Here is a 57512-nt window from a genome sequence, read left to right on the forward strand (position 1 = left end):
TTCCTGCACTACAACCTGCCGCTGCTGGCGTTCGGCTGGGTGGCCGCGATGGTTCTCTGAACCCCTGAAACCTGTGGGAGCTGGCTTGCCAGCGATGGCGTCGGCACATTCAATATTTATGTGTCAGACACACCGCCATCGCGGGCAAGCCCGCTCCCACAGGTAGATGCAATGTCTGCAGACTCAACTTTTGTGATGGCGTGCCGTTAAAGCCTTTAACCACGCCAATAAAACCAAAAGAGTGAGCTCCCACAATGCGCCTGAGCCTCAAGGCTAAAGTCCTGTCCCTCGCCGTTCTCCCGGTGTTGCTCTTTGCCCTGGTCATCAGCCTGACCACGCTGTTCATCCTCCAGGAACAGGCGCACAAAGAGGTCGAACAGACCCGCGAACGCCTGCTCGGCGATGCCAAAGCCACCCTGCAAAGTTACGTCGCCGTGGCCATGACCACGATCAAGCCGCTGTACGACGCGGCCGCGCCGGGTGATAACGAGGCACGCGCCCAGGCGATCAAACTGCTCTCCGGCATTCGCTACGGCAAGGACGGCTACTTCTTCGGCTACGACTCCGAGACCGTGCGCCTGTTCAAGGCCAACGACCCCGAAGGCGTGGGCAAAAGCTTTAAAGACAACCGCGACCCGAACGGCGTTTACGTCAACCTTGGCTTGGTGAAAGTGGCGAAGGACGGTACGCACTATCTGCAATACAGCTCGCCGTTGCCGGGTAATGCCAAGGTGTTGGTACCGAAACTCGGTTACACCGAATACCTGGCCAAGTGGGATATGGCGGTCGGTACCTCGGTCAACCTCGACGGCATCGAAGCGCAAGTCGCACAGGTCGAAGCGCAAGTGCAGGAGCGTATGCAAGGCGTGGTGCTGAGCATCGTCGGCGTGGCGGTGGTGGTGCTGCTGGTGATCGCGGCGGCGGGGATGTTGCTGGCCAATACCATTTTGCGTCCGTTGACCCTGATGAAAGCCAACCTCGATGACATTGCAGCGGGCGAGGGCGATCTGACCCGTCGCCTGAACATCACCAGCCAGGATGAACTCGGCGAACTGGCCGGCTCGTTCAACCGCTTCGTCGACAAGATCCATGGTCTGGTGCGGCAGATCACCGAGATGACCACGCAACTGACCGGGCTGGTGACGCAAGTGTCCGATCAGGCCCAGCGTTCGGATCAGGCGATGGAGCGTCAGCGTCACGAAACCGATCAGGTCGCCACGGCGATCAATGAAATGTCCGCCGCCGCGCAGGAAGTAGCGAAGAGCGCGCAGAACGCTGCCGTCGCCGCCCAGCAGACCGACGAAGAAGGCCAGAGCGCCAAGCGTGTGGTGGCCGGCAGCATCAAGCAGATTCATGCGCTGGTCGATGACATTCGCAGCAGCGGCGTGTCGCTCGACAGCCTGCAGCAGGACGTGACGTCGATTGTTGGCGTGCTCGGGGTGATCCGTTCGATCGCCGAACAGACCAACCTGCTGGCACTCAACGCGGCGATTGAAGCGGCGCGGGCCGGTGAGGCCGGGCGCGGCTTTGCCGTGGTGGCGGATGAAGTGCGGGCACTGGCCAGTCGCACGCAGATCAGCACCCAGGAAATTCAGGGCATGATCGATCGCTTGCAGGCGGGTACGCAGTCGGCGGTCGAGGCGATGCGCCGTTCCAGCGAGGCGGGTGACGGCACTTCACAGCAGGCTAATCAGGCCGGGGCGTCGCTGGATGCCATGGCCGAGCTGATCGCGACGATCAACTCGATGAACGCGCAGATTGCCAGTGCGGCGGAAGAGCAGACGGCGGTGGCCGAAGAGATCAACCGCAGCGTGCATCAGATTGCGGTGGCGGTGGACAGCGTGGCCGATGAAACGCAGTTGGGTGCACAGACGTCGCGCAGTCTGGCGGAGTTGGGGCAGCGCCTTGGCAAACTCGTGGGTCAGTTCCGGATCTGACAGCTTGAAAAGCCCCTCACCCTAGCCCTCTCCCGGAGGGAGAGGGGACTGACCGAAGTGTCTTGCGTCATACATCGACCTGAAAGATTCAGTCGTTTATGGATTCGGTAAAGCTGTTTCAGGTCGGCGTAGTTCCACAGCATCCCCCAATCAGTCCCCTCTCCCTCCGGGAGAGGGCTAGGGTGAGGGGCTCTTGATCTTCAGCCCCTCAAGGTCTATCCCAGTAGGGCACTTCGCCAAAGCATTCGACAAAGAAATCAATCACCGTCCGCACCTTCACCGACAACCGCCGGCTCCCCGGCCACAACACCGCAATCTGCTGCGGCTCCAGGCTGTTCGACACCTGATATTCCCCCAGCACCGGCACCAGCGTGCCATCGCGCACGGCTTCGCCAATCAGCCAAGACGGAAACATCACCAGCCCCAAACCCTGTTCAGCGGCTTGGGTGAGGGTGTCGGCGTGGTTGCCGGTGATCGGGCCTTTCACCGAATACGGCGTCCAGTCCTCGCCCTCGCGGCGGAAAAACCAGCGTTGCTGGCCGGTCGCGCCTTTGTAAGCCAGGCATTGGTGTTGCGCCAGATCTTCGGGTTTCTGCGGTGTACCGTGGCGCTTGAGATACGCCGGGCTGGCCGCGACCTGAAAGCGATGCGGCGCAAGAATCCGTGCCTGCATGCTCGAGTCGTGCAACGGGCCGATGCGGAACAGCAGGTCGGCGCCTTCCTGCAATGGATCGACGTAGTGGTCGGTCTGCTGGATATCCAGTTGCAGCTTCGGATAGCGCGCGCACAACTGGCCCAGCCACGGCGTCAGATGCCGCTGGCTGAACACCACCGGGGCGTTGATGCGCACCAGCCCGGTGGGCTCGCTTTGCTGTTCCTGCAAGGCCTGTTCGGCTTCTTCCAGTTGCACCAGCACCAGCCGCGCATGGTGACCGAGCATACGCCCGGCTTCGGTCGGCGTGACGGCGCGGGTATGGCGGTAGAGCAATTGCTGGTTCAGCGCCTGCTCCATCAATTGAATCTGCCGGGAGATTGAAGAGGGCGCCACGCCTTCGCGGCGGGCGACTTCGGAAAAACTGCCGTGATCGAGAACGGCCACAAACAGCCTGAGTGCCTTGAATCCGAGTTCGTTGAGCCCGTGCATGGATAATCCTGTTGTGCGTACTGCGCAAAAGTGTTGTCCGGATGCTCCCATTTATCGCACAGCTGCGCCAGTCGATAATCCGCGCCATCGTTTACTTGAGTGGAAGGTTGTTTATGCAGACGTTGGATGAGGTGAGCGTTAGCGCGCCGGCGACGAAGTCGGGGTTGCGCTTGTTGTTGCTGCCGCTGGTGATTCTCGCGGGCATGGGCTTGTCGGTGGAGGCGGGGTTGCTCGGGCCGTTGGGTGTGCAGGTCGGGCATCTGTGGGCGACCTTGAGCATCTTTGGTGTGGGCTCGGCGATTCTGTTTTTACTGTTGTTGTTCGCTGGCCCGCAAAAAGGCCCGGCACTGACTGATCTGCCGCGCTGGCAGTTGATTGGCGGGTTTCTGGGGCCGATGTATGTGGTGGTGCTGACCCTGGCGACGCCGCATATCGGCATTGCGATGACCATGATTGCGATTCTGTCCGGGCAGGTTGGCAAGAGTGTGTTGATTGACCATTTCGGTTGGTTCGGCGCGACGCGCAAGAAGGTCAATGCCGAGCGGTGGCTGGCGTTGGGGTTGATTGTGGTGGCTTTGGTTTTGATTGCGCGGGGGTGAGTGATGAGTCTGGTTATTTTGTTGGCGGTGGTGGTGTTGGCCGGTGCGGTGTTGAGTGTGCAGGCGGCGATCAATGGGCGTCTGGGCGAGAGCGTTGGGGTGTTGCGCAGTAGTTTGCTGACGTTTGTTGTGGGTGCGGTGTCGACCGGGTTGTTGATTTTGTTTTTTGAGCCGGCCCATGCGGTGAGTCTTTTGGATGTGCCGAAGTGGCAGTTGACCGGGGCGCTGTTTGGCGTGGTGTACATGATGGTGATGGTCGGGGCGGTGCCGGTGGTGGGGACGGCTGTGGCGACGGTGGCGGTGATTGTCGGGCAGTTGGGGATGGGGATGTTGATTGATAATTTTGGCTGGTTGGGGAATCCGGCGATTGAGCTTTCTGGTTCGCGGATTTTGGCGATGGTGTGTTTGGGGGTGGCTTTGGTGTTTATGTATAGGAGTTCGCGTCAGGCTGGGTGAGTTGGGTTTAGTTGAGTACATATCCGTTGCTGCGGTCACGGCGGCTTAGGGTTCCGCCCTTACGGCGGGTCACTTTTGACAAACGCCTCAAAAGTAACCAAAAACGCTTGCTCCTACGTACGGCCCGCTCGCTAGGGCTCGGGGTTCCTTCGCTGCGGGATCGATCCGGGCGCAGCGCCTACGGTTTGCTTCGCTGCACCTCCTCTCGCTGTGTTTGGCTGCGCCAAACGGTCGCTGCGCTCCCACGCCCGGATCAATCCCTCCACTCAGCCTTCCGACGTCGCCCGTGGGTCAAGATCAAGAGCAGGCGAGCTGACACTCGGCCTATTGAGTGGTGAAGAGCGGGGCGTGGTCGGCTTTGGATTTGTGGTGGATTTGCCCCTCACCCCAGCCCTCTCCCGAGGGAGAGGGAGCCGGTGGTGGGCCTTTCAGAATCTGAGTTCAACGCGGTATCGCACGTCGGCGTACCTCTCCCAAACACCACAGTCAGTCCCCTCTCCCTCCGGGAGAGGGCTAGGGTGAGGGGCTCTTGATCTGGCTCTTGATCTGGCTCTTGATCTGGCTCTTGATCTGGCTCTTGATCTGGCTCTTGATCTGGCTCTTGATCTGGCTCTTGATCTGGCTCTTGATCTTGCTTCGGCTTTTGATCTTTTGCCCCATCGGCAGGCCGAGCGGAGGTGTTCATCCGGGGTTAGGCGCGCAGCGCCGTGCGGCGTAGCCGCATACATCGAGAGGAGGTGCAGCGAAGCAAACCGTAGGCGATGCCCCCGGATGGACACCGTAGCGAGGGAACACTGAGCCTAAGCGAAGTGCCGTACGCCAGGGGCAAAGCCTTTTGCTTACTTTTCGGCGTCTGGAAAAGTGAGTCGCTGTAAGAGCGAAACCGCCAGCGGCAGCACCCGCAGCAACGGATATGCCCCCAATCCACTCCCCAAATCCACTCCCCAATCGCAAACAAAATCAAAAAGATCGCAGCCTGCAGCAGGTCCTACACTGGATATTACGGCTTGCCCTTCAAGCCCCAGACAACCATTACCCAAGGAGTCTGTCCCATGCCTGATAAAACCTGTGACTGCCCTAAATGCAATTGCAAGCTCGGCGAGCACCCGGTCGTGCGCCATGGCAAGCATTTTTGCTGCGAGGCTTGCGCCCATCATCATGAGAACGGTGCGCAATGTTCAACCAAGGGCTGTAAATGCGCCCACGGATGACGAACGACGCATAAAAAAAGTGGAGCCTAATCAGGCTCCACTTCCAGTTTCATACTTTCATCATCCAGCCGCTCTGTATGCCTCACTGTGCCTTGCAGCCGTCGCCCTTCAACCCTGACCACGATGGTTTTCGCCTGGTCCAGATCTTCAGGCAGCGGCGCCGGCACTCGCAAGGCAAAGCGAAACGGATCACCTTCGACCGCCTCCAGCCCAACGCGACAGTCCACGCTTTTGGTGATCCGCCCAAACAGCGTATCGAGGCCGTAGTCCAGGTGCGCCGGGCTGATGATGTTGCTCATGGTGCATTCCCCCCGAATGATGCCGATCGATGCGCAGAGCTTAGCTGGTCGGTCGCCACACAACGTTTTCCACGCCGAATTTTTCCGCCATCGGTTTGCTGGTCTTCTGCACTTTTTCACGGCCAAAGCGCGGGATGCGACCAACGCCTGCGTCGCAGCTCGCCCAGTGCCACGCCTCGGTGTTGTCCATTTTGTCCGAGCGGATAATGAACGACTTGGGCGTGCCGTGAAGGGTGTATTCGATGACATAGAGTTTTGCGTTGTTCATAAAGCCCGTATTCCTCCCTGTGGTAATAGAGGGATCGCGGCGCTGCGGGAAAATTCACTCGGATTGTCCGACGGTATCTATCGTTGGCGACGCCGTGGCGCACTGGTTACCATGGGTTTTTCGCCAACCCCAATGAATGCTCGCCATGGCCCTTGCCGCACCCCCAGATCTGAGCGATACCGATGTGCCCGTGCAACGTGTGGCGCGGACGTATCCGCGCGGCTTGTTTATCGAGCCGCATGAGCATGTCTGGGGACAGTTGCTGTATGCGATGAGCGGGGTGATGTGGGTCGAGACGCCGCACGAAGCGCTGGTGGTGCCGCCGCAGCGGGCGGTGTGGTTGCCGCCGGGCGTGCCGCACGGGATTCGCGTGGTGTCGGATTTGCAGATGCGCAATATCTACCTGCGCCCGGCGCTGGCGGCGACGCTGGACACGACGGTGCAGGTGATCGAGGTCGGTGGGTTGCTGCGCGAGTTGATTGTCGGGCTGGTGGAGCAGGGCGACAGCGGTGATCCTGCGTATTACGAGGCGTTGGTCGGGCTGGCCTTGCTGGAGCTGAAACGCGCACGGCGTTCACAGCTGAAGATCCCGATGCCGGATGACTCCGACCGGCGCTTGATGAATCTGTGTCAGGCAGTGATGGCGGCGCCGTCGCTGGAGATTCCTTTCGAACAGCATGCGGAAAATGCCGGAGCCAGCGTGCGCACCCTGGCGCGGTTGTTCAAGGACAGCCTCGGCATGGGCTTCGCCGAGTGGCGGCGGCAGGTACAACTGGCGACGGCGGTGGCGGCGTTGATTCAGGGCGTGGCGGTGAGTGTGATTGCCCGGGAGCTCGGCTATTCACCCAGTAGCTTCAGCGACATGTTTCGTCGCGAACTGGGCGTCGCCCCTTCGCAATTCACTCTGTAACGACGCTATATCCTGAACCTACACAGAACCTTGTGGGAGCTGGCTTGCCAGCGATAGCGGTGTGTCAGCCGATGAGGATGTCGGATGTACAGGCCTCATCGCTGGCAAGCCAGCTCCCACAGGGTTTTGTGGTGACTGTGGTTGGTTTGTCCGAAATTCAGAAGTCCTTGGCCGATGCCAACCTCGCCGACTCCCTAAACTTTGCCCATTCCTTTCCACGGGCGGAGTTCCTCCCCATGAATTACCTGATTTCGCTGGCTATCGGTCTGGGCGTCGGTCTGTTGTACGGCGCGCTGGATTTCCGTTCTCCGGCGCCACCGGCTATCGCGCTGGTCGGTTTACTCGGCATGTTGGCCGGTGAGCAGTTGTGGCCGATGGGCCGGCAACTGGTCGCGGGCTGGCTGTCCTGAATTCCCTCTTTTCCTTCGGTGGATGTCCCCATGAAAGCACTGCAATTCGATAAAACCGGCGACCTGTCTTCCCTGCGTTACGTCGAGGTGCCGACTCCGGTACCCGGCGCTGACGAAGTGCTGGTGCAGATCAAGGCTGCTGGCCTCAACCCCAGCGATGTGAAAAACGTCCTCGGCCGCTTCCCCTACACCACGCTGCCGCGAATTCCCGGTCGCGATTTCGCCGGTGTCGTCGTCGAAGGCCCGCAGGCGTTGATCGGTCAGGAAGTCTGGGGCACTGGCCGTGAGCTGGGCTTTTTCGCCGACGGCACGCACGCGCAATTCGTCAAACTGCCGGCCAATGGCATAGCGCAAAAACCGTCGCACCTGAGTTTCACCCAGGCCGCCAGCCTCGGCGTGCCGTACACCACAGCGTGGGATGCGCTGGAACGCAGTCTGGTGACGGCCGAAACGCGTTTGCTGGTGATCGGCGGCGGAGCGGTGGCGACCGCTGCTTTGGCGCTGGCGAAGGTGCGTGGCGCGCAGTTGCTGGCGGCGGCGCGGCGCCCGGAGCAGGTGGCGGAACTGCAAGCGCAGGGTTATCAGACGATTCAACTGGATAAGCCGGAAGACCTCGGCGCGCAGGTCAACGCGGTGTATCGCGGCGGCGCCGATGTGATTTTCGACACCACCGGTTTCTGGCTGCCGGCGTCGGTGGCGGCATTGGCCACGTTCGGACGGATCGCGATCATCGCCGCACCGGTGGACGGGCATGTGCAACTGCCGGCGCTGGCCTTGTATCGCAAGGGCGGTTCGGTGGTCGGGATCAATTCGTTGTTGTATGGCGTTGAAGCGTGTGCGGCGATGCTCGAGCAGTTCGGGCGGTTCTTCGATGAAGGGTTGTTGCCGTTGCCGCAAGGGTTGGTCGAAGTGCCGCTGACCGAAGGCCTGGCGCGCTACGCCGACGTCAATCAAGGCAGTGGCGACAAGGTCATCCTCATTCCCTGATACACCGCAAAACCCCTGTAGGAGTGAGCCTGCTCGCGATAGCGGTGTATCAGTTACTCATGATTAAACTGACACACCGCTATCGCGAGCAGGCTCACTCCTACAGTAGATCGTTGTTGGGTTCAGGATTGCGGGACGCCGTTTTCCCACGCCGACCAGTTTTTCAGTATGTCCTGCACCAGAGGATTCCCCGCGCGATAGAGGTTTTCCAGCGCCGGCACGAAGCCGCCCTGATCGGCGTATTTGAGCAGGTTATCCACTTCACTGCCGCCCGGCTCCGGGCGGTCAAAGTCGGAGCCTGCACGCACCACGGCGAGGCGTTGGACATCGACCAGACCTTCACGACCGGCACGCAGCAAGGCCTCATAGGTCGAGTTGTCTTCCTGCTGCGTCGTGCAGTATTCGCCCTTGTTGTCGGTGAGCAACTTGGTCCAGACCTCGGCCCGCTCGCTCAGGCGCGTTCCGGAAAACCAGGTGTTGCCGGCCAGTGTGTCGCAGCGCGTCACGACCGGCGGCTGATTGGCCGGGGCCGACGGATATTTCAGACGCCACGCGGCGGACTCTTTGCTTTCGCTCAGCTCGACCTTGTGGCTCAGGGCGAAGGCCTTGGCCTGCAGCTTCGGGTTGAGTTCAAAGACTTCGGTCTTGTAATCCAGCGGCGGTTTTTCGTTCGGCCCTTTGGTGTTGATGCCCAGATAGCCGGTCGGCCAGGTCGACGGCGCATCACGCGAATCGATCTCCCATTGCGTGCCGAACTCCACCAGGTAGTGTGCCCATGCAGCGGTGCCGATGGTCCCGTGTTTCGGGCTGATGCCGGCAATGCCGGCGATCAGGAAGTAGCTTTTGCGCAGGTCGAATTTCGGCGACAGCGCCAACGCCAATGTCGAGGCGGCCGCATTGGTCTGGCCCATGCCGGTGGTCAATAGGCACACCTGCTGCGTGTTGCAGCGAATGCTCGGGTACTCGGCGGACAGGCCTGGCACGCGGATTTCCTGCTTCAACGCCAGACGATCAATCCAGTGCTGCGCCTCAGGGGCGAACATGGTGATCAACACGACTTTCGGTTGCATCGGGGCCTCGGCCGCCCACGCGGTGGAGGAGAGCAGGGCCGCACCGGCCAGGGTCAAACGCATCATTGCTTGCATGGAAAACTCCTTGATTCAGAACTGATAACCGACGCCGGCGTAGTAACCCCAGCCGTTGGAACGCGCGCGGAAATTGCCATCGCCAAAATTCAGCTCGCTGCCGTCTTCCCAGTTGCCGCCGTTGTGGAAATAACGGCCGACCAGGGTGAAGCGCAAGTGCGTGAACGAGTAGAGCAGGACGTTGGTCGCCACCGTCGCATTGGCGGTGCGCGCCGGGTTGTCCTTGTGGATGTCCGAGCCGAAATCGAAGTTGGTGAAGCCGATGTAGGTCAATGAGGCGCCGTTGCTGAATTTATCGATCGGCACGATGTACTTGAGCTGTGCACGGTAGCCGTCCCAGGAATATTCGTTGCTGGCACCGTAATTTTCCCACTGATAGCGACCGTACAGATTGGCCGACAGGTTGACCCGCGAGTGCGTGTCGATGTCGGTGCCGAAACCGCTGTACAGCGTGTTGGCGCGGTTCTCTTTGCGGCTGCCGTGGTCGTAGATCCAGTCGAACGCCACATACCATTCCTTGAACGGACCGATGGCCAGGCTGCGGCCAGCGAGGTAGTCGATGGAGATGCGCGGTTCGTGCTCCATGAACACCGGCGAGCCGTGATCCCACACGCCTTTGTCGTGGCTGTTGCCGATGTTGAAGATCTTCGGAATGTCGATGTAGCCGTACAGTTCGAACGGACCTTTGCGGCCGAAGTACTCGTATTCCAGATAGATATCGTCGGCCGGTTGCGGGCCGAAGCTGATGTCCTTGCTGCCGATCAGCATCAGGTCCTGGTTGTACCAGTCCGAGAGGTAGGCGCCTTTTTTCGGCGGGCTGGCTTCGGGGCTGAGGGCTTCGCCCTGGGCGGATTCTTCTTTGGCGGCCGGTTGCGCCAGAGCGCTGTGGCTGAGAAGTCCGGTAACGCCGGTCAGTAGCAAGGAAACAGCAAGCGTGCACGAGAAAGGTGCGCGAAAAGGGCATGCAATGGCCATTCAAAGTCCTTTTTTGCGGATCGAGGCCCGTGTTCCGTGGGCTTGTACGGTTTTGTTACGAAAACGTTGGGATTGACGTTACGCAAACGTTTGCACAAGGCGTACCAGTTTTCTCAATGCCATGAAATATCGAAGAATTCGCAAATTTAACTGACGGACTGATCAGGTATAACTGATCACCGCAAACCCCTGTAGGCCTTCGCCTGCTCGCGATGGCGGTGTGTCAGAAAAGTATCCGTTAACTGACACACCGCCATCGCGAGCAGGCGAAGGCCTACAGGTTCTGCGACAGGTTGAAGGCCCACGAATACGGGCTGAAACGCTTATTCCAGACCCCTCTAGTATTAAAGTATTAACACCATTTAATCCGTGCCCCATTGCCGGGCGTCTACTAGCTTTGTCCCCAATCAACGGTTTTGTGATGACCGTCGCAGTCTTGATTCGCGTGTGGAATAAGCACGGCTCTTCGCGCGCTCAAGGAAGAATTTGGCCACGACAAGGAGTAGCCCGTGGAAGCAAGGTTTGGTGTCGCCCTCGTTTCGCGCTTTTCCCCTCTTTCCCTTGCTGTGCATCTGAGTGTCGCCGGGCTGTTGTTCGGCGGCGTCAGCGCTCCTGCGTTGGCCACGTGCTCCACGGCGGGTTCAACGGTGACCTGCACCGGCGTGCCGAGTCTGCCGCTGTTTCTGAATAATTTTTCCAGCGCCACCAGTGGCCTGACGGTCAACGTCAACAGTGGGGCGCAGATGAACGCGACCCTCGGCGGCCATGTGATGGACCTGACCGGGGTGAACATTTCCCTGAACAACTCCGGCACGCTCGACCCGGCACTGCTCGGCCTGGTCTCGGTGCTGAGCGGCGGCGCGTTCATTGGCACTGGCGCTACGAGTACGGTCAGCGTGCTCAACAACGCCAGCGGGATCATTCGCGGCACGGGCATGTTGCTCGGGCTCAACCTGACCAGCATCGACGGCCTCGGCATTGCGGTGAACAACGCTGCTGCCGGCACCACCAGCATCACCAACAACGGCACCATCACCTCGACCGGTTTGTCGATCGGCGGCATCACCCTCGCCGACACCCCGGTGGTCGGCGTCTACGGCGGCTCGCAGGTCAACATGACCAACAGCAGCACCGGTGTGATCAACGGCCGGATCGCGTTCGAAACATCGGCGGCAGGCAATACCTTCACCAACGCCGGTGCGATTACCGGCGGCGTGTCGATGGGCGCGGCCAGCACCAACACCTTCACCGCGGTGACCGGTTCCAGCGTCAACGTCGGTGACGGTGTACAGATCAGCGTCGGCCTCGGCGGTTTGATCGGCATCAATCTGACCTTCGCTCCGACCGGCACGGTCGATGGTGGCGCGGGCGGCACCAACAGCCTGATCCTGCAAAACCCGATCGGCGTCGGCGGCGGCACCACGGGTGTCGGCACCGCATCGAGCGCGACCTACGTCAACTTCAACAACCTGACCCTCAATAGCGGCACCTGGACCTTGCAGGGGCCATTGGTCAGCGGCGCGACCACGCTTAACGGTGGTGTCGCCCAGTTCAACAACAACGCCACGTTCGGCAGCGGCGTGATCACCTCCAACGGCGGGATACTCCAGGCCAGCAATGCCGGGTTGAACGTCAGTAACCTGATTTCCCTCGGCGCGGGCGGCGTGACAGTGCAAGGTACCAACGCCACCACCCTGAGCGGCGTCATTTCCGGCAGCGGCGGCCTGACCAAAGTCGGTTCCGGGCAACTGAGCCTCAGCGCCGCCAACACCTACCTGGGCAACACCACGCTCAACGGCGGCACCGTGCAGTTGGGCAACAACCTGGCGCTGAGCACCGGCACCCTCAACGTCACTGGCGCGACAACGTTGAGCGCCCCGGGCACGATCAGCCTGAACAACGCCATCAGCCTCGGCGGCACCTTGACCGCCGGCGGCACTGGCGCGCTGACCCTCGGCGGTTTGATCAGCGGCAGCAGCGGCCTGACCAAAACCGGCAGCGGCAGCCTGACTGTCAGTGGCGCCAACAGCGGGTTCACCGGCACCACCACCCTGAGCGCCGGCACCCTGCTGGTGACCAACAACAACTCGCTGGGTAGTGGCGCGCTGAATACCGCCGCCGGCACCAGTCTGGACAGCACCACCAACGTCACCCTGGCCAACAACATCGGCATGACCGGTGCGCTCAACGTGCTCGGCAGCAATGCCCTGACACTCGGCGGCGTGTTGTCCGGCACTGGTGGGATTACCAAATCCGGCAGCGCCAGCCTGACCTTGAGCGGCAACAACACCAACAGCGGCAACACGCTGCTCAATGCCGGCAGCCTGTTCGTTGGCAGCAACACCGCGCTGGGTACGGGCGCGTTGAACGCGGCGGCCGGTACCACACTGGATGCGACCACGGCGGTGACTCTCGCCAACGCCGTCGCGCTGGCGGCCGATCTGACCATCGGCGGCACGCAGGCGCTGGGTTTGAGCGGCGTCATCAGCGGTGCCGGTAATCTGATCAAGAACGGCACCGCCAACCTCAGCCTCAGCGGCAACAACACCTTTTCCGGCGGTACCGCGCTGAATGCCGGCACGCTGATTGTCGGCTCCAACACCGCGCTGGGCACGGGTGCCTTGACCACGGCGGCGGGCACCACCCTCGATGCCAGCACTGCCGTTGCGCTAACCAACGCAGTCTCACTCGGCGGCAACCTGACTGTCGGCGGCAGTGCCAACCTGACCCTGGGCGGGATTGTCAGCGGCAGCGGCGGGCTGACCAAAAACGGCGCGGCCAACCTGATTCTCAACGGCGCCAACACCTTCCTCGGTGCCGTCGCGTTGAACGCGGGTACGATCACGGCGGGCGCCAACGCGGCGCTGGGCAGTGGCAACATCACCGTCGGCGGCGTGGCCGCCCTCGACAGCAATGCGACGGTGACCCTGAACAATGCCATCATTCTCAACAACAGCCTGGGCATTGGCGGCAGCAACGCGCTGACCCTCGGCGGCGTGATCAGCGGCACCAGCCAACTGGTGAAAAACGGCGCCGCCAATCTCACGCTCAATGGCACCAATACCTACAGCGGCGGCACCACGCTGAATGCCGGCAGCTTGACGGTCGGCAACGGCGCGGCACTGGGCACTGGCGTCTTGTCGGTGGAAGGCGCGGGCACCCTCAACAGCAGTTCGGCCGTGACCCTCAACAACAACGTCATTCTCAACGCCAACCTCACCGCCGGCGGCGCCAATGCGCTGACCCTTGGCGGGGTGATCAGTGGCGGTAACGGTCTGATCAAAACCGGCGCTTCGAGTCTGACCCTCAACGGCAACAACACCTACACTGGCACCACGGCGCTGAACGCCGGTTCACTGATTGTCGGTTCCAGCACCGCCCTGGGCACCGGCACACTCAACGCCTCGAACGGCACCACCCTCGATACCAGTACCGCCGCGACCTTGGCCAACAACGTCAACCTCGCCGGCACTCTGACCCTGGGTGGCTCCAATGCGCTGACCCTCGGCGGCGTGGTCGCCGGTATCGGTGGACTGACCAAGAACGGTGCTGCCGACCTGACCCTCAACGGCGCCAACACTTATTTTGGCAATACCCTGTTGAACACCGGCAAACTGACCGTCGGCAGCAACACCGCGCTGGGTTCCGGCACGTTGAACGCGGCGGCCAACACCACGCTGGATGCCAACACCGCCGTCAGCCTGAACAATGCCGTGGCACTCGCCGGTGCCTTGAACATCGGCGGCACAGCGGATATGACCCTGACCGGTCTGGTCAGCGGGGCTGGCAGTCTGGTGAAAGACGGCGCGGCCAATCTGATTCTCAATGCCGCCAACAACTACCTCGGCGGCACCACGCTGAACGCCGGCACTCTGACCGTCGGCAACAGTTCGGCGCTCGGTTCCGGTGCATTGACCGTCGCTGGCGCCGCGACACTGGACAGCAACTCGCCGCTGGTCAGCCTCAACAACAATGTCGCCCTGAATGCGGCGCTGACCGTGGGCGGTACGCAGAACCTGACCCTCGGCGGCGTGACCAGTGGCACCGGCCAGTTGATCAAGGACGGCGCAGCCAACCTGACCGTCAATGGCAACAACACCTTCAGCGGCGGCACCACACTCAACGCCGGCACGTTGACCCTTGGCAATGCCAACGGTCTGGGCAGTGGCGCATTGGTCGTCGGTGGCGCGGCAACGCTGGATAACAGCGCATCGTTCGGCATCGGCAACGCCATTACCCTGAATGCCGGACTGACCGTCGCCGGCAACAACGATTTGAGCTTGAACGGCATCATTGACGGCGCCGGCAGCCTGACCAAAAACGGCCTTTCAGACCTGACCCTGGCCGGCAATAACACCTTCACTGGCGCGCTGAACATCATTTCGGGCAGCGTCACCACGCTCAATACCAACGCATTGGGCAACACCTCCGGCGTCAACATCAGCGCCGGCGCCGGCCTGAATCTGGGCAGTGACGCCAGCCTCGGCGCGCTGAGCGGCAGCGGCAGTGTGCAACTGACCGGCAGCAACACCCTGACGGTCGGCACCGGCAACGTCACCAGCATCTTTGATGGCGATCTCAGCGGCAGCGGCGGCCTGGTCAAAGTCGGTAACGGCACCTTGAACCTCACTGGCATCAACGGCATTACCGGCAATACCGCGATCGATGGCGGTATCGTGAACCTGAGCGGTTCGCTGGGCAGTGCTCAACTCAACGTCAATACCGGCGGCACCCTGACCGGTACCGGCTCGGCGCTCGGCGCGGTCAACATCAACAACGGTGGGCATCTGGCGTTGGCGTCGGGCAACACCTTGTCGGCGAGTGCTCTGACTCTCGGCGCCGGCAGCAACGTTGATGTGGCACTGGGCACTCCGTCGACCGCGTCGCTGATGAACGTCGGCGGCAACCTCACCCTTGACGGCAATCTCAACGTCAGCGATGCCGGTGGTTTCGGCGTTGGTGTGTATCGCCTGTTCAACTACACCGGTGCCCTGACTAATCTCGGTCTGGACGTGGCCAGCGTGCCGGTCGGTTACGGCCTCGGCGACCTGGTGGTGCAGACCGGCGTGGCCAATCAGATCAACATTCAAGTGTCGGCGCCGAACGTCAACATTCGTTACTGGGACGGCAGCCAGACCATCGCCAACGGCGTGGTCGATGGCGGCAGCGGCACGTGGAACGCGGTCGGCACCAACTGGACCGACGCCAACGGTTTGGTCAACCAACCGTGGGCCGGCGACTTCGCGGTGTTCCAGGGCACTGCCGGCACGGTGACGGTGAACGGCACGCAAGCGTTTACCGGCATGCAATTCCTCACCGATGGCTACAACGTGGTCAACGGTGCGGCGGGGCAACTCACGGCGGTCAACGGCACCGGCGGCACCACTTCGTTGCGCGTCGATCCGGGCGTCACGGCGACCATCAATGCCAATATCGATGGCAGCGGCATCCTTAATAAACTTGACGCCGGCACCCTGGTGCTCGGCGGTGCCAACACTTATACCGGCGGCACACAACTGGACGGTGGCAAGATTATCGTCGGCAGCAATACGGCGCTCGGTACCGGTACGCTGACGGCGAATGCCGGTACGCAGCTGGACAGCAACGCGGCGGTGACACTGGCCAACGCGGCGACGCTGAACGGCAACCTGACCATCGTCGGCAGCAATGCCCTGACCCTCAACGGCGTGATTGGCGGCACCGGTGGCCTGATCAAAACCGGCGCGGCCAACCTGACCCTCGGCGGCAACAATGCCTTCCTCGGGCCGGTCGCGCTGAATGCCGGCGGACTGGTTCTGGCGTCGAACTCGGCGCTCGGCTCGGGCACGCTGAATGCAGCGGGCGGCACCACGCTGGATGCCAGCACCGGGGTTTCGCTGAACAACGCGGTCAACCTCGCGGGCAACCTCGGCATTGGCGGCACGGCGGATCTGACCCTGGCCGGCACGGTCAACGGCGCCGGCAGCCTGAGCAAAAACGGCGCGGCCAACCTGAGCCTGAGTGGCAACAATAATTTTCTTGGTGGCGTGACCCTCAACGCGGGCACCCTGACCGCCGGCAGCAACTCGGCGCTGGGCCTGGGCAATCTCACCGTAGCCGGCGCCTCCGCGCTGGACAGCAACAGTGCGCTGAGCCTGGGCAACAACGTTGTGCTCAATGCCAATCTGAGCAACACCGGCAGCAACAACCTGACCCTCGCGGGTGTGGTCAGCGGCGCGGGTGGCTTGATCAAGGACGGCGCGTCGAACCTGACACTCAACGGCGTCAACACTTACACCGGCGGCACCACGTTGAACGCCGGTACGCTGACCCTCGGCACCGGTTCGGCATTGGGCAGCGGCGCACTGACCGTGGCCGGCACCTCGAGCCTCGACACCAGTGCGCCGCTGGTGCTGGCGAACAACGTCAACGTCAATGCCAACCTGAGTCTGGCCGGCAACAACAACCTGACCCTCGGCGGCGTGATTGCCGGTGCGGGCACTCTGACCAAGAACGGTCTGGCCGACGTGACACTGTCCGGCAACAACACCTTCAGCGGCACTTTCGATGTACTGTCCGGCAGCCTGACCACCCTGAACGGCACGGCATTGGGCAATAACGCCACGGTCAATCTCGCGGGCGGCGCGGCGCTGAATCTCGGTGCTTCGGGCAGCCTTGCCAGCCTCACCGGCAGCGGTACGGCGCTGATCGGCACTGGCAACACGCTGAGCCTCGGCGGCAACAATGTCAGCAGCACCTTCGCCGGCATCCTCAGCGGTGACGGCGGTCTGAGCAAACTCGGCAGCGGCACCCTGACCCTCAGCGGCATCAGCGATCTGACCGGTGACACCAACGTCAACGCCGGTACCTTGCAGGTCAACGGTTCGCTGGCCAGCGGCAATGTGCTGGTCAACAACGGCGGCACCCTCGGCGGCAGCGGCACCTTGACCGGTGCCGTGACGGTGGCCGATGGCGGTCATCTGACGGGCGTCACCGGCAGTACGCTGAACGTCAGTTCGCTGGTGTTCAACGGCAATTCAAACTTCGACGTCGGCCTCGGCACACCGGTGTCCGGTGGCGGCAATGCGCTGGTCAATGTCGGCGGCAACCTGACCCTCGACGGCACCCTGAACGTCAGCGACATCGGTGGTTTTGGCAGCGGTGTCTATCGCCTGATCGACTACACCGGCGGCCTGACCGACAACGGCATGCTCTTCGGCACACTGCCGGGCAGCGTGACGCCGGGCGATCTGACCCTGCAAACCGCGCTGGCCAATCAGATCAACCTGCTGGTCACCGCACCGGGCGTCACCGTGCAGTTCTGGGACGGCAATCAACTGATGGCCAACGGTTCGGTGGAGGGTGGCAGCGGCGCCTGGGGCACCGGCACCACCAACTGGACCGACGTCAACGGCACCACCAACCAGGCCTGGACCAACAATTTTGCGGTGTTCCAGGGCGCGGCCGGCACAGTGACTGTCAACGGCTCGCAAACCATCACCGGCATGCAGTTCGTCACCGACGGCTACAGCCTGGTGAACGGCGCGGCGGGCTCGTTGAATCTGGTCAACGGTTCGCTGGGCAATGCCACGGTGCGGGTTGACCCGAACGCCACGGCAACCATTGGTGTCGCGCTGAACGGCAGCGGCACGCTGGGCAAATACGACACGGGTACGCTGGTGCTCAACGCGGCCAACGGCTACACCGGTGGCACGGCGCTCAATGGCGGCAAGATTGTGGTCGGCAACAACACGGCGCTCGGCAGCGGTGTGTTGACCGCCGCCGCCGATGGCACGGCGCTGGACAGCAATGCGGCCGTCAGCCTCGGTAACGACGTGGTCGTCAACGGTGGTTTGACCGTTGCCGGTTCCAACGCCCTGACCCTCGACGGCGTGGTCAGTGGCAGCGGCAGCATCATCAAGGCCGGCGCTTCGAGCCTGACCCTCAACGGCAGCAACACTTACAGCGGCGGCACTCAACTCGCCGGCGGTACGCTGATCCTCGGCAACAACAGTGCAATCAGCAGCGGTGCACTCAACGTGACCGGCACCGGCACCCTCGACAGCACCTCGGCATTGCAACTGGCCAACACCGTCAACCTTGGCGCGCAACTGATCCTCGCCGGCAACCAGAACACCACGTTGATCGGTGCTGTGACTGGCACCGGCAGTCTGGTGAAAAACGGTAGCGGTGATCTCGTGCTCAGTGGTGCCAATACCTACAGCGGCGGCACCACCCTGAACGGCGGCACGACGCGCGGCGATACCAGTAGCCTGCAAGGTGCAATCGTCAACAACGCGACGCTGACCTTCGAGCAAAACGCCGATGGCAGCTACACCGGCAATCTCACCGGCGCCGGTACGCTGAACAAAACCGGTACGGGTGAGTTGCTGCTGACTGGCAACAACAGCTTTACCGGCAACACGTCGGTGCAGGCCGGCAACCTGATCGTAAATGGTGTGCTCAACAGCGCCAACGTCAGTGTCGCCAGCGGCGCGAGCATCGGCGGTGGCGGCCAACTCGGCGGCGCCGTGCAACTGGCCAGCGGTGCGACGCTGGCCGGTGGCGGTACAGCAACGCCTTTGTCAGTCGGTTCGCTGGCACTGTCGTCGGGAACCAATCTGGACTTCAGCCTCGGCGCGGCGACCAGTTCGACCACCGTGGTCAATGTTGCCGGCAACCTGACCCTCGACGGTACGTTGAACATCAGCAACGCCGGCGGTTTCGGCACCGGCGTTTATCAACTGTTCAGCTACGGCGGCAGCCTGACCGACAACGGTCTGGTGTATGGCAGCCTGCCGGTGTCGGCGGCCAATCTGACCCTGCAAACGGCTATCGCCAATCAGATCAACCTGCTGGTGCAAGGCACCCCGGGTGAGGTGCAGTTCTGGAACGGTGGCACCACCAACCCGGACGGCAGCATCGGTGGCGGCAGCGGCGTGTGGGGGCCGGGTACTAACTGGACCGATCCGAGCGGTACTCAGGCCCTGGCTTCAAATGGTCAGTTCGCGGTGTTCGGCGGTCAGGCAGGTACGGTCACCGTGCAGGGCAATCAGAACTTTACCGGCCTGCAATTCCTCGCCAATGGCTACAGCCTGATGCCGGGTGCCGGTGGCTCACTGACCCCGGTCAACGGGACGGACGGCAGCCTTGCACCGGTGCGCGTCAACGCCGGCGCGAGTGCGGAAATCTCCGCGCCGCTGGTGGGCACTGGCGGGATCGAAAAACTCGATTCCGGCACGCTGGTGCTCAGTGGCGCCAACACCTACAGCGGTGGCACCACGGTCAGCGGCGGTACGCTGGTCGGTAACACCACCAGCCTGCAGGGCAACATCCTCAACAACGCATCGCTGCTCTTCTTGCAGAACTTCAATGGTCAGTTCAACGGATCGCTGCGTGGACTTGGCGCGATGCTCAAACGCGGTACCGGCACCTTGCTGTTGACCGGTGATAATCCGTTCAGCGGCACGGTCGCGGTCGATCAAGGTGTGTTGCAAGTCGGCAGCCTTGCGGCGCGCGCTTCGTTGGGTGGGCAAGTCACCGTGGCCAACGGCGCCGGTCTGAGCGGCAACGGCAGTGTCGGCTCGGTGGTCAACCATGGCGTTGTCGCCTCGGGTTCTGAAGCGGGCACCTTGAGCGTGGCCGGTAACCTGACCAACGCTAGCGACGGTGTGCTGGCCTTGACCGTCAGTTCGCCAACCGCGACGCCACTGGCAATCGGCGGCACGGCAAATCTGGGCGGCGCTTTGCAAGTCAACTCGCTGGCACCGTTCACCGGCAACACCACGTATTCGCTGATTACGGCGGGCGGTGGCGTAAACGGCACCTTCAGCGTTGCGGACCTGCCGCAATATGCGTTCCTCAACAGCGCACTGGTGTATGACGCTAATGCGGTGAACCTGGTGGTCAGCCGCAACGGCAATTCCTTCGCCGATGTCGCCGCCACTGGCAACCAGTTCAGAACCGCCACCGCGCTGTCGAACAACGGCCCGGCCGGTGCGGCGTTGCAGAACGAGATCGTCAACCTCAGTGTCGCCGGTGCGCGTAATGCCTTCGACAGTCTGTCCGGTGAGATCCACGCCAGCACCGCCAGCGCCATCCTCGAGGATTCGCGCTACGTGCGTGACGCGGTCAACGATCGCATGCGCCAACCGTCATGCAGCGCGGCGGATGATCCACGCCGTGCCCTGGCGCCAAGTGACAACCAATTGAGCAGCAACGGTTGCCACGGCGAAATGGTCGGCTGGGCGCGGGCACTCGGTGCCTGGGGCGAGTCGGATGGCGACAGCAACGCGGCGAAACTCGACCGTAACCTCAGCGGCTTCATGCTCGGTACCGACAAGCAACTCGATGACCAGTGGCGCGTGGGCATGGCCGCCGGTTACACCCGCAGCGACCTCGATGCCCATGACCGTCGCTCGGATGCCACCGTCGAAAGCTACCACCTGGCGGCGTATCTCAATTCGCAGTTTGACGCCTTGGCGGTGCGCCTCGGCGCGGCTTACAGCTGGCACGACATCGAGACCAAACGCAACGTCAGCGTCGGCAGCTACAACGATCGCCTGAAGGCCAATTACGATGCGCGCAGTGCGCAGGTATTCGGTGAAGTCGGCTACGCCATCGACGCTGGCGGCATTGCCCTCGAACCGTTTGCCGGTCTGGCCTACGTCAACTACGACACTGACAAAGCCAAGGAGAAGGGTGGAGTAGGGCGCCTGGAGGCCGATGCCGATCAGGACATCACCTTCTCGACCCTCGGCGTGCGTGCCGGCAAAGTCATCACCCTGGCCAACGGCGGGCAATTCACCCCGCGCGCGGCCATCGGCTGGCGCCATGCCTTTGGTGATACCAAGCCTGACGCCGACCTGACCTTCATCGACGGCGGCGCCTCGTTCAGCACCCAAGGCGTGCCGATCGCCAAGGACAGCGCCATCGTTGAAGCGGGGGTCGACTTCCAGATCAGCCCGACCGGCAAACTCGGCGTCGGCTACTCGGGGCAACTGTCGAACGACAGCAACGACCATGCGATGACCATCAGCTTCAGCCTGGGCTTCTGATTTAGGGTCGAAGCACTTTTAGCCGCCCGTAAGGGCGGTTTTTTTTGCCTTGCCTCAAGCTGCTCGTTCCCACGCTCTGCGTGGGAATGCCTCTAGGGACGCTCCGCGTTCCGGCTCCGGAAGGGACGCGGAGCGTCCCGGTCTGCATTCCCACGCGGAGCGTGGGAACGATCAAAAAACTGCAGCGTCGCGCTCTGCTAGAATCGCCCCCATCAACAACCTGAGACTCCCCCATGAGCGAGCCGATTCGTCTGACCCAATACAGCCACGGCGCCGGCTGCGGCTGCAAGATTTCCCCGCAGGTGCTGGAAGTGATTCTGGCCGGCAGCGGTGCGCAGAACCTTGACCCGAAACTGTGGGTCGGCAACGCCTCGCGCGATGATGCGGCGGTCTATGAGATCGATGCCGAGCGCGGAGTGGTCTCGACTACGGACTTTTTCATGCCGATCGTCGATGACCCGTTCGACTTCGGCCGCATTGCCGCGACCAATGCGATCAGTGACATCTATGCGATGGGCGGCGATCCGTTGATGGCCATCGCCATTCTCGGCTGGCCGGTCAATGTGCTGGCGCCGGAAGTGGCGCGTGAAGTGATTCGCGGCGGCCGCGCGGTGTGCGACGCGGCGGGCATTCCACTGGCGGGCGGGCATTCGATTGATGCGCCGGAACCGATCTTCGGTCTCGCCGTCACCGGTCTGGTGGAAAAGCGTCACATGAAGCGCAACGACACCGCCACCGCCGGCTGCCTGCTGTACCTGACCAAACCGCTGGGCATCGGCATCCTCACCACCGCCGAGAAAAAAGGCAAATTGCGCGCCGCCGACGTTGGCGTGGCCCGTGACTGGATGTGCACCCTGAACAAACCCGGCAGCCGTTTCGGCAAACTCGCCGGCGTTACCGCCATGACCGATGTCACCGGTTTTGGTCTGCTCGGGCATCTGGTGGAAATGGCCGATGGCAGCCAGCTCACCGCGCGCATCGCTTATGACCGTGTGCCGCGTCTGGACAGCGTCGAGTACTACCTCGATCAGGGCTGCGTTCCCGGCGGTACGCTGCGCAACTTCGACAGCTACGCGAGCAAGGTTGGCCGCGTGCAGGAACTGCACAAACGCGTGCTCTGCGACCCGCAAACCAGCGGTGGTCTGTTGATCGCGGTGACGCCTGAAGGCAATGAAGAGTTTCTCGCCGTAGCCGCCGAACTGGGCCTGAACCTGGCGCCAATCGGCGAACTGGTTGAGCGACAGACGAACGCAGTCGAGGTGATTTGATGCTCCGCGACTGCACTGATTACCGTGATATTTTCCTCAATGACCGGCCAATGATGGACGCCCGTGCGCCGGTCGAATTCTCCCACGGTGCTTTTCCCGGGGTGGTCAACCTGCCGCTGATGAACGATCGTGAGCGCGAACAGGTGGGCACCTGTTACAAACAACACGGACAGCAAGCCGCGATTGCCTTGGGCGAGCGGCTGGTGTCCGCCGAGGTCAGAGAGCGGCGCATTCAAGGCTGGGTCGAGTTTGCCCGTAACCACCCCGATGGCTATCTGTATTGTTTCCGCGGCGGCCTGCGTTCACAGATCGTCCAGCAATGGATCAAGGACGAGGGCGGCATCGATTATCCGCGTGTCGGCGGCGGCTACAAGGCCATGCGCACATTCCTCCTGGAGACAGTCGATCAGGCTGTGGCCGAATGCGATCTGGTCCTGCTCGGCGGCATGACCGGTACTGGCAAGACTGAAGTGCTGGTGCAGTTGAGCAATGGTCTGGATCTGGAAGGTCACGCCAATCATCGCGGCTCGAGTTTTGGCAAGCGTGCCACCGGGCAGCCGACCAATATCGATTTCGAAAACCGCCTGGCTGTCGATGTGCTGAAAAAACGCGCAGGCGGGATCAACCAGTTTGTTCTGGAAGACGAGAGTCGGGTGGTCGGCAGCTGTGCCTTGCCATTACCGCTCTACCGGGGCATGCAGGCGGCACCACTGGTCTGGCTGGAAGATAGCCTCGAGAGTCGGGTCGAGCGAATTCTGCAGGATTATGTCATCGACCTGTACGCCGAGTTCGTCGCGGTTCACGGCGAGCAGGGTTTTGCTTTGTATGCCGAGCGATTGATTTCCAGCCTGAACAATATTCAACGTCGGTTGGGTGGCGAGCGCTATCAACGCATGTATTTGCAGATGGAAGCGGCGCTGTCCGAACAGGCGCGCAGCGGGTCGGTCGAGCTGTTCCGTGAGTGGATCGGCGTACTGCTACGCGATTATTACGACCCGATGTATGTGTTTCAGCGCGAGAAGAAGGGCGGGCGGATCGAGTTTGCCGGGGAGCGTGGAGCGGTGCTTGAGTATTTGCGTGAGCGGGGGAATCAGAAGGTTTGATAGTGCTTTTGCTGGCCTCATCGCTGGCAAGCCAGCTCCCACAGGTATTGCGGATGTATATGGAATTTGTGTACACCCTGGAACCCTGTGGGAGCTGGCTTGCCAGCGATGGGGCCGGTTCAGACAGAAGATGACTCAGGTCGGACAGGTTTCCTTGCCATGATCCAGTCCCTGCTTGTAGCTGTGGCTTTGCAAACTGGCCTTGCCGTTGTGCCAGGTCAGCGTCAGTACATACAGCGAGTCAAAGTCGTTGCCCGCCCAGTCCTCGGTGATGTTCTGTTTCTCGCCGACCGCTTTGCCCGCCACCTTGTTGATCAGCTCCGGCAGATAGCCGTGGGACCAGGCGGTGTAGATCGTCGAGTTGTGATACTTGTCTTCCAGCAGTTCGCGGGCCAGATCGCTGGTGTCGTTGGCCGAGAACTCGATGTTCACCGGCAGGCCGAGCTTGATCGCGGCGGGGCTGATGGTCATCAATGGACGGATGTAGCTGTAGGAGTTGTCCAGCTCACCTTCCTCGACATTGCGCGTCGGGTTGGCGGCGAACACGTAATCGGCCTTGCCGAATTTTTCCGGCAGCAGCGTCGACAGGTCGATGGCGCGGTTCAGGCCCTGACAGTTGAGCTGGCCGAGCCCGCCCTCGGGTTTTTCTGCGTGGCGCAGGAACACCAGTGTCTGGGTGCCGTCCACCGGTTGCGCGCGGCTTTCGCTGGACTCAAGCGACAGGAACAGTGCACTGACGGCCAGCAGGGAAGGCAGGGCCACATACGCGCGGTGTTTGAAACGTTTGGCGAATCGCATAAGGATCGTCATGAAATAAAGGGTTCTTCAGCAAATTCGGTTAAGGCTGACAAACCTTTACACCGCGGGCTCCCAGCACCGGGTGTTTTCCCTGTCGTGAACGGCTTCCTCTGCAACAAACGCATAGCTCAGAGTCCCCTGAGGGCCGTTTGGTTCGATCGTCAGAGTGCGCAGCACTCTAACGGCAACCTTCAACGGTCTGGCCGCAGGTTAGCGACAGGATGTTACGGGTTCATGTAGGCGCTCCGAAGGCTGCGATCGTTTTGCAGACTGCAAAGCCTCAAGATCGAAAGATCGCAGCCTGCGCAGCGGCTACATTATGATCAGGCTTTAATTTGTGACTGGATGCTTCTCATGACCGATCTGTCCGCGTTCCCGATCACCCAGAAATGGCCGGCGCAGTACCCTGACTGGATTCAGCTCTATTCCTTGCCGACGCCCAACGGCGTCAAAGTCTCGATCATGCTTGAGGAAATCGGCCTGCCGTACGAACCGCACAAGGTCGCTTTCGACAGCAATGATCAACTGTCCGCCGAGTTCCTGTCGCTGAATCCGAACAACAAGATTCCGGCGATCCTCGATCCGCACGGCCCTGATGATCAGCCGCTGCCGCTGTTCGAATCCGGTGCGATCCTGATTTATCTGGCCGACAAAAGCGGTCAGTTGCTGGCGCAGGAAGGCGCGCTGCGTTACGAGACCATCCAGTGGTTGATGTTCCAGATGGGTGGTATCGGTCCGATGTTCGGCCAGTTGGGTTTCTTCAACAAATTCGCCGGCAAGGATTACGAAGACAAGCGTCCGCGTGATCGTTATGTCGACGAAAGCAAACGCCTGCTCAAGGTGCTCGACGGCCGGCTCGAGGGCCGTGACTGGATCATGGGCGAGCGCTATACCATTGCCGATATCGCCACATTTCCGTGGGTGCGTAATTTGATCGGATTTTATGAGGCCGGTGATCTGGTTGGCATCAGCAACTTCCCGAATGTCACCCGTGTGCTTGAGCGTTTCCTCGCGCGTCCGGCAGTCATTCGCGGCCTGACCATTCCCTCGTAATTTTCGGACTACACACATAACCCTGTGGGAGCTGGCAAGCCAGCTCCCACAGGGATTTACAGTGTTCTGAAAGATTGTTACACCCCCAGTAATGCACTCTTGATTGATCCAGGTTTGTACCCCAACCCCCGCAAGGCATAAGCTTCGCCCCCTACGACTTTCGTCTCATCTGCCGTTTTCAGGAAAGGCCCTCATGTCCAGTCAGTTCCCCGAAGCACGTCCCCGCCGTCTGCGCCGCAATGCGAGCCTGCGCAGCCTGTTCCAGGAAACCGAATTCAGCCTGAACGATCTGGTCCTGCCGATTTTCGTTGAAGAAGAAATCGACGATTTCGTGCCGATCAAAAGCATGCCCGGGGTGATGCGCATTCCCGAGCGCAAACTGGCCAGTGAAATCGAGCGCTATGCCCGCGCCGGCATCAAGTCGGTGATGACCTTCGGCGTGTCCCACCATCTGGATAGCAACGGCAGCGACACCTGGCGCGAAGAAGGTCTGGTCTCGCGCATGTCGCGCATTGCCAAAGATGCCGTGCCGGAAATGATCGTGATGTCCGACACCTGCTTCTGCGAATACACCGATCACGGCCACTGCGGCGTGATGCACAACCATGAAGTCGACAACGACCAGACCCTGATCAACCTCGGCAAACAAGCCGTGGCAGCGGCCCGCGCCGGTGCGGACGTGATCGCGCCGTCGGCAGCGATGGACGGTCAGGTGCGGGCGATTCGCCAGGCCCTGGATGCGGCCGGATTTACTCAAATTCCGATCATGGCCTATTCGACCAAATTTGCCTCGGCGCTTTATGGTCCGTTCCGCGAGGCCGGCGGCAGTGCGCTGAAGGGCGACCGCAAAAGCTACCAGATGAACCCGATGAACCGCCGAGAAGCCCTGCGCGAATCGCTGCTCGACGAGCAGGAAGGCGCCGATGCGCTGATGGTCAAACCGGCCGGCGCTTACCTCGACATCATCCGCGACATTCGTGAGGCCTCGAACCTGCCGCTGGCGGCGTATCAGGTCAGTGGCGAATACGCGATGATCAAGTTCGGCGCGCAGGCCGGGGCGATCGATGAGGATCGCGTGGTGCGTGAAAGCCTGGGCGCGATCAAGCGTGCAGGCGCTGATTTGATCTTCACTTACTTTGCGATGGATCTGGCATTGGCCGGGATTTGAGTAAAAATGCCCGATCGGCGCATGACAATGATCGGGCAACATTTACCCTTCAAACGATTTTTTTCGTATAGAAAACCCGATCCACGTACGAGTCAGCCTTCTTGTAGTAAGCGGGCAGTCGTCCCGCCAACTCGAAACCACAGGCGCGGATAATCTCTATCCCTTGCTGCTGCGTTGCCAAATGGAAGTAATACAACATTTCGATACCGATCGATTTCGCGCGAAGTTCAAGCAAGTCGACCAATGATTTTCCGGCGTTGTATTGATCTGGAAAAAGGCCAAACCGGATCTCGGCAACATGGCGTTCGATCCACCGCGGCCGCCGCTCTACTTCACCCAAACCGATGAGAGTGGCCGTGTCGTCGAGTACGCAGAGAGCAATCGCGTCTTGTTTTTGCTCCTTATCAAGCAGTGACTCAATCCACCGGACCTCCATTTCATGGGTAATGGCTTTGACATCGGCCGGACGTTCAACTCGTTCCTGATCCTTCAGAACCAGATCGTTGAAAAACTCGAGCAAACGATGTGCGTCTGCTACAGCAGGTTGTTTAAAGTGCATGAGCGGTATCTTGAATGTTATAGGGGGAGCAGCTTTTGCAATGCGGGTTTTTGTGAATGGTATCGACTTCAAATGTACCGCTTAACAACAGTGAGGAGAAAGTCAGTCTACGGTTTACATACATATTGCCTTCATGGCCTAGAAACCATTTGAAGACTTCGGCTGCCCCGAGTGTGCCGGCTATTGATGTTGAAAGTGCGTTGACCGGAACAGGGCCGGTATGCTGTTTTCGTGAATGGTCGGTTGGGAATAAACAGGCAAAGCATGCGCTGTTTATTGCCGGTATCATTGAAAATACATACCCGTAGGAAAACTGTGCGGATGCATGGATCATTGGCTTTTTTGTTCGAAGGCAGTATTCGTTTACCGTGTTTCGACCGTCAGGCGATTCACCACCTTCAACAATAACTTCATAGTCGTGGAGTAAGTGGTCAATGTTGTCGCGTGTTATTTTTTCTTCAATAAGTTCAATGCTTATTTCCGGGTTCAACTCGGTCAGTGTTTTTTTCGCAGCTGCGCCTTTGGAGGAGCCAATGTCCTGAGTACGGTAGAGTAACTGTCGGTTGAGGTTGGACAGTTCAACGGTATCGAACTCGATAATCGCGACTCTTCCGATGCCCCCGGCAACCAGAGCCATGAGCAGTGTGGACTTGACGCCACCTGCGCCGATGACGGCAACTGAAGCGCGAGCGAGGCTGTTCTGGCCGTCTTTGCCCCATTCCGGCATGTTTTCCTGGCGATTGTATCGAGCGTCCTTGAAGTCGAATTGCATGCTGCCCTGCCTCGAAAGGAAATAGAAAGAACAAAAATGAAAAGTGAACCCCACAGATTTGATTAAAAATCTGTGGGGTTGGCTGACATGCCAGAGCTTGATGTTATGGGTTACCTGTCAACCGTCACATGCCCGAAAACTTCTGGCAGTACAAGCGCCGCCGCTGACCTCTTCAAGTTCCTCTTGGAAAAGTTCAAGCATTGGGTAGTCCTGGAAAGCACTTTCCAGTGACTCTGTTTCTATTTCTGATTTTCCGATCAGACCTTCCGGTAAACCGCGCAAGTAAATTTTCATTGATGTCCTATCAAATGATTGAATTAAGTTTGTGAGGTATTTTAGTCTGCCGTTATCGGCCCTGAAGATGTCGGGGTGCTTGAGGCGGTGTTGACTATAAAAACTGTGTTCTTGGAGTGTCAATGGTTTTGGTTATACCTTGTTTGATGAGAGGTTGGTGAGTTGGTTATATGGAGTGTGGTTGATGAGTATTGAAAAATTAGGTAGGCAAAGACCTTCTCTTTTTCGTAAGGAGGCGATAGCTTTTGCGGCCGGTAAGACATTTGGCAACTTGCTCGATATACATATAACCAAGCGTTTCGGTTTTACCGCGTTGTGGTTGTGCGTGTTGATTGTCGCGGTCTTGGGGTGGGGGATCGGCTATAGGCAAGGAGGTGCGAATGAGCGCATGGCGCAAGCTGTTTCTCAAGGCGATCAGAAGGTTTCCGGCACTTGCCAGTCGACGCCGCAGGGCAGTGCCTGTGCTGCTCCAGACAGAAGCCAGTGAGTGTGGTCTGGTTTGTCTTGCCATGGTGGCTGGATATTGGGGGGATGCGACGGATTTGATCACGCTGCGTCAGCGTTTCAGTGTTTCTCGCAAAGGTACGTCTCTCAAGAATCTGATCGATATTGCACAACGCCTCAATCTTTTGTCGCGGCCGTTGCGCGTTGAGTTGCAGCAGTTGTCGCAGCTGAAATTACCCTGCATTTTGCATTGGGACATGAACCACTTTGTTGTGCTTGAGAAGGTCACGGACAAGGGGCTGACGGTTCATGATCCGGCGGCGGGCAAACAGACTGTTTCATGGGCGCGGTCCTCCGAGCATTTTACGGGTATCGTGCTGGAGTTGACGCCGGGAGTAATGTTTAAAGCCGTTCAGGCGCAACAGCGCGTCACCTTGCGATCACTCATGGGCAAAGTGGACGGTCTATACATCGGGTTAGCCAGAATTTTGCTGACGGGCATTGTTTTACAGGCGGTCGCTCTGGCTGCGCCGTTTTACCTGCAATGGGTTGTCGACGACGTGCTGGCGGCAGGTGATCGTCCGTTGTTGACGGTGCTGGGCTGCGGATTTCTACTGCTGGTCGTATTGCAGGCGGCAGTGGGACTATTGCGCTCAAGAATGACCGCGGCATTGTCGGCTGACTTGAGCTTTCAATGGATGGGTAATGCATTTTCCCATTTACTGCGGTTGCCGATTCCCTGGTTCGAGAAGCGCCATTTAGGTGACATCACGTCGCGATTTCATGCGATTCAAATCATCCAGAAAAGCCTGACCACTCAACTGATTGAGGGCGTTATAGATGGTCTGTTGGTATTTTCCACGTTGCTGGTGATGTTCTTCTACAGCGCTACTTTGACGTTAATCAGTCTGTGCGCCGTGGCACTTTATGCAACGTTGCGCTGCCTGGTTTTTCAGGCTCAGCGCCAGGCTACAGCGATGCATATTGCTCATTCGGCGAAACAGAGCACGTTGTTGATGGAATCGGCCCGCGGTATTCAAAGCATCCGGTTGTTCGGTCGCGAACAAGTGCGCCGTTATGCATGGAGCAATGCGCTGGTTGATCAGCTCAACGCGGAACTGCGGATCGCTCGTCTGACGATTTCATTTCAGTCGGCCAACTCGCTGCTCTTCAATAGCGAGCGCATTGTAGTGGTGTGGCTCGCGGCGCTGGCCGTCATGGACAACCGTTTTTCCACGGGGATGCTGTTTGCGTTCTTGAGTTACAAGGACCAGTTCAGTCAGCGTATCGCCGGTTTACTCGATAAAATCTTTGAATTACGAATGTTGCATCTACACGGTGAGCGTGTGGCAGACATCTTGTTGGCGGCACCTGAAGAAGAGGGCCAAGCGTGTGAAGTGGATTTATCTCACCGGGATGCCAGCATTCAGTTATGCAACGTCTCGTTCCGTTACGGTGAAAGTGAACCTTACGTACTGCGCAATCTGAGTCTGCACATCCAGGCCGGGCAGTGTGTCGCTATTACCGGGGTTTCGGGTTGTGGCAAGACGACATTGCTCAAGCTGATGTTGGGGCTTTTGACACCGTGTGAAGGCGAGATCCTGATAGGAGGTGTCGATTTGCAACGTCTGGGTTTGAGCAACTACCGGCGCATGACGGGGACGGTGATGCAGGATGATCATTTGTTCACGGGAACGCTCTCGGACAATATCTGTTTTTTCGATACACAGCCTGATCAAGAGAAAGTGACCAGTAGTGCCAGACAAGCGGCGGTTCATGAAGAAATCATGGCAATGCCAATGAATTACAACACGCTTGTAGGGGATATCGGTTCCGGTCTGTCCGCCGGCCAGCGGCAGCGAATACTGTTGGCTCGCGCGCTTTACCGAGCGCCGTCATTGTTGATTCTGGATGAAGCAACCAGTCATCTGGATACCTGGAACGAAAAACTGGTGAATGCGGCGATCGCTCATGAAGACATGACTCGTCTGTTGGTGGCGCATCGTCCGGAAACGATTGCTATGGCGCAGCGCGTGATTACGCTTGAGCAGGGGCAGATCGTGAGTGATGTCGTGCAGCGTGAAGCCGTCTCCACCGCTTTGCATGTTGCCGTCACTGTGCCTGAGGCATCAGGTAACTCCTGATCCCGTGATCGCGGAAGTAGCGTTCAATCACCTTCGGATCCGCGCTGTTCTCGGCAATCGCCACATAGGTATCCGGGCGCAAAAAATAAAAGCCGTTACGCCCCAATCCTGCCGTTTCAAACGCCGGGCGCCAGTCGAACACATGCAGCGGCACATGGTGTTCGTGGCACCAGGCAATCATTTCGTCGCTGGTGTCGCCGTACACATGCACCTGCCAGCACGGCTGTCTCAGCGGTTCGTAATTATCGCCCTCACCATCATGCGCCCACGGCAAGCGGTCACCACCGTGCACATGGCCGGCCGCGCCCTGGCTCAGCGGCATGCCGCGATAGTTGAGGGTGACTTGCGACACCGTGCGAAAAAGGAACTCGCGACTGGCCTCGAACGAGGCCATTTTCGGGATCAGAAACGGTGCCACGCGCATGCGCAGCAGATCGGCCATGCGCCCCTCGGCGGTGACGAAACTGAAGACTTTGTCGGTGGTCGACACCAGCCGACGGGCGAAGGCCTTGCGTTCGGTTTCGTAGCTGTCGAGCAGGCTCGGTTCGGCGGCACCGCTGAGCACAGCGGCGAGTTTCCACGCCAGGTTGATCGCGTCACCGATGCCGGTGTTCATGCCCTGACCGCCCGCCGGGCTGTGCACATGCGCGGCATCGCCGAGCAGAAACGCGCGGCCACTGTGAAAGTGCTCAGCCACGCGGTGATGCACGCGGTAGGTCGAGAACCAATGGACATCTTCGATATGCACTTTCAGGTGTTCGATGGCACGGCTGCTGACATCAGAAAATTCCAGGGTTTCGGCGCGATCCGCACGTTCGTCACGCACGGTGCCGATCAGCCTTGCGCGGCCTTCGCCGGCCAGTGGAAACACGGCGAGAAAGTCCGCTTCATCCAGATCCAGGTGCAACTCGCCGTTCATCGCCGGGCCGCTCGCCTTGACGTCGGCCACGTAGAAAATCTGCTGATAGGTGCCGCCGGGAAAACCGGTGTCGAGGGTTTTGCGCACCACTGAGCGGGCGCCGTCACAGCCGGCCAGATAACAGGCCTGGCAGATTTCCTGCTCGCCATCGGGCAGGCGCAGATGCGCGGTGAGGCCGTCGCCGGTTTCCTCGAAACTGTCCAGCGTGGTGTTGCGTTCGACCGTGACGCCGTAGTCTTCGAGACGCTCGATCAGCAGCCGTTCGTGCTGATCCTGGGGGAAGATTTCGACGAACGCGTAGGGCGTCAGGCCTTCGCCGATGCGGTTCAGTGGCAATTGCGCGACCGGTTTGCCGCTGACCCAGAAATTCGCTGCCGCCACCCGATGGCCGTTGCGCACAATAGTGTCGGCGAGGTCCAGTTGCCGGTACAACTCAAGGGTGCGCGCCTGCACCGCCAACGCTCGCGAAGTGGTGCCGGGCGCGGAGGTTTTATCGATGATGCGCACGCGTACGCCGAGTTTGCTCAGCCACAGGGCCAGCACCAGCCCGGTCGGGCCGGCGCCGATGATCAGGACGTCGCTGCGGTTCATGGGCCTGTCCTCCGTTTGCTGTGCAGCAAGTATGGATCAGCAGGAGCGGGTGGCCAGTTGATCGGCCAGACGGAGAAAGGCCCCGCAGCGGTGGGGCTGTGGGGCCTTTTTTCGGGTGTTCGGCAGGAGATTTTGGTGACAGTGAAACTTGTCCCCTCACCCCAGCCCTCTCCCCCAAGGGGGCGAGGGGGAAAGGGAGCCGATTTGGGTGCCTTTCAAAACCTGAGTTCGACTTGGTGGCACACGTCGGCGTAACTCGAAAGAACACCCCGGTCAGTCCCCTCTCCTCTAAAAGGCGAGGGGAAAGGGAGCCGATTGGGTGCCTTTCAAAACCTGAGTTCGACTTGGTGGCACACGTCGGCGTAACTCGAAAGAACACCTCGGTCAGTCCCCTCTCCTCTAAAAGGCGAGGGGAAAGGGAGCCGATTTGGGTGCCTTTCAAAACCTGAGTTCGACTTGGTGGCACACGTCGGCGTAACTCGAAAGAACACCTCGGTCAGTCCCCTCTCCCTCCGGGAGAGGGCTAGGCGGGCGGCGTTCCGATGAGGGGCTTTTCAAGCTTAGAAATCAATGGTGCCGGACAGCTTCGCCACCCGCGGCTCACCCTGAGTCAGATACCCACCCTGAGCCGATTCCCAGTACTTCTTGTTCGCCAGGTTCTCCACACCCAGACGCACGGTCACGTCTTTCTCCGACACCTTGAACGCATAACGCGCACCCGCATCGAAACGGTTCCAGGTCGGCAGGCTCAGATTGTTCGCCGCATCGGCGTACTGGCCGCCAGTACGCAGCATCCGCGCATTCAGCGCTACGCCCTGCAGACCGGGTACATCCCAGTCAGCGCCGGCGTTGAACTGGAAGGTCGGCACGCCGATCGCACGGTTGCCGTCGTTGGCACCGTTGAGGGTGTTCTTCAGCTCTGTGTCCATCAGGGTCAGGCCGCTGATCAGGCGCAGGCCCTGGATCGGCTCGCCGAACACGTTCATTTCCACACCTTTGTTGATCTGCTCGCCTTCACGCACGTAGGTGCAGGTAGTGGCGCTGTCGATTTCGCAGTAACCATCGCTCGGCTGTTCGATGCGATAAACACCCAGGCTCGCGCCGTAAGTGCCCATGTCGACTTTCACCCCGACTTCGGTCTGCTTGGAACGCGCGGGTGCATAGACTTCGTTGCCGTTGGTCACACGGAATCCGCCAGAACTGGTCGGCGAGGTCGGGCCCTGGGCCAGGCCTTCGATGTGGTTGGCGTAGAACGACACGTGTTCCCACGGTTTGAACACCACGCCGTACACCGGCGTGGTGATCGATTCGTCGTAGCTCGACTTACGATCGCCGCTGCCCCAACTGGCGTAGTTGTAACCTTGCACCACCAGTTGCTGGCGACGCAGGCCGGCGGTGACCAGCAGGCGATCGTCGAAGAAACCGAGGGTGTCGGAAATCGCAATGCTGCGGTTGAAGGTCTTGCCGACGATGCCCGGATCATTCAAGTCGCCGCCGGCAAAATTGCCCACTGGCGACGGGGTTTGCACCGGGTGATAGATGTTGTTGGCGTATTGGGTCAGGTCGAAATCATAGGCGCTGCGCTGTTCGGCCCAGATGCCGGTCAGGCCGAAATTGAGTTTGTGGCTGACCGGGCCGGTGTTGAATTTACCGTTGAGACCAGCCATCACACTGGTGTTGTCTTCGTCATGGGGAATGAACGAGCCGGTGGTGAACGAAGCGCCGCTGTTGCCGACCAGCGTGGTCGAGTTGTAGCGCCCGACTTCGCGGGTGTGCTTGGCGCCGCCGGCCGCGTAGGCGGTCCAGTTGTCGTTCAGGTCGTACTCGGCGCGGAGCATGCCGAAGGTGTCTTCGATGTCGGTGTAGCCCCACTTCGGCGCATAGTTGGTATCGGCCGACGGCGCGTCCGGAATGTGTGTGGCGGTGCCGAGGTTGACCGAGTTGCGGCCACTGTTGACGCGTTCTTTCTGGTAGGCGAAGTCGCCGGAAATGCGCAGGGCATCGCCGCGATAGTCGAGGCCGATGGCGAACAGTTTCGAGCGCTGGTTCTCGTGATCGATACCGGTGTCGCCTTCGCGCTGGGACAGGTTGATCCGGGCGCCGAAGCGGTTGTCTTCACCGAAACGCTGGCCGATGTCGAAGTGATGACCGATACGGCCTTCGCTGTTGATGTCGGTGGTGTAGCGACGCAACGGCACGTCGCCGGCGCGCTTCGGTTGCAGGTTGACGCCACCGCCGATGCCGGAACCGGTCGGGGTCACGCCGTTGATAAAGGCGTTCGGGCCTTTGAACACTTCCACGCGCTCCAGCGCGTCGGTGGAAATGATCTGCCGTGGCAGCACGCCGTACAGGCCGTTATAGGAAATGTCGTCGCCGTTCAGCGGCAGGCCGCGAATCATGAAGACCTGCGCCTGGTTGGAGAAACCCGAGGCCTGACGTACCGACGAATCGTTGAGCAGCACGTCGGCGACGTTTTCGGCCTGCTGATCCTGAATCAATTGTTCGGTGTAGGACGCGGCGCTGAACGGCACGTCCATCATGTCCTGATTGCCCAGCACGCCGAGCTGCCCACCGCGGGCAACTTGTCCGCCGGAGTAGACCGGAGGCAGGGCACCAGGTGTCGGGGCCTGGGCATTGACGTTGACGTCGTCCAGCACCAGCGCCTTGTTATCGCCTTCGGCGGCGTAAGCGGTGACAGTCAGGGAGCACAGCAGGGCGAGAAGCGTCGGGCGAAACGGGACGGCGAGTCGAGCTGAAGCGGGCATGTAGATACCTGGAGGCGCACGGCCGGTGAGAAAAATAAGGGCGGCGCGGGAACTCCTTGCGCAAATGCGACTCCAGGTGCAAATGATAGATTTTCTCAGTAACGTTTTGCAATCAGTTTGTCATCAGCCGTTGGAAGCTCTATTTCGGGGCACTTGGCGGCGCAGGGAAATGAACATCAAGGGAACAGGGCCAGATCAGCGCAGTCCTAGCCTGCGCCAACCATTGAACGTATGGTGAACCCGGCACAACGGACTGGATGAAGTTACATGCACAACTTTCGATTACCGATCACGCTCGCCGCACTGCTGGTGCTCGCCGGTTGCGCGGGGCAGCGCAGCCAGGAGCCGGTGCCGCGTGCGCCAGCTGAAGTGAAGGCCGAGATTGTGCGGCTGATGCCGGCCAAGACGGCCGATCGGCAAGGCTGGGCCACCGATATCTACGCCGCATTTGCCGCGCAAAACATCAGCCCGACCACGCAGAATCTGTGTTCGGTACTGGCCGTCGCCGAGCAGGAATCCACCTTCCAGGCCGACCCCTCCGTGCCCGGCCTGGGCAAAATCGCCCGCGACGAAATCGATCGCCGCGCCGCCAAAGTGCATATTCCCAGCCTGTTGGTCAGCGGTGCTCTGCAAGTGCGTTCAACCAACGGCAAGACCTACAGCGAACGCCTGAATGCGGCACGCAGTGAGAAAGAACTCAGTGGCATTTTCGACGACTTCATCGGTCGGGTGCCGATGGGCCGCACGCTGTTCGGCGGCTTCAACCCGGTGCACACCGGCGGGCCGATGCAGGTCAGCATCGAGTTTGCCGAGCAACACGCCAAGGATTATCCGTACCCGGTGGACGGCACGATCCGCCGTGAAGTGTTCAGCCGCCGTGGTGGCATGTATTTCGGTATCGCGCATTTGCTCGGTTATCTGGTGAGTTATCGCGAGCCGCTGTATCGGTTTGCCGACTTCAACGCCGGTTGGTACGCCAGTCGCAATGCTGCGTTTCAGAATGCGGTCAGTCGCGCCTCGGGCATTCCACTGGCGCTGGATGGCGACCTGATCCGCTACGACTCGATCATGCCCGGCGGCACGGAACTGGCGGTACGCACTCTCGGCAAGTCGCTGGGCATGCGCAACCCGACCATTCGCGATCAACTGGAGAAGGGCAAAACCCTGGAATTCGAAGAGACCAAACTCTATCAGCGGGTGTTCGAACTGGCGGAGCAAGCGGAGGGGAAAAAGCTGCCGCGTGCGGTGTTGCCGGGGATCGTGCTGCAGAGTCCGAAGATCACCCGCAAGCTCACGACGGCCTGGTTCGCCAAACGCGTGGATGAGCGCTACAAGCGCTGCATGGCCAAGGCCGGATAAAACAACCGGGCATAAAAAACCCGGCTGAGGGAGCCGGGTTTCTCTGGGGTGTTGCGCTTGAAGCCATGCATTCAGGCAACGCGGCGTTCGAGCAGACGATCCGAACCACCTTCGGCGACGCGGCGTTCGAGCAGACGATCCGAGCCACCTTCGGCGACGCGGCGTTCCAGCAGACGATCCGAACCACCTTCGGCGACGCGGCGTTCCAGCAGACGATCAGCGCCACCTTCGGCAACGCGACGTTCCAGCAGACGATCCGAGCCACCTTCAGCAACGCGGCGTTCCAGCAGACGATCCGAACCACCTTCAGCAACGCGGCGTTCGAGCAGACGATCAGAACCACCTTCAGCAACGCGACGTTCAATCAGACGATCCGAACCACCTTCAGCCAAACGGCTTTCGATCAGTTTGTCCGAGCCGCCTTCGGCGATCATGGTGTGGGCCGGGGTGGCGGCGAAAGCGTTGATAGCGAAGACCGAGAAGGCGATGCCGAGAAGGGTTTGGCGTTTCATGATGGTGTGCTCCGGGGTGTTGTTGGTTGGTATGGAGCCGATGTTACGCCGGAGATTTTTTATGAGAACTTCATTGCCGTGATGGTGAACATCGATGTCGATGATGGTTGCCAGAAGCCGCAGATCAGAGCCTTACAGCACCTTCACCGCACGCCCGATCGCCTGAATCGGCCCGGTCGGTTTACCGATCGGCGAGCCATTGGCGCCCTCAAGTGTCAGCTCGAACAACTGATTGGGTTGCAGCGGCGGCAACTTGTCCAGCGGCACCGATAAGGCCTGCCCGGGTTTGACCAGTCCCAGCGAAACCGGCCCTTGCCAGCCATCAGCCTTGGTCCAGAATTCCAGTGCCTTGTCCGCCGGCACCTCAACCACGCCCAATGGAATCAACTGAATCTCATGCGAATTGCTCGCCTGGATCACCCAGCCCGGGGCCTTGTCCTGCGGCGCGACCAGCACCACCAGAAAGCTTGGTTTCGGCGTGGTCTGGGTCAACAGGATCGAACCCAAAATCAACGTGGCGGCCAATCCGATAGCACTCAACCCGCGCCAGAGTGGCAGCAGGTTCCACCATGAAGTCGACGGCGCTTTTGCCGTGAGTCGGTCGAGGCTGCGTTCGATGCGTGGCCACAACAGCGCAGACGGTTGCTGCGAGGGGGCAAGATCAGTCAACTCCAGCAGGCGCCGCTCCCAGGCATCCACCGCTGCACGCAGTTCGGGGTCGTTGGGCAAGCGCCGTTGCACCTCGATCCGCTGTTCAAAAGAAAGCGTGCCGAGCACATATTCGCCGGCCAGTTCATCGCGGTCTTGCGCTGATTCGCTGGTCATCCCATGCACTCCCGCAAGGCGTTGAGGCTGCGTTTGATCCACGCTTTGACCGTGCCCAGCGGCGTGTCGAGGCGCGCGGCAATTTGCGCGTGGCTGTAGCCGTCGACATAGGCATGCAGGATGCAGTGGCGGCGTTGCGGCTCCAGTTGCTCAAGGCAACGGTGGATACGCGCCGAATGAACTTGGGCGTCGAAACCGTCATCGTCTGCAGCCACTTCGTGGGCTTCGTCGAATGGTGTTTCCCGGCCCTGATCGCGTAGCAGATTCAGCGCCAGATGCCGCGTCACCGTGAACATCCAGCCCCGCGCCGAACCGCGTGCCGGGTCAAACCCCGCCGCGCCGTTCCAGATCTTGATGAACGCCTCATGAACGATGTCCTCCGCCAGCGCCGTATCGCGCACCAGACGCTTGGCCACACCGAGCAGACGCGGGCCTTCCTGCACATACAAATCGCGCAGGGCCGCACGCTCGCCACGGGCACAGGCAGCGAGGCGGGCTTCGTAATCGAACGCGGATTCGGCTAAAGGCATGTCGTGCAATCTAGCTCACATTCCGCAAACATCCAGAACACATGATTCCCCTTGTAGGCCTTCGCCTGCTCGCGATAGCGGTGTGTCAGTGATGCATATGTTGGCTGACACTCCGCTATCGCAAGCAGGCCCACTCCTACAGGGGAGGCGGTAAATCCGGGAATCAGTTCGCCGCCCAGAAAATGTAATCGGCCTGATACTTCACCACTTCCTGCTTGCCCTTGTTCGCCGCCGTGCATTCGCTGCCCGGTGCCACGCCACCCTTGAGAGCGACGCGCTGGATGTAACTCACGCCGCTCATCGCGCCTTTGCCTTCGGCCGGATTGGTCTTGACCAGTTGATAGGGCAGGTTGCCCGGGCTGGACGGCGCCACGGCCAATTGCGTGCCGGTGACTTTTGAACCGTCCTTGGCCTGCCAGGTAGCCGGCGGGCCAAAGTAGGTGCCGACCTGCTTGCCGCTGCGATCATTGAGCACCGCTTTCGGGCCGACGAAGGTCCACTCGGTCTGCCCGGGCGCATTGGCTTTGTCCCGGCATTCGTAGGTGATCTCACCGACGCCGGTGGTTTCCATCGCGATCTTGTGGCCGTCCGGGACTTTGATCGCGTCGGGATAGCTGCTTTGGGCGAAGGTCGTCGAGGACAGGGCGAGCAAACCGGTGAGGCCAATCAGCTGGGTGATGTTCATCAGTGTTATCTCCGAAAAGGGTAGACCGCTGACAGCCGAAGAGGGCTGTTACAGGGACTACCCGTGACGGAGGTGTTTGGATGCAGTGCCTGAAAAATATTTTTTGGACCACTTCTATACCTGTGGGAGCTGGCTTGCCAGCGATAGCGGTGGGTCAGCGAAGGGGATGTCGACTGACCCGGCGCCATCGCTGGCAAGCCAGCTCCCACAGGGTTTTGTGTCGGGCTTCAGGCCGGAGGCGTTCAAGAGCTCTTGGGTGTAGGGGTGTTTGGGCGCGGCGAAAATCTCGCGCGACGAACCCTGCTCAACCACCTTGCCATCCTTGATCACCATCAAGTCATGCGCCAACGCATGCACCACCGCCAGGTCATGGCTGATAAACAAATAGGTCAGCCCATGCCTGATCTGCAATTGCCGCAACAACTCCACCACCTGTTTCTGCACCGTACGATCCAGCGCCGAAGTCGGCTCATCGAGCAGAATCAGCGCCGGCTCCAGCACCAGTGCGCGGGCGATGGAAATGCGCTGGCGCTGGCCGCCGGAAAACTCATGGGGATAACGATGGCGGCTCTGTGGATCGAGGCCGACTTCCTCCAGCACCCGAATCACCGCCGCCTCACGCTCGGCCTCGGTGCCGATGCCGTGAGTCAGCAAGCCTTCGGCAATAATCTGCTGCACTGACATCCGTGGGCTGAGGCTGCCGAACGGGTCCTGGAACACCACTTGAATCTGCCGCCGCAACGGCCGCATCAAACGTTGATTGAGCAAGCTCAGTTGCTTGTTACCAAAACGGATATTGCCCTCGGACTCGACCAACCGCAGGATCGCCTGACCCAGGGTCGATTTTCCTGAACCGGACTCGCCGACAATCCCCAAAGTCTTGCCCCGTTGCAGGGTGAAACTCACGCCGTCCACCGCTTTGATGTAATCCTGCTGGCGGCTGAACAACGCCTTGGGCAACGGAAACCACACCTTCAAATCATCAACTTCGAGCAGGTTGTGATCATACTCACTCGGCACCGGCCCACCGCTCGGCTCAGCCTCGATCAACAAGCGGCTGTAAGGATGCTGCGGCGCGCGAAACAACGCTTCGCAATCCGCCTGCTCGACGATTTCACCATGGCGCATCACGCACACCCGTTGCGCGATGCGCCGCACCAGATTGAGGTCATGGCTGATCAGCAACAGCGACATGCCGAGGCGTTGCTGCAACTCGATCAACAACTCAAGAATCTTCTGTTGTACCGTGACGTCGAGCGCCGTGGTCGGCTCATCGGCGATCAACAGCTCCGGCTCATTGGCCAGCGCCATGGCGATCATCACCCGTTGCCGCTGACCACCGGAGAGTTGATGTGGATAGGCTTTCAAGCGCTGCAACGGCTGGCGAATGCCGACCAGTTCCAGCAGCTCCAGAGTCCGTTCGCGGGCAGCGCGGCCCTTGAGGCCTTTGTGAATCTCCAGTACTTCGCTGACTTGCTTTTCCACCGTGTGCAACGGATTGAGCGAGGTCATCGGCTCCTGAAAAATCATCGCAATGCGGTTGCCGCGCAAACCGCGCATCTGCTGCTCGCTGGCGTGCAATAAATCCACGCCGTTGTAGCGGATCGCGCCGCTGCTGCTGACGTTCTTGCCCGGCAATAAACGCAGAATCGAATGCGCCGTCACCGACTTGCCCGAGCCGGATTCACCGACCAGTGCCAGACATTCGCCACGGCGAATATCCAGGTTCAAACCGTGCACCACTTCTTGCCCGGCGAAGGCCACGCGCAGATCGCGGATCTCGATCAAATTGTCGTTCATCTCAGCTCCGGGGATCGAATGCATCACGGCAAGCCTCACCAATAAAAACCAACAAGGACAGAATCAGTGCCAAGGCAAAAAACGCCGTCAGCCCTAGCCACGGCGCTTGCAGGTTGCGCTTGGCCTGACCGATCAATTCGCCCAGCGACGCGGTGCCAGCCGGCATGCCGAAGCCGAGAAAATCCAATGCGGTCAGGGTAGCGATGGCGCCGGTCAGAATGAACGGCAGGTAGGTGAGGGTGGAGGTCATCGCGTTGGGCAGAATATGCCGGCACATCAGTTCGTTGTCGGTCAGACCCAGCGCTCGCGCGGCTTTGACGTATTCCAGATTGCGCCCACGGAGGAACTCGGCGCGCACCACATCAACCAGCGCCAGCCAGGAAAACAGCGCCATGATCCCCAGCAACCACCAGAAACTCGGCGAGACGAAGCCGGACAGAATGATCAGCAGGTACAGCACCGGCAACCCCGACCAGATCTCCAGCACCCGTTGCCCGAGCAAGTCGACCCAGCCGCCGTAATAACCCTGCAATGCCCCGGCAACGATGCCGATAAACGCACTGATGCCGGTAAGGATCAGCGCAAACAGAATCGAAATCCGCGTGCCGAAAATCACCCGCGCCAACACATCGCGCGCCTGATCATCGGTGCCCAGCCAGTTGCTTGCTGACGGTGGACTCGGCGCTGGTTCGCTGAGATCGTAATTGACCGTGTCGTAACTGAACGGGATCGGCGGAAACAACATCCAGCCGCCCTGATCCTCGATCAGTTTGTGTACATAGCTGCTGGCGTAATCCGGCTGAAACGGCAGCTCGCCGCCGAAATCGGTTTCCAGATAATCGCTGAGGATCGGAAAGTAGAAAGCGTCGTGATAACGAATCACCAGCGGCTTGTCGTTGGCGATCAACTCGCCGCCCAGGCAGATCAGGCACAGTCCGATAAACAGCCACAGCGACCAGCGTCCGCGCCGGTTGGCCTTGAACTGCGCAACACGACGCTGGCCGAGAGGAGAAAGTGTGAACATCAGGCAGTCCTCGCCGAGAAGTCGATGCGCGGGTCGAGCAGGGTGTAGCAGAGATCGCCGATCAGCTTGATCAACAGGCCGAACAGGGTGAACAGAAACAACGCACCGAACACCACCGGGTAATCCCGCGACACCGCCGCTTCGTAGCTCATGCGCCCGAGGCCGTCGAGGTTGAAGATGGTTTCGATCAGCAGGGAGCCGGCGAAAAACACTTCGATCAGCGCCGACGGCACACCGGCCACCACCAACAACATGGCGTTGCGGAACACATGGCCGTAGAGCACGCGGCGCTCGGTCAGGCCTTTGGCCCGCGCGGTGATCACGTACTGGCGGCTGATCTCGTTGAGGAAGCTGTTCTTGGTCAGAATGGTCAGCGTGGCGAAACCGCCAATCACCAGCGCCGTCACTGGTAACACCAGGTGCCAGAGGTAGTCGCCGACCTTGCCCAAGGTGCTGAGGCTGTCGAAGTTATCCGAGACCAGCCCCTGCACCGGAAACCAGTTGACGTAGCTGCCGCCGGCGAACACCACGATCAACAGAATCGCAAAGAGGAACGCCGGCATCGCATAGCCGATGATGATCGCCGTGCTGCTCCAGACATCAAACGCGCTGCCGTTCCTGATCGCTTTGCGAATGCCCAGGGGGATCGAAATCAGGTAAGTCATCAACGTCGCCCACAACCCCAGCGACAGCGACACTGGCAGCTTCTGCACAATCAGATCAGTGACCTTGGCGCCGCGAAAGAAACTGCTGCCCAGATCCAGCTGCGCGTAGTTTTTCAGCATCAGCCACAGGCGTTCGTGCATCGGCTTGTCGAAGCCGTAATGGTGTTTGATCTCCTCGATCAACGCCGGATCGAGGCCACGGCTGCTGCGGCCCGCGCCGCCAACCGCAGTAACCTCGCCACCACCGCCCATGCTGTGCCCGCCGAAGCCTTGCAAGCGGGCGATGGCTTGCTCCACCGGCCCACCCGGCGCAGCCTGCACAATCAGAAAATTCACCACCAGAATGCACAACAGCGTCGGGATGATCAGCAGCAAACGTCGACTCAGATAACGCAGCATGTCACTGGCCCCCCGCAAGCTGAGTGTGCATCTGCTGGGTGGTCAACGCCTTGGCCGAGACCTCCCACCAGGTGTTGAGGCCTTCGTCGTACGCCGGTTGCACGGGCGGCATGCCGAAGCGGTTCTGATACACCGTCGGCGTGCCTTTGGAGTAGTAGTTGGGAATCATGTAGTAACCCCATTGCAGCACCCGGTCGAGGGCGCGGGCGTAATGCACCATGGCCTCGCGGGTGTTGGCCTGAACCAGTCCGTCGATCAATTGATCGACCGCCGGGTTGGCCAGCACCATCGAGTTCGAACTGCCGACTTGCGTGGCGCTTTGCGAGGCGTACAGGCTGTACAACTCGCGGCCGGGAGAGACGATCGGATCGCCGCTGCGAGGGAAAGCGACGACGATCATGTCGTAGTCGCGGGCGTTGAGGCGGTTGATGTATTGCGCCGAATCGATGCGCCGCAAATTCAGCGTGATGCCAATCTGCGCGAGGGTGCGTTTGAACGGCAGCAGCATGCGATCGAAGCCGCCCTGACCGTCGAGGAAGGTGAACTCCAGCGGCTCGCCAGCAGCGTTGACCAGACGATTGTGTTGCGGCGTCCAGCCAGCCTCGGCGAGCAGCTTCAGCGCTTGCAGTTGTTTGTCGCGGATGTAGCCGCTGCCATCGGTTTTCGGTGCCACATACACGGTCGTGAAAACTTCGTCGGGAATCTGTCCGCGCAGTGGTTCGAGGATCTTCAATTCTTCGGCATCAGGTAGCGCGGTGGCGGCCATTTCGCTCTTCGGCCAGAAGCTGTTCTGGCGCACGTAGAAACCGCGCATCATCTGTTTGTTGGTCCACTCGAAATCCCACAGCAGGCTGATCGCCTGACGCACGCGGCGATCCTTGAAGAACGGGTTCTGCATGTTGAATACGAAGCCCTGAGCGGCGGTGGGTTTGTCCGGAGCGAGGATCGACTGCTGCAAGCGGCCGTCGCGCAACGCCGGGCTGTCATAGCCGACCACATAACCAGACGAGGAGAACTCGCGGTTGTAGTCGAACGCGCCGGCCTGCAACAGTTGCCGGGCGACGTCGGTGTCACCGTAGAAATTCACCGTGAGGGTGTCGAAGTTGTACATCCCGCGACTCACCGGCAGGTCCTTGCCCCACCAGTCCGGATCGCGCTCGAAACTGATGCTGCGCCCGGCGTCGACTTTGCTGACCCGGTACGGTCCGCTGCCCAGCGGTGGCTCGAAACCGCCGCCATTGGCGAAGTCGCGGGTTTTCCACCAATGCTCGGGGACGATGCGCATCGTCGCCAGGTCCAGCGCCAAGGTGCGGTTGAGATTGTTCTTGAAGGTGAAGCGCACCTGCCGCGGGCCTTCGATCAGCACGTCCTGCACATCGGCGTATTGCTGGCGATAACTCAAGCTGCCCTTGGTCATCAGCAGGTTGAAGGTGTAGCGCACGTCTTCGGCGGTGATCGGCGTACCGTCAGCGAAACGTGCTTTTGGATTGAGGGTGAAACGCACCCAGAGTCCATCGGGATCGCGCTCGATCTGTTGCGCGACCAGTGCGTAAACGGTGTACGGCTCGTCGAGCGAACGGAACGCCAATGGCGAGTACACCCAGTCGTTGACCTGCACCACGGAAATGCCCTGATCGGCATACGGGCTGATGTAGTTGTACTGGCCGATCTCCATCGACGCGCGACTGAGCGAACCGCCCTTGGGCGCGTTGGGATCGACGAAATCAAAGTGCTGGAAGTTCGCCGGATACTTCGGCGCTTCGCCGTACACCGTTAGCGCATAACTGCCGCCGGCCAGCGCCGAGGTGCCGGTGCACAGCAGCGCACTGCCCAAAAGCAGGCCCGCCATGTTGCGCAAAAAACTCATGCAATCACTCCTGAAAATCCCTGAAGAAACCCGGTCCCCATGTGGTAGCTGGCTTGCCAGCGATAGCGATATGTCAGTGAAGTAAATGTCGACTGATACGACGCCATCGCTGGCAAGCCAGCTCCCACAGGGTTTTGCGGTGCTCGTTCTTTAGAAGTGGTACGTCATGCGCGCAAACAAGGTGCGGCCCAGTGGGTCGGTGTAGCGCGGGTCATAGCCGCTCTGAAAGTTGTAGGCCTGGTTGGAGAACGGCGGGTTGCGGTCGAACACGTTCTTCATCCCGGCATCGACATCCAGCACCTTGTTGAAGGTGTAGCCGGCCGACAGGTCCCACACCGAATACGACGCCACGCGCGCGTGGGTGTCGCGGTCGTAGTCGTTGTAACCCGTGGTGAAGCGGTTGGTCAGTGCCGCCCGCGCCGCGCCGAAGGTCCAGCTGCCGGTGAGGTTATGCTTCCAGCGGGCGATCACGCCGTCACCCTGGAAGTCGCCGACCTTGTCGGTGAACGGGCCTTTGATGGTGCTCTGGAAGTCGTACTCGTCAACATAGGTGCCTTGCAGGCCCAGACCGAACTGACCGTACGGCGTGTTCGGGAAGCGGTAGTCCAGCGAGACGTCGACACCGTTGGTTTCGACGATGCCGAGGTTGGCGTTACCGGTGACGATGTAGTTGAGCGTGCCGTCGGCGTTGCGCACGAAGCGGTCCGGGTAGGAGCCGGCCTGATCAAACACGGTGGATTCCGGGAACGGCTGGATCTGGTTGGAGATGTGAATCCACCAGAAATCCAGACCCACCGACAAGTTGTTGATCGGCTGATACACGAAGCCCAGCGTCACGTTGCGCGCCTTCTCCGGGGCCAGATCCTCGTTGCCGCCGATCTGGTGGAGGAACTGCTGACCGCAATCGCGGCCGCCGTTGCCGCCCGGTTGCACCACGCCGCCAGTACACAGCACCGGGTCGTTGTAGTAGCCCTGGGTGAAGGTGATGCTGCGTGGCGAATACAGCTCGTACAGCGACGGCGCACGGAAACCTTCGCTGTACGCGCCACGCACCACCAGCTCTTTCAACGGCTGATAACGGAACGAGTATTTCGGGTTGGTGGTGCTGCCGAAGTCGCTGTATTTGTCGTGGCGCACGGCGGCGGACAGTTCGAGGCTGTCGAGCACCGGCACGTTGATTTCCGCGTAGGCGGCTTTGACGCTGCGGTCGCCTTCGACGCTGCCGGCCGGGTCGATACCGAGGCTCTGAATGTCGCCGGCGAACGACTCGAAGTCCTGATGGAATTTCTCTTTGCGGTACTCGCCGCCCAGCGCCAGACCGGACGGGCCGGCGCCGAACCAGTCGCCGATCTCGCGGCTGATGCGTCCGTCAAAACCGGCCACACGGCCAACGGCAGTGGAGTAGGCGCCGTGGTACGCCGCGTCGTCGATGTACTGCTGTCCGGCAGCGGATTGCGGGCCGAACGGGTTGAGCAAACCACTGGCCAGACCATTGATCATCGCCTGATCGCTGACAAAGCCATTGGTGACGCTGGAGACGATTTTGTTCTGGTTGTACGAGGCGCCGACGTTGTAATCCCAGCCGGCGACCAGACCATCGAAACTGAGCAGGAAGCGCTGGCTGGTGTTCTGGTCTTTCGATTCACGCGGGCCGGCAGCGGTTTCACGCCAGTTGACGTCCACCGGTTGGGTCGGGTCGAGGGCGAAATCGGTGGGCGCCGGTGTGATGCCGTTGCCGGGATAGTAGGGCGACGAGGAATCGAGGCTCAGACCGGTCAACGGCGCAGGGCCGATCGCCGTGGCGTTGTTGTTGCGCGACCAGAAGTACTCGAGGTTGACGTTGTGATCGTCGCCGAGTTTGCCGGTGGTCTTGCCGAAGAACGAAGTCTTCTCGGTCTGCGGCACCAGGTCGATGTATTCACGGGTGCTGAAGCGGCACAAGCCGTCGCGGGCGATCAGGTTGGGGCCGTTGCAATTGCTGTTGGCCAAGGGGTTGGTGGCGTTGCCGTTCTGGCTGTAGTTGCCGGGGAATGCGGTGCCGGAAGTCTGATCGAGACCGCGACCGGGGGCATAGTCAGTGGCAAAAGAGCGATCGTTGGCGTCGAGGTTCTGCTGCTTGTTGTAGTTGAACACGCCGAGGACGTTGAAGCGGTCCTCTTCCAGGTCGCCGTAGCCCCAACTGGCGCTCATGTCTTTGGTTTGGCCGCCGCCGCTGTGGGTCGGGGTTTCGCCGCCGAGGGTCAACTGGCCGTCGGTCAGGGATTTCTTGGTGATGAAGTTGATCACACCGCCGATGGCGTCAGTCCCGTACAGCGCCGACGCGCCGTCACGCAACACTTCCACGCGTTCGATGGCGGCAAACGGGATCATGTTCAGATCCACCGCGCCGCCGGCCGAGTTGGTTCCCGACAAGGCGTTGTTGGCCAGGCGTCGACCGTTGAGCAGCACCAGCGTCTTGTTCGCGCCGATGCCGCGCATGTCGGCGAACGAGGCGCCGCCAGTGGCTGCGCCGACTGAGCCTGCGCTGTTGTTGATCGACTGGCTGCCGGTGATGCGCTGGACCAGTTCGGCGGTGGTGGTCACGCCCTGTTTGCGCAGTTCATCGGCCTTGAGAATGGTGATCGGCACCGCCGTTTCCGCATCGACCCGGCGAATCGCCGAACCGGTCACTTCCACCCGTTGCAGTTGCGTGGTCGGCGCAACCACCGCCGCAGCCGCCGGGACGCTAGCGTTGTCGTCCTCGGCTGCCTGCACAGTCCCGGCGCCCATCCCCATGGCCACCAGATACAACGGAACAAAACGGTGGCGAGAAATCGTGGCCACCAAAGGTTTGAGCGTGAAGCGTGGAGTGTTCATCAGCATGGTTATTTCCGACTTTTTAGACGTTATCGAATTGGCCTTGTGAGCCCCTCATTGCTCCGCTATCGGTGATACCGCGTGCGGAAAACCACTTTCATCAAGCAAGCCGATCCCCTCCGAAAACGCGTGGCGTTTTTCGGTCGGCTGGTTACGACAGGATTCAGCGGGCGGTGCCGGGCGCGTCTTTCACTGCGCGCCCGGCACCGTACTCAGTGGGTGGTCATCACCGAAATCTTGGTAATGCCCGAGCGTTCGATCGACGCCATGGCCTTGGCCACCTGGCCGTAATTGACGGCGGAGTCGGCCTGCAACTGCACGCGGACTTCGGCGTCCTTGGCCTTGACCTCCTTGAGGCTGGCTTCCAGCGATTCCGGGGCCAACTCGGTTTTCGCCAGATAGAACTTGCCGTCCTGATCGACGCTGACCACCACCGGGTCTTTCTTTTCGGCGGGGGCGACGGCGTCGGTTTTCGGCAGATTCACTTTGATCGCGTTGGTCATCAGCGGCGCGGTGACGATGAACACAACCAGCAGCACCAGCATCACGTCGACCAACGGCGTGACGTTCATTTCGCTGAGTACTTCATCGCTGTCTTGAGTGGAGAACGACATCAGCTGGCCTCCCGCACGGCGGCTGTGGTTTTGCTGGCGATGGCCTGACGGCTGATGGAAAACGCACTGCGCGAGGCGAGGGCGTCGAAGTCGTGGGCGAAGTCATCCATGTCTGCCGAAGCCAGTTTCAAGCGGCGCAGGAAGAAGTTGTAAATCAGCACCGCCGGCACCGCGACGGCGATACCCACGCCGGTGGCGATCAGCGCGTGACCGATCGGCCCAGCCACCGCTTCAAGGCTGGCCGAGCCGGTTTCGCCGATACTTTTCAGCGCTTCCATGATTCCCCACACGGTGCCGAACAGGCCAATGAACGGCGCGGTGCTGCCGATACTGGCGAGGATCGCCTGGCCGTTTTCCAGCGAGCGGCGTTCCTTCTGGATCTGCTGGCGCAGGTTGCGTTCCAGGCGATCCGAGCGGTTGATGGTGTGTGCCAGTTGCTGGGTGGTGCGCGGCGAGTCTTCCACCAGCAGCGCTTCGAAACCGCTGCTGGCAATGCGCGCCAGCGAGCCCGGATACTGGCTGGCGTGTTCGGCGGCAGTGAGCAGATCCGGCGCGCCCCAGAAGGCTTTGGTGAACTGTTTGTTCTGCGCTTTCTGCCGCAGGTACTGCGCCGACTTGACCAGCAGGATCGCCCAGCTGACCACGGAAAACAGCACCAGACCCCAGAGCACGCCGGGGACAATCATCGAAGACAAATCGTTCATGGTGATACCTCGCTTGCGTTATTCGGTTGTGCGTTGATTGAGCGTTCGGTTATTGCGGCAATTTGAAATCGATGGTCTGGGTGGCGAAGCCGTCGATCGGCGTGTCACCGCGTTTGGCCGGAATAAATTTCCAGTTCTTCACGGCGGCAACAGCCGCGTCATCCAGTTGCGGTTTGCCGCTGGATTTGGTCACCGTCACCGAGCCGGCGCGACCATTGGCCAGCACCTGAATGCGCAGCACCACGCTGCCTTCCCAGTTGCGCCGCAGGGCCAGCGACGGGTATTCCGGCGGCGGGTTGCCGAGGCTGGCGAGACCGGAAATCGCTGCCGATTCCTTGACCGGACCCGGCGCGGCGGCAGGGGCCGGCGGTGCGCTCGGGGTGGCCGGGGCAGCGGGTGCAGCCGGTTGTGCCGGGGCCGGTGGAGCTTTCGGCGGCTCGACCTTTTTCACCGGTTTCGGCTTCTCGACCGGTTTTGGTTTTTCGATCGGCTTGGGCTTCTCCACCGGTTTCGGCGGTGGCTTGACCGCGTCCTCGTCTTCCACCGGTTGTTCAGGTTCCGGCGGTGGTGGAGGCGGCGGCGGTGGCGGCGGTTCCGGAGTGGGCGGTGCCGGTGGCGTCGGGCTGGTCAGCTCGACGGTCATTTCCGGAATCTGCGGCGGCGTTGGCAATGGCTGTGTTTTCGATTGCTGGAGAAACCACCAGGCGCCGCCATGTATCAGCGCCGACACAGCGACCAGCAACACCATCTGCTGTTTATTCAGACCACCGGGTTGCGAGGTATTGGCTTTAAACGCCGGCCTGCCCGGTGGCGGCGGAATTGGCGCTTCCCGCAACGGCCCCGGGAGGGTTCTGTGCTTTACCGCATCGTTCATTAAAGCTCCCTCGGGTTGATGAAGGGCAATAAGGTGCCGTCCGAACATCCAGGGGATATTCGAGTGGGTGGGTGTAACTTTCTTCAAGGTGTGCAGAAGCCGATAGTTGAACTATCCGGTTAACAAGGCTTGTGCAAACTTACTGGCTTGGCGTCATCGACTTCGAGTGTTCATTAGCCATTCCCTGGTTGTTCTTCTATTACGTGAGCGCACTGTCGGTGTCTCATGCTTGTTACACATAGCAACCGCTGTGCCACATGTTGCTGAAATGTAGAGTGCGTATTTCATGAGTGTTACCCATGTCGCATTTATATAAGTTTTACCCTTGTCGTGGTTTTTCCATGGCGCGCAGATTGCCGTTACTCCGGTTGAGGGAGCTTTTTCACAGGCGAGTCAGGCTGTGCGCCATATCACGCGGGTTGGCGGGATAGAGCGGCTGCGCAACTGGCGGCCAAGGCACTTGCTGGTGCGCGGCGGACTGAATTGGTGCGGGTCAATGTTTTAGCGGCTCACGGGGCATGTTCCTTGTTGTTGTTTAAATGAAATCACTGTTTGAAGTATTGAATAGTGCAAGCCCGTGGAGCAGTTTTGGTGCACTTGCAATGGCACTAAAAGTTATTGTTCGACAATCCTGCTGTCGTTCGATGCACACTGCATTTGTGCAATAACTGCCCGAGTCTTATTTAAAAAATAAATAGCACGCTGCCGTCGGCCAATAACTCATTGCCGAACGCAGTGCGCTGTCGAGGTGTCAGGTAATAAAGTAAGAGTGAAGGTAGCCGGGACTGTTCGGATGAACTCGGCGGCGAACGGATAAATGCAAAGAGGCTGTGATGCGGCAAAGCGTTTGAAGATTCACTCGGTGAACTCCTTGTTGCCAGCTCGGATACGCGAACTTTTGGTTCGGTATCGCACCTTACAAGAACGCGGATAGCGTTCGATGATTGCTCTTGGTGCGGGATGGGCACCGCCAGCGCTGTTTTGCGAGGTTTGAATTCGCAAGTCGCGAGTGCATGGGAAAACCGTGCCAAAACCGATACACAGGCAGATTTTTTCTACACCCACGCTACAGCCATCTACCCTGTGGCAATGGTCTTTTCGGGGGGATTGGATATGTACCAGCTCTACGGGCACAGAAATTCAGGCGCAGCCGCCATCGAAGCGGCGCTGGAACTGTGCCAGATCGCTTACCGTTTCATTGATATCGAAGCCAGCACCGAAGCCGCCGAGGCACTGGCCCAGCTCAATCCACTCAAGCAGATACCGACCTTGCAACTGCCCGACGGCAGCGCTCTCACCGAGAGTGCGGCGATCCTGATTCATCTGGGCCTGACGTTTCCCAAGTCCGGCCTGCTGCCAGCCAAGGCGGATGATCGCGATCAGGCCATTCGCGGTCTGGTCTACATCGTCAGCAATTGCTACGCAGCGATCGGCGTCATCGATTATCCAGAGCGCTGGCTGCTGATGCCCGACGAAGCCTCGCGACAGAATCTGGTGGCCGGCGCGCGTGAGCGTTTGCACTGGAGTTGGGAGGTATTTGCCGACCAGTTTTCCGCCGAGCTGTATCTGGATGACGAAACCCCGGGGGCGCTGGATGTGCTGGCGGCGGTGGTGACGCGCTGGGCGGGCAGCCGCGAGCATTTGCGCCAGACGCGGCCGGGGTTTTATGCGTGGTTGCAGCGAATTGACCGGCACCCGGTGCTGGCGCCGGTGTTTGCCCGGCATTGGCCGTCCTGAACACACCGCAGATTCAAATGTAGGAGTGAGCCTGCTCGCGATAGCGGTCTGTCACCTACAAATAAGGTGGCTGACAGAACGCTATCGCGAGCAGGCTCACTCCTACAGGGGGCGGTGGTGTCTTCGGGATTTATTCCCCGCGAATGTACTGCTCCAACTGCTTGATCAACTCCGCCTGTTCGGCAATCGCTTCCTTGACCAGGTCACCGATCGACAGCAGGCCGATCAACTTGCCGTTCTCCACGACCGGCAAGTGGCGCAGGCGTTTGTCCGACATGATCCCCAGGCAGGTGTCGACGGTTTGGTGGGTGTCGACGGTGATCACGTTCGCCACCATGATGTCGCGCACCGGCGTGCCCACGGATGAGCGGCCATGCAGTACCAATTTGCGCGCATAGTCCCGTTCGCTGATGATGCCGACCACTTTTTCGTCTTCGACCACCAGCAAGGCGCCGACGTTTTTCTCGGCCATCTTCATCAGCGCTTCGAGCACCATGTGATCAGGTTTGATCTGGTGCACTTCCTGATTTTTCTGATCTTTGAGCTTGAGCAGTTGGGCGACGGTCTTCATGGCGGTTACTCAGGTGTTGTCGTTGTTATCCAAGCATCGTAGACGCAAGCGCGCAGGGCAAGGTGGCAAAGCGGCAGATAACACGCAAAAAACGTCATTTGCCGGGTTTTTCCGTGGCTGATGGCGATTTATCGCCAGGGTCATCCCAGGCAATGCCGCGTAGAATGCCCTTCTGATTCAATTCCTGAGGTTGCAGTGGTGGATTTACCGCAGGGCTTCGTCCTGACCCGGCATTGGCGCGATACGCCGGCCGGCACCGAAGTCGAGTTCTGGCTGGCGACCGACGCCGGGCCGCGCCGTGTGCGCCTGCCGCATCAGCCGTCGGTGGCGTTTGTTCCTGCCGAGCAGCGCGAGGCTGCCGAACGTCTGCTGCACGACGAAAAGAACGTCGAACTGCGCCCGCTGGCCCTGCAGGATTTCGAACATCGCCCGGTACTCGGTCTGTATTGTCAGCAACACGGCCAGTTGATGCGCCTGGAAACCGCGCTCAACCGCAACGGGGTCGACGTCTACGAAGCCGACGTGCGCCCGCCGGAGCGCTATCTGATGGAGCGCTTCATCACCGCACCGGTGCGGTTCAGCGGCACGCCCGATGCCGACGGCTTATTGCTCAACGCCCAGCTCAAACCTGACCCCGATTACCGACCGAAGCTGCGCCTTGTCTCGCTCGACATCGAAACCACCGAAACCGGCGAGTTGTATTCGATTGCCCTCGAAGGGTGCGGCGAACGTCAGGTGTACATGCTCGGTGCGCCGAACGGCGACGCCAGCATCGTCGACTTTGATCTTGAATACTGCGATTCGCGCACGGTCATTCTGAAGAAACTCAACGACTGGTTCGCCCGTCACGACCCCGACGCGATCATCGGCTGGAACGTCGTACAGTTCGATTTGCGCATCCTCCACGAGCACGCGCGGCGCCTCGGCGTGCCGCTGAAGATCGGCCGTGGCGGCGAAGAGATGCAATGGCGCGAACACGGCAGCCGCAATCACTACTTTGCCTCAGCAGCGGGGCGGCTGATCATCGACGGTATCGAGTCCCTGCGTTCAGCGACCTGGAGCTTCCCGTCGTTCAGTCTGGAAAACGTTGCCCAGACTCTGCTCGGCGAAGGCAAGTCGATCGACAACCCGTACCAGCGCATGGACGAGATCAACCGCATGTTCGCCGAGGACAAACCGGCGTTGGCCAAGTACAACCTCAAGGACTGCGAACTGGTCACTCGGATCTTCGCCAAGACCGAGTTGCTGACCTTTCTGCTCGAGCGCGCCAGTGTCACCGGACTGCCGGCGGACAGAAGCGGCGGCTCGGTAGCAGCGTTCACGCATTTGTATATGCCGTTGATGCACCGACAGGGTTTTGTCGCGCCGAATCTCGGCACCAATCCGCCGCAGGCCAGCCCCGGCGGGTTTGTCATGGACTCGCAACCGGGCCTGTATGAGTCGGTGCTGGTGCTCGATTACAAGAGCCTTTATCCATCGATCATTCGCACCTTTCTGATCGACCCGGTCGGCCTGATCGAAGGCTTGCAACACCCGGACGATAGCGACTCCGTGCCGGGCTTCCGAGGTGCGCGGTTCTCGCGTACCCGGCATTGTCTGCCGTCGATCGTTTCGCGGGTGGCCGAAGGTCGTGAGACCGCCAAGCGCGAGCACAACGCACCGTTGTCGCAAGCGCTGAAAATCATCATGAACGCCTTCTACGGCGTGCTCGGCTCCAGCGGCTGCCGCTTCTTCGATACGCGGCTGGCCTCATCGATCACCCTGCGCGGTCACGAGATCATGCTGCGCACGCGCAAGCTGATCGAAGAGCAGGGCCACGCGGTGATCTATGGCGACACCGACTCGACCTTCGTCTGGCTGCGTCGTCCGCATGGGCAGGAGGAGGCGGCGAACATCGGTCATGCGCTGGTCAAACACGTCAACGACTGGTGGCGCGCGCATGTGCGTGATGAATATGGCCTGGAAAGCGCGCTCGAACTGCAATTCGAAATTCACTACAAACGCTTTCTGATGCCGACCATTCGCGGCGCGGAGGAGGGCAGCAAAAAACGTTATGCCGGCCTCGTCACCCGCGCTGATGGCAGCGATGAAATGGTTTACAAAGGCCTGGAAACCGTGCGCACCGACTGGTCGCTGCTGGCCCGGCAATTCCAGCAGGAACTCTACGAGCGGATCTTCCAGCGCAAGCCGTATCAGGATTACGTGCGTGACTACGTGCGCAAAACCCTCGCCGGTGAATTCGATGATCGCCTGGTCTACCGCAAACGCCTGCGCCGCACCCTCGACGATTACGAACGCAACGTCCCGCCGCATGTGCGCGCGGCGCGGCTGGCCGACGACTACAACGCGCAGCACGGGCGGCCACGGCAATACCAAAACGGCGGCTGGATCAGCTACGTCATCACCCTGGCAGGTCCCGAGCCGCTGGAAGTGCGCCGCGCCGCCATCGACTACGACCACTACATCACCCGGCAGCTGCAACCGGTGGCGGATGCGATTCTGCCGTTTGTCGACGACGATTTCTCAACCCTGATCGGGGGGCAACTGGGCCTGTTTTGAGTCGAGCAGTTGCAGCGTCCATTCGTCGAGAATGCCGTGGAAGTAGCGTTCCAGCGCCTGATTGAACACGCTGTCTTCAGCGCAAAACTGCGCGAACAGCGTCATCGAAGAATGAAATTTCAGGTCATCGGGATGGCCGAAAATCTCCGCGATCGAGCGCTGTTGCACCTTTAGCACTAGCTGCGTGCAAGTACGCAGGCGTGCGCCGAGCAGTTCGTGAGCCAGATAAGCCCGGGCTTCCTCGGCCGAACCGATGGCGTAGCGCCGGGACATTTCACTGCCGCCCAGACCGGCGAACTGCGGAAAGACAAACCACATCCAGTGGCTGCGTTTGCGGCCCTCATCGAGTTCGCGTTGCACGCGCTCGAACACCGGGTCCTGGGCCTGGACAAAGCGTTGCAGGTTGAACGGGTCGTACTGATCAGTGCTTCTCATCGCGAAGCCCTCGCCAGTCGGCGGCTCAGACCATGGCCAGCCGCTGCTTGCGTTGTGGCGCTTTAAAAACCTGGTCCAGCGCCGCCAGATCCCCGGCCTCCAGTTGCAGTTGCGCGGCTTGTGCATTGAGTTGCACGTGCTCCGGTCGCACAGCCTTGGGAATCGCAATCACACCATCCTGACGCAGAATCCACGCCAGCGAAACCTGTGCCGGAGTTACACCATGACGAGCGGCAATCTCATTCAGCAGCGGTTCAGCCAGCATCGCGCCGCCCTGGCCGATTGGACAGTAGGCCATCAGCGGCATGCGCTGGTGTTGGCACCACGCCAGCAGATCGAACTCGATGCCGCGCTCCTCGAGGTTGTAAAGCACCTGATTGGTCGCGCAGGCCGAGCTTGAGAGTTCTTCGAGATCGTCAACATCGAAATTCGACACACCCCAACGGCCGATCTTGCCATCCTCGCGCAGGCGTTCGAAGGCCTCGACGGTTTCCTCCAGCGGATACTGGCCGCGCCAGTGCAACAGATAGAGGTCGATGTAGTCGGTGTCGAGCCGGCGCAGACTGCGCTCGCAAGCTTGCGGGATGCCCTTGCGGCTGGCGTTGTGCGGGTAGACCTTGCTCACCAGAAACACCTGATCGCGCAGGCCGGCGATGGCCTCGCCGACCACGGTTTCGGCACCGCCCTCGGCGTACATTTCGGCGCTGTCGATCAGGGTCATGCCCAGCTCGATACCCGTGCGCAGCGCCGCCACTTCACGCTTATGCGCCGAGCGATCTTCACCCATGCGCCAGGTGCCTTGGCCAATGACTGGAACCTGGACGCCGGCCAATTCGAGGGTACGCATGCAAACCTCCTTGCTGAATGTGTCGATACCTTTTAGTGGGCAGCAGGATAGCTCAGGGGTTCAATAAGCAAAGAGATCGCGGCCTTCGCCAGCGCTTTCCTTATGGGTAGCGGTTTCCCATGTAGGAGCTGCCGAAGGCTGCGATCTTTTGATCTGGCGCTCTTCTTTATCTATCCACGTGCAAGTGCGCAAGAAGTTGCGCAGTGATTTGCCTGTTTTCACCCGGGTAAGTCTCTACAGGCCGCGTAGCTCGTGGCCTCCAGCCAAGTGCGCAACTTCTTGCACACCACTGCGCAAAAAGTTGCGCACTTTCCCTTGTTTTTCATTGGCTTAATCACAGGAAAAGATCAGTCGATGAGCTCAAGGCATTGATCCGTATGGGCTGCAGAAAAGCTGGCACGAAGTTTGATGGCGCATGGCCATCCTTTCAGGCAATGGTGCCTGTGAGGTATGTCTTTTCAAGCAAGGAGAGCACTCCATGGCAACACCAGCGTACATGTCGGTTACCGGCGAAAAACAAGGCCTGATCACTGCAGGCGCATTCACCGCTGACTCCGTAGGCAACACCTACCAGGAAGGCCACGAAGACCAGGTCATGGTTCAGGCTTTCACCCACGACGTAATCATCCCGCGTGACCCACAGTCCGGTCAGCCAACCGGTCAGCGCGTGCACAAGCCAGTGGTCATCACCAAGGTCTACGACAAGGCTTCGCCGCTGCTGCAAGCGGCGCTGACCTCCGGCGAGCGCATGAGCGAAATCGTTATCCAGTGGTACCGCACTTCGGCGCAAGGCACCCAAGAGCACTACTACACCACCAAACTGGAAGACGCGATCATCGTCGCCATCAACAACAAAATGCACAACTGCCAGGATCCAGGCAACGCGCACTTCACCCACCTGGAAGAAGTGCAGTTCACCTACCGCAAAATCACCTGGACCCACGAAGTGTCCGGTACTTCGGGTTCCGATGACTGGCGTGCTCCAGTCGTTTAATTACGGCTGATGGTTGTACCGCCCTGATCGGCATAACTGGTCGGGGCGGATTCACTTCTAAAGAATTTTTTGCCAATAGCCCCTTGAGGGCTGTTGCGCGTCGCAGCACTGCGCGAGGAACAAGGGATGTTCTCACCGGCCAACCAGCCTCATTTCAATCTGACCGTCGATGGCATCGACAGCGACTTCCAGGTGCTGTCGTTCACCGGTCGCGAGGCCCTTAACACGCCATTCGAATTCGAGCTGGAACTGGTCAGTGAAAAGGCTTCGATCAACCTCGAAAGCGTGCTGCACAAACTGGCGTTTCTTCAATTGTCGCCGAGCGGCAGCGGCATTCACGGGCTGGTCTACAGCATCGCTCAGGGCGAGGCGGGCAAACGCCTGACTCGTTACAAGATCT

Annotated in this window: 46 protein-coding genes and 2 pseudogenes (2 of these 48 cut by a window edge); 21 read left to right on the forward strand and 27 right to left on the reverse strand. The window is 60.3% G+C overall.

The window, feature by feature from the left end; genetic code table 11:
• The 3 genes and pseudogenes from CKW38_RS26310 to CKW38_RS30755 form a co-directional block, all read left to right on the forward strand.
• Positions 1-60: the 3' portion of a Na+/H+ antiporter family protein gene (locus CKW38_RS26310; protein WP_007920443.1), read on the forward strand. 1257 nt of this gene lie to the left of the window's left edge; 60 of the gene's 1317 nt are visible here — the last part of the coding sequence; the start codon falls outside the window, past its left edge; the stop codon is at positions 58-60.
• 194 nt (positions 61-254) lie between these two features.
• Positions 255-1031, forward strand: a pseudogene (locus CKW38_RS30750) (cache domain-containing protein); the annotation flags it as partial.
• Between the two features lie 312 nt (positions 1032-1343).
• Positions 1344-1937: pseudogene (locus tag CKW38_RS30755) on the forward strand (methyl-accepting chemotaxis protein); the annotation flags it as partial.
• A gap of 208 nt (positions 1938-2145) precedes the next feature.
• Here the strand turns inward: CKW38_RS30755 and CKW38_RS26320 are convergent.
• A complete protein-coding gene (locus tag CKW38_RS26320) occupies positions 2146-3081 on the reverse strand; it encodes a LysR family transcriptional regulator (protein ID WP_095114262.1) in 936 nt (311 codons plus the stop codon).
• Positions 3082-3194: 113 nt separating this feature from the next.
• On the opposite strand from CKW38_RS26320, the gene CKW38_RS26325 reads away from it, so the two are divergent.
• Positions 3195-3680 carry a DMT family transporter gene (locus CKW38_RS26325; RefSeq protein WP_016987941.1) on the forward strand — a complete coding sequence of 162 codons (486 nt, stop codon included), beginning with the start codon at positions 3195-3197 and terminating at the stop codon, positions 3678-3680.
• 3 nt (positions 3681-3683) lie between these two features.
• On the forward strand, positions 3684-4136 hold the full coding sequence (locus CKW38_RS26330) for a DMT family transporter (protein WP_095114263.1): 453 nt from the start codon (positions 3684-3686) through the stop codon (positions 4134-4136).
• Positions 4137-4649: 513 nt separating this feature from the next.
• On the opposite strand, the gene CKW38_RS30240 is transcribed toward CKW38_RS26330, so the two are convergent.
• Complete coding sequence (locus CKW38_RS30240) at positions 4650-4796, reverse strand: hypothetical protein (protein WP_176472373.1); 147 nt, start codon at positions 4794-4796, stop codon at positions 4650-4652.
• A gap of 392 nt (positions 4797-5188) precedes the next feature.
• On the opposite strand from CKW38_RS30240, the gene CKW38_RS26340 reads away from it, so the two are divergent.
• Positions 5189-5347 carry a metallothionein gene (locus CKW38_RS26340; protein WP_095114264.1) on the forward strand — a complete coding sequence of 53 codons (159 nt, stop codon included), beginning with the start codon at positions 5189-5191 and terminating at the stop codon, positions 5345-5347.
• 26 nt (positions 5348-5373) lie between these two features.
• Here the strand turns inward: CKW38_RS26340 and CKW38_RS26345 are convergent, their stop codons facing one another.
• Both CKW38_RS26345 and CKW38_RS26350 read right to left on the reverse strand, forming a co-directional pair.
• Positions 5374-5646, reverse strand: coding sequence for a hypothetical protein (locus CKW38_RS26345; RefSeq protein WP_007919028.1), 273 nt, complete (start codon positions 5644-5646; stop codon positions 5374-5376).
• A gap of 40 nt (positions 5647-5686) precedes the next feature.
• Positions 5687-5914, reverse strand: a complete 228-nt coding sequence (locus tag CKW38_RS26350; protein ID WP_007919026.1) for a DUF6555 family protein — start codon at positions 5912-5914, stop codon at positions 5687-5689.
• Positions 5915-6050: 136 nt separating this feature from the next.
• On the opposite strand from CKW38_RS26350, the gene CKW38_RS26355 reads away from it, so the two are divergent.
• The 3 genes from CKW38_RS26355 to CKW38_RS26365 all read left to right on the forward strand — a co-directional run bounded on the left by CKW38_RS26355 (position 6051) and on the right by CKW38_RS26365 (position 8221).
• Entirely contained in the window at positions 6051-6824 is a 774-nt protein-coding gene (locus tag CKW38_RS26355) for a helix-turn-helix domain-containing protein (RefSeq protein ID WP_095114265.1), read from the forward strand.
• Between the two features lie 236 nt (positions 6825-7060).
• On the forward strand, positions 7061-7234 hold the full coding sequence (locus CKW38_RS26360; protein WP_007969534.1) for a DUF1427 family protein: 174 nt from the start codon (positions 7061-7063) through the stop codon (positions 7232-7234).
• A 30-nt stretch (positions 7235-7264) separates the two neighbouring features.
• A complete protein-coding gene (locus CKW38_RS26365) occupies positions 7265-8221 on the forward strand; it encodes a zinc-binding alcohol dehydrogenase family protein (RefSeq protein ID WP_095114266.1) in 957 nt (318 codons plus the stop codon).
• 122 nt (positions 8222-8343) lie between these two features.
• On the opposite strand, the gene CKW38_RS26370 is transcribed toward CKW38_RS26365, so the two are convergent.
• Together CKW38_RS26370 and CKW38_RS26375 are read right to left on the reverse strand one after the other, a co-directional pair.
• Complete coding sequence (locus CKW38_RS26370) at positions 8344-9366, reverse strand: purine nucleoside permease (protein WP_095114267.1); 1023 nt, start codon at positions 9364-9366, stop codon at positions 8344-8346.
• 15 nt (positions 9367-9381) lie between these two features.
• Positions 9382-10341 carry a nucleoside-specific channel-forming protein Tsx gene (locus CKW38_RS26375; RefSeq protein WP_007919016.1) on the reverse strand — a complete coding sequence of 320 codons (960 nt, stop codon included), beginning with the start codon at positions 10339-10341 and terminating at the stop codon, positions 9382-9384.
• Positions 10342-10850: 509 nt separating this feature from the next.
• On the opposite strand from CKW38_RS26375, the gene CKW38_RS26380 reads away from it, so the two are divergent.
• The 3 genes from CKW38_RS26380 (at position 10851) to mnmH (ending at position 23748) form a co-directional block, all read left to right on the forward strand.
• Positions 10851-21377, forward strand: a complete 10527-nt coding sequence (locus tag CKW38_RS26380) for an autotransporter-associated beta strand repeat-containing protein (protein WP_095114268.1) — start codon at positions 10851-10853, stop codon at positions 21375-21377.
• A 233-nt stretch (positions 21378-21610) separates the two neighbouring features.
• Complete coding sequence (gene selD, locus CKW38_RS26385) at positions 21611-22645, forward strand: selenide, water dikinase SelD (RefSeq protein ID WP_007918229.1); 1035 nt, start codon at positions 21611-21613, stop codon at positions 22643-22645.
• Positions 22645-23748, forward strand: a complete 1104-nt coding sequence (gene mnmH, locus CKW38_RS26390; protein ID WP_007918231.1) for a tRNA 2-selenouridine(34) synthase MnmH — start codon at positions 22645-22647, stop codon at positions 23746-23748. Before selD ends, mnmH begins: the two co-directional genes overlap by 1 nt.
• 135 nt (positions 23749-23883) lie before the next feature.
• Here the strand turns inward: mnmH and CKW38_RS26395 are convergent, their stop codons facing one another.
• Entirely contained in the window at positions 23884-24558 is a 675-nt protein-coding gene (locus CKW38_RS26395) for a hypothetical protein (RefSeq protein WP_007918234.1), read from the reverse strand.
• 342 nt (positions 24559-24900) lie between these two features.
• On the opposite strand from CKW38_RS26395, the gene CKW38_RS26400 reads away from it, so the two are divergent.
• Together CKW38_RS26400 and hemB are read left to right on the forward strand one after the other, a co-directional pair.
• Positions 24901-25599, forward strand: coding sequence for a glutathione binding-like protein (locus CKW38_RS26400; RefSeq protein WP_095114269.1), 699 nt, complete (start codon positions 24901-24903; stop codon positions 25597-25599).
• Between the two features lie 193 nt (positions 25600-25792).
• Entirely contained in the window at positions 25793-26767 is a 975-nt protein-coding gene (gene hemB / locus CKW38_RS26405) for a porphobilinogen synthase (RefSeq protein WP_047300672.1), read from the forward strand.
• A 49-nt stretch (positions 26768-26816) separates the two neighbouring features.
• Here hemB and CKW38_RS26410 read toward each other — a convergent pair whose 3' ends face one another.
• The 3 genes from CKW38_RS26410 to CKW38_RS30245 all read right to left on the reverse strand — a co-directional run bounded on the left by CKW38_RS26410 (position 26817) and on the right by CKW38_RS30245 (position 28392).
• Positions 26817-27326, reverse strand: coding sequence for a GNAT family N-acetyltransferase (locus CKW38_RS26410; protein ID WP_095114270.1), 510 nt, complete (start codon positions 27324-27326; stop codon positions 26817-26819).
• Positions 27316-28098: a ThiF family adenylyltransferase gene (locus tag CKW38_RS26415; RefSeq protein ID WP_095114271.1), complete on the reverse strand. Its 783-nt coding sequence runs from the start codon at positions 28096-28098 to the stop codon at positions 27316-27318. Before CKW38_RS26415 ends, CKW38_RS26410 begins: the two co-directional genes overlap by 11 nt.
• A 117-nt stretch (positions 28099-28215) precedes the next feature.
• Positions 28216-28392 (reverse strand): hypothetical protein, encoded by a 177-nt coding sequence (locus CKW38_RS30245; protein WP_155294706.1) that lies wholly within the window; start codon positions 28390-28392, stop codon positions 28216-28218.
• 184 nt (positions 28393-28576) lie between these two features.
• Between CKW38_RS30245 and CKW38_RS29970 the strand changes: the two genes are divergently transcribed.
• Both CKW38_RS29970 and CKW38_RS26420 read left to right on the forward strand, forming a co-directional pair.
• Complete coding sequence (locus tag CKW38_RS29970) at positions 28577-28879, forward strand: hypothetical protein (RefSeq protein ID WP_141232686.1); 303 nt, start codon at positions 28577-28579, stop codon at positions 28877-28879.
• Positions 28773-30980, forward strand: a complete 2208-nt coding sequence (locus CKW38_RS26420) for a peptidase domain-containing ABC transporter (protein WP_218222445.1) — start codon at positions 28773-28775, stop codon at positions 30978-30980. The genes CKW38_RS29970 and CKW38_RS26420 overlap by 107 nt, the downstream gene beginning before the upstream one ends.
• Here CKW38_RS26420 and CKW38_RS26425 read toward each other — a convergent pair.
• Complete coding sequence (locus tag CKW38_RS26425; RefSeq protein ID WP_095114272.1) at positions 30949-32490, reverse strand: FAD-dependent oxidoreductase; 1542 nt, start codon at positions 32488-32490, stop codon at positions 30949-30951. The genes CKW38_RS26420 and CKW38_RS26425 overlap by 32 nt on opposite strands.
• A gap of 560 nt (positions 32491-33050) precedes the next feature.
• A complete protein-coding gene (locus tag CKW38_RS26430; protein WP_095114273.1) occupies positions 33051-35255 on the reverse strand; it encodes a TonB-dependent siderophore receptor in 2205 nt (734 codons plus the stop codon).
• Positions 35256-35522: 267 nt separating this feature from the next.
• Between CKW38_RS26430 and CKW38_RS26435 the strand changes: the two genes are divergently transcribed.
• Positions 35523-36614, forward strand: coding sequence for a DUF1615 domain-containing protein (locus CKW38_RS26435; RefSeq protein ID WP_095114274.1), 1092 nt, complete (start codon positions 35523-35525; stop codon positions 36612-36614).
• 71 nt (positions 36615-36685) lie between these two features.
• Here the strand turns inward: CKW38_RS26435 and CKW38_RS26440 are convergent, their stop codons facing one another.
• From CKW38_RS26440 to CKW38_RS26495, 12 genes are all read right to left on the reverse strand, one after another.
• Positions 36686-37126 carry a phage infection protein gene (locus CKW38_RS26440; RefSeq protein WP_095114275.1) on the reverse strand — a complete coding sequence of 147 codons (441 nt, stop codon included), beginning with the start codon at positions 37124-37126 and terminating at the stop codon, positions 36686-36688.
• Positions 37127-37258: 132 nt separating this feature from the next.
• Entirely contained in the window at positions 37259-37951 is a 693-nt protein-coding gene (locus tag CKW38_RS26445; RefSeq protein ID WP_095114276.1) for an anti-sigma factor domain-containing protein, read from the reverse strand.
• Entirely contained in the window at positions 37948-38481 is a 534-nt protein-coding gene (locus tag CKW38_RS26450; protein ID WP_007918254.1) for a sigma-70 family RNA polymerase sigma factor, read from the reverse strand. The genes CKW38_RS26445 and CKW38_RS26450 overlap by 4 nt, the downstream gene beginning before the upstream one ends.
• Positions 38482-38644: 163 nt before the next feature.
• On the reverse strand, positions 38645-39166 hold the full coding sequence (locus tag CKW38_RS26455) for a DUF3455 domain-containing protein (RefSeq protein ID WP_095114277.1): 522 nt from the start codon (positions 39164-39166) through the stop codon (positions 38645-38647).
• A gap of 114 nt (positions 39167-39280) precedes the next feature.
• The gene (locus tag CKW38_RS26460; RefSeq protein WP_238539565.1) at positions 39281-40966 is read right to left on the reverse strand and encodes an ABC transporter ATP-binding protein; all 1686 of its coding nucleotides are present in this window, start codon (positions 40964-40966) and stop codon (positions 39281-39283) included.
• Between the two features lies 1 nt (position 40967).
• Positions 40968-41990, reverse strand: coding sequence for an ABC transporter permease (locus tag CKW38_RS26465; protein WP_095114278.1), 1023 nt, complete (start codon positions 41988-41990; stop codon positions 40968-40970).
• A complete protein-coding gene (locus tag CKW38_RS26470) occupies positions 41990-43054 on the reverse strand; it encodes a microcin C ABC transporter permease YejB (RefSeq protein WP_095114279.1) in 1065 nt (354 codons plus the stop codon). The genes CKW38_RS26465 and CKW38_RS26470 overlap by 1 nt, the downstream gene beginning before the upstream one ends.
• Before the next feature lies 1 nt (position 43055).
• Positions 43056-44921: an extracellular solute-binding protein gene (locus CKW38_RS26475; RefSeq protein WP_095114280.1), complete on the reverse strand. Its 1866-nt coding sequence runs from the start codon at positions 44919-44921 to the stop codon at positions 43056-43058.
• A 150-nt stretch (positions 44922-45071) separates the two neighbouring features.
• On the reverse strand, positions 45072-47783 hold the full coding sequence (locus CKW38_RS26480; RefSeq protein WP_176472374.1) for a TonB-dependent receptor: 2712 nt from the start codon (positions 47781-47783) through the stop codon (positions 45072-45074).
• Positions 47784-47989: 206 nt separating this feature from the next.
• Positions 47990-48391 (reverse strand): biopolymer transporter ExbD, encoded by a 402-nt coding sequence (locus tag CKW38_RS26485; RefSeq protein ID WP_007918272.1) that lies wholly within the window; start codon positions 48389-48391, stop codon positions 47990-47992.
• On the reverse strand, positions 48391-49077 hold the full coding sequence (locus CKW38_RS26490) for a MotA/TolQ/ExbB proton channel family protein (RefSeq protein WP_371857975.1): 687 nt from the start codon (positions 49075-49077) through the stop codon (positions 48391-48393). Before CKW38_RS26490 ends, CKW38_RS26485 begins: the two co-directional genes overlap by 1 nt.
• Positions 49078-49144: 67 nt before the next feature.
• Positions 49145-49969: an energy transducer TonB gene (locus CKW38_RS26495; RefSeq protein WP_095114281.1), complete on the reverse strand. Its 825-nt coding sequence runs from the start codon at positions 49967-49969 to the stop codon at positions 49145-49147.
• A gap of 1113 nt (positions 49970-51082) precedes the next feature.
• Between CKW38_RS26495 and CKW38_RS26500 the strand changes: the two genes are divergently transcribed.
• Positions 51083-51706 carry a glutathione S-transferase gene (locus CKW38_RS26500; protein WP_007949951.1) on the forward strand — a complete coding sequence of 208 codons (624 nt, stop codon included), beginning with the start codon at positions 51083-51085 and terminating at the stop codon, positions 51704-51706.
• Positions 51707-51836: 130 nt separating this feature from the next.
• Here the strand turns inward: CKW38_RS26500 and CKW38_RS26505 are convergent, their stop codons facing one another.
• Positions 51837-52277: a CBS domain-containing protein gene (locus tag CKW38_RS26505; RefSeq protein ID WP_007918278.1), complete on the reverse strand. Its 441-nt coding sequence runs from the start codon at positions 52275-52277 to the stop codon at positions 51837-51839.
• 198 nt (positions 52278-52475) lie between these two features.
• Here CKW38_RS26505 and CKW38_RS26510 point away from each other — a divergent pair, with 198 nt between their 5' ends.
• Positions 52476-54836 (forward strand): DNA polymerase II, encoded by a 2361-nt coding sequence (locus tag CKW38_RS26510; protein WP_176472375.1) that lies wholly within the window; start codon positions 52476-52478, stop codon positions 54834-54836.
• Here CKW38_RS26510 and CKW38_RS26515 read toward each other — a convergent pair.
• Together CKW38_RS26515 and CKW38_RS26520 are read right to left on the reverse strand one after the other, a co-directional pair.
• Positions 54801-55271 (reverse strand): DUF1810 domain-containing protein, encoded by a 471-nt coding sequence (locus tag CKW38_RS26515; RefSeq protein WP_007918280.1) that lies wholly within the window; start codon positions 55269-55271, stop codon positions 54801-54803. The genes CKW38_RS26510 and CKW38_RS26515 overlap by 36 nt on opposite strands.
• Positions 55272-55296: 25 nt before the next feature.
• On the reverse strand, positions 55297-56118 hold the full coding sequence (locus CKW38_RS26520) for an aldo/keto reductase (protein WP_095114283.1): 822 nt from the start codon (positions 56116-56118) through the stop codon (positions 55297-55299).
• Positions 56119-56596: 478 nt separating this feature from the next.
• On the opposite strand from CKW38_RS26520, the gene CKW38_RS26525 reads away from it, so the two are divergent.
• Together CKW38_RS26525 and CKW38_RS26530 are read left to right on the forward strand one after the other, a co-directional pair.
• Positions 56597-57112 carry an Hcp family type VI secretion system effector gene (locus CKW38_RS26525; protein WP_007949952.1) on the forward strand — a complete coding sequence of 172 codons (516 nt, stop codon included), beginning with the start codon at positions 56597-56599 and terminating at the stop codon, positions 57110-57112.
• A 126-nt stretch (positions 57113-57238) separates the two neighbouring features.
• Positions 57239-57512 carry the beginning of a type VI secretion system tip protein VgrG gene (locus CKW38_RS26530; protein WP_095114284.1) on the forward strand. It continues 2633 nt past the right edge of the window, so only the first 274 of its 2907 coding nucleotides appear in the window; the start codon lies at positions 57239-57241; the stop codon falls past the right edge of the window.

Origin of the sequence: Pseudomonas sp. Irchel 3H7 (assembly GCF_900187605.1) — a bacterium.
In the GTDB taxonomy this organism is placed as follows: Bacteria; Pseudomonadota; Gammaproteobacteria; order Pseudomonadales; family Pseudomonadaceae; genus Aquipseudomonas.

What these genes read in the sequence shown, in the direction of transcription:
- CKW38_RS26470 (WP_095114279.1), bottom strand. Translation starts at nt 43,054, where the DNA reads ATGCTGCGTTATCTGAGTCGACGTTTGCTGCTGATCATCCCGACGCTG.
- CKW38_RS26500 (WP_007949951.1), top strand. Translation starts at nt 51,083, where the DNA reads ATGTACCAGCTCTACGGGCACAGAAATTCAGGCGCAGCCGCCATCGAA.
- CKW38_RS26320 (WP_095114262.1), bottom strand. Translation starts at nt 3,081, where the DNA reads ATGCACGGGCTCAACGAACTCGGATTCAAGGCACTCAGGCTGTTTGTG.
- CKW38_RS26495 (WP_095114281.1), bottom strand. Translation starts at nt 49,969, where the DNA reads ATGAACGATGCGGTAAAGCACAGAACCCTCCCGGGGCCGTTGCGGGAA.
- mnmH (WP_007918231.1), top strand. Translation starts at nt 22,645, where the DNA reads ATGCTCCGCGACTGCACTGATTACCGTGATATTTTCCTCAATGACCGG.
- CKW38_RS26350 (WP_007919026.1), bottom strand. Translation starts at nt 5,914, where the DNA reads ATGAACAACGCAAAACTCTATGTCATCGAATACACCCTTCACGGCACG.
- CKW38_RS26365 (WP_095114266.1), top strand. Translation starts at nt 7,265, where the DNA reads ATGAAAGCACTGCAATTCGATAAAACCGGCGACCTGTCTTCCCTGCGT.
- CKW38_RS26415 (WP_095114271.1), bottom strand. Translation starts at nt 28,098, where the DNA reads ATGCAATTCGACTTCAAGGACGCTCGATACAATCGCCAGGAAAACATG.
- CKW38_RS26475 (WP_095114280.1), bottom strand. Translation starts at nt 44,921, where the DNA reads ATGAGTTTTTTGCGCAACATGGCGGGCCTGCTTTTGGGCAGTGCGCTG.
- CKW38_RS26435 (WP_095114274.1), top strand. Translation starts at nt 35,523, where the DNA reads ATGCACAACTTTCGATTACCGATCACGCTCGCCGCACTGCTGGTGCTC.
- CKW38_RS26370 (WP_095114267.1), bottom strand. Translation starts at nt 9,366, where the DNA reads ATGCAAGCAATGATGCGTTTGACCCTGGCCGGTGCGGCCCTGCTCTCC.
- CKW38_RS30240 (WP_176472373.1), bottom strand. Translation starts at nt 4,796, where the DNA reads ATGGGGCAAAAGATCAAAAGCCGAAGCAAGATCAAGAGCCAGATCAAG.
- CKW38_RS26395 (WP_007918234.1), bottom strand. Translation starts at nt 24,558, where the DNA reads ATGACGATCCTTATGCGATTCGCCAAACGTTTCAAACACCGCGCGTAT.
- CKW38_RS26360 (WP_007969534.1), top strand. Translation starts at nt 7,061, where the DNA reads ATGAATTACCTGATTTCGCTGGCTATCGGTCTGGGCGTCGGTCTGTTG.
- CKW38_RS26525 (WP_007949952.1), top strand. Translation starts at nt 56,597, where the DNA reads ATGGCAACACCAGCGTACATGTCGGTTACCGGCGAAAAACAAGGCCTG.
- CKW38_RS26505 (WP_007918278.1), bottom strand. Translation starts at nt 52,277, where the DNA reads ATGAAGACCGTCGCCCAACTGCTCAAGCTCAAAGATCAGAAAAATCAG.
- CKW38_RS26420 (WP_218222445.1), top strand. Translation starts at nt 28,773, where the DNA reads ATGAGCGCATGGCGCAAGCTGTTTCTCAAGGCGATCAGAAGGTTTCCG.
- CKW38_RS26355 (WP_095114265.1), top strand. Translation starts at nt 6,051, where the DNA reads ATGCTCGCCATGGCCCTTGCCGCACCCCCAGATCTGAGCGATACCGAT.
- CKW38_RS26450 (WP_007918254.1), bottom strand. Translation starts at nt 38,481, where the DNA reads ATGCCTTTAGCCGAATCCGCGTTCGATTACGAAGCCCGCCTCGCTGCC.
- CKW38_RS26485 (WP_007918272.1), bottom strand. Translation starts at nt 48,391, where the DNA reads ATGTCGTTCTCCACTCAAGACAGCGATGAAGTACTCAGCGAAATGAAC.
- CKW38_RS26465 (WP_095114278.1), bottom strand. Translation starts at nt 41,990, where the DNA reads ATGTTCACACTTTCTCCTCTCGGCCAGCGTCGTGTTGCGCAGTTCAAG.
- CKW38_RS26340 (WP_095114264.1), top strand. Translation starts at nt 5,189, where the DNA reads ATGCCTGATAAAACCTGTGACTGCCCTAAATGCAATTGCAAGCTCGGC.
- selD (WP_007918229.1), top strand. Translation starts at nt 21,611, where the DNA reads ATGAGCGAGCCGATTCGTCTGACCCAATACAGCCACGGCGCCGGCTGC.
- CKW38_RS26455 (WP_095114277.1), bottom strand. Translation starts at nt 39,166, where the DNA reads ATGAACATCACCCAGCTGATTGGCCTCACCGGTTTGCTCGCCCTGTCC.
- CKW38_RS26400 (WP_095114269.1), top strand. Translation starts at nt 24,901, where the DNA reads ATGACCGATCTGTCCGCGTTCCCGATCACCCAGAAATGGCCGGCGCAG.
- CKW38_RS26425 (WP_095114272.1), bottom strand. Translation starts at nt 32,490, where the DNA reads ATGAACCGCAGCGACGTCCTGATCATCGGCGCCGGCCCGACCGGGCTG.
- CKW38_RS26515 (WP_007918280.1), bottom strand. Translation starts at nt 55,271, where the DNA reads ATGAGAAGCACTGATCAGTACGACCCGTTCAACCTGCAACGCTTTGTC.
- CKW38_RS26345 (WP_007919028.1), bottom strand. Translation starts at nt 5,646, where the DNA reads ATGAGCAACATCATCAGCCCGGCGCACCTGGACTACGGCCTCGATACG.
- CKW38_RS26430 (WP_095114273.1), bottom strand. Translation starts at nt 35,255, where the DNA reads ATGCCCGCTTCAGCTCGACTCGCCGTCCCGTTTCGCCCGACGCTTCTC.
- CKW38_RS26480 (WP_176472374.1), bottom strand. Translation starts at nt 47,783, where the DNA reads ATGCTGATGAACACTCCACGCTTCACGCTCAAACCTTTGGTGGCCACG.
- CKW38_RS26520 (WP_095114283.1), bottom strand. Translation starts at nt 56,118, where the DNA reads ATGCGTACCCTCGAATTGGCCGGCGTCCAGGTTCCAGTCATTGGCCAA.
- CKW38_RS26330 (WP_095114263.1), top strand. Translation starts at nt 3,684, where the DNA reads ATGAGTCTGGTTATTTTGTTGGCGGTGGTGGTGTTGGCCGGTGCGGTG.
- CKW38_RS26460 (WP_238539565.1), bottom strand. Translation starts at nt 40,966, where the DNA reads ATGAACGACAATTTGATCGAGATCCGCGATCTGCGCGTGGCCTTCGCC.
- CKW38_RS30245 (WP_155294706.1), bottom strand. Translation starts at nt 28,392, where the DNA reads ATGAAAATTTACTTGCGCGGTTTACCGGAAGGTCTGATCGGAAAATCA.
- CKW38_RS26410 (WP_095114270.1), bottom strand. Translation starts at nt 27,326, where the DNA reads ATGCACTTTAAACAACCTGCTGTAGCAGACGCACATCGTTTGCTCGAG.
- hemB (WP_047300672.1), top strand. Translation starts at nt 25,793, where the DNA reads ATGTCCAGTCAGTTCCCCGAAGCACGTCCCCGCCGTCTGCGCCGCAAT.
- CKW38_RS26440 (WP_095114275.1), bottom strand. Translation starts at nt 37,126, where the DNA reads ATGAAACGCCAAACCCTTCTCGGCATCGCCTTCTCGGTCTTCGCTATC.
- CKW38_RS26375 (WP_007919016.1), bottom strand. Translation starts at nt 10,341, where the DNA reads ATGGCCATTGCATGCCCTTTTCGCGCACCTTTCTCGTGCACGCTTGCT.
- CKW38_RS29970 (WP_141232686.1), top strand. Translation starts at nt 28,577, where the DNA reads ATGAGTATTGAAAAATTAGGTAGGCAAAGACCTTCTCTTTTTCGTAAG.
- CKW38_RS26490 (WP_371857975.1), bottom strand. Translation starts at nt 49,077, where the DNA reads ATGATTGTCCCCGGCGTGCTCTGGGGTCTGGTGCTGTTTTCCGTGGTC.
- CKW38_RS26445 (WP_095114276.1), bottom strand. Translation starts at nt 37,951, where the DNA reads ATGACCAGCGAATCAGCGCAAGACCGCGATGAACTGGCCGGCGAATAT.
- CKW38_RS26325 (WP_016987941.1), top strand. Translation starts at nt 3,195, where the DNA reads ATGCAGACGTTGGATGAGGTGAGCGTTAGCGCGCCGGCGACGAAGTCG.